The organism is Paenibacillus sp. 19GGS1-52 (assembly GCF_022369515.1).
GTDB lineage: Bacteria > Bacillota > Bacilli > Paenibacillales > Paenibacillaceae > Paenibacillus_AQ.
Window position 1 is genome coordinate 5,709,126 of record NZ_CP059724.1, and the last position, 57,671, is coordinate 5,766,796.

Genomic DNA, 57,671 nt, shown 5'->3' on the forward strand with positions numbered 1-57,671 from the left:
CGTTCTCCCTGAAGGAAGATCGCGACCTGTAATGGTTTATGGAGATTCACCTTAATGTATTGCAGCAACGATCTCCTGAATTAACTCCGGCAACCAATCGTCTAGGCGTTGAAATCTGAAACCAGCAGCTTCCGCTTTTGCCGTATTCATAAACCAGGTCTCGGGGATGCCAAAAGGTGACATATCAGCCGCATCTGTTTCGGTAAGAATATCGGCCTGTTGGCCGGTAGCCTCGGTAATGAGCAAGAGAATCTCTCCAAGTGAGGTTACTCCATTCGAAGTGGCATTGACCGGTCCCACCAGATTGGAACGACCCAGCCAGGCCAGAAATTCAGCTGCTTCATCCGAGCGAATAAATGACATTTCCGCATCCAGGTTTGGTATCCCGAGGGGCAGCCCCTGTGCTACATGTTCAACGTGAAAATGAAGTCGCCGTGTATAATCATCAAGTCCTAAGACCACTGGGAAACGAACTGCGGCAACCTTAAACGGGGCCTTTTGACAAAATACCGCTTCGACTAGTCGTTTGCCTTCCGCGTAGTCTATCTTAGCGGGATAGGGTTCCGGCAGAGTGTAGCCGTAGGGATCATAATCGCTCTCGATTTTAGCTGATCCGCCAAATGGATAGATACTAAGCGAAGAGGTGACGATATATTTCCGCGTGCGTCCTGTGAATAATTCCACGGCAGCCTCCGCCTCTTGTGGTGTGTAGCAAATGTTGTCGTAGACCACATCATAGGTTGAGGAACCTAGCACACGCTGCATAGCCGCTTGATCCGTACGATCGGCCTGCAGCCACTTCACAGAATTGCCGAAAGTATCGGGTGTTTGCCCCCTCGTTATAATCGTTACATCGACCCCATCACGGATCAGCTGCTCTACTAATTTTTTACCAAAAAATCTTGTACCGCCTATAATAAGCACCTTTGTCATGCCCAACACCTCCAGTTGTATCCGCTGTCCCAAAATCAGGTACCCATTCATCCCGGCTCATCGAAATACTTTGCAGTATCGCTTGAAGCGCATCCATACGCTAACTGGAAAAGACCCCCGAAAGGTACTGGAACTGTTTGAATTAACACATGGTTTGCTCTCCTTTTACAAATAACAAGCAACGGTCTTGAAGATCGCTCTTCAAAATCGTTACCCCAGATTAGTAGTGTAGACTATAGCTTAAGCAGTCTAGCGATACTCTCGCAAGCTCTTTCCACATTTTGCGGTCCTTCCGCAAGGACCGTCTTAAGTTCATCGACACTTGGCAGAATTCCAAATATCGCATCGAATCCTTCCGCATACAGAGCTTCAAAACCTTCACCAATGCAGCCTGCTACAGCTATTACTGTTTTGTCCGCCTCTTTAGCAGCCTTGGCTACGCCATAGGGTGTTTTTCCAAATTTAGTCTGATAATCAATACGCCCTTCACCTGTAAAACAGTAATCCGCAGCTGCTAATTTGGCTTTCAATTCTGTATACTCAATAACAATCTCGATCCCTTTCTTCAGGGTCGCTTGTGTAAATATCAATAAACCTGCTCCTAAACCACCGGCAGCACCAGCCCCCGGAACATCACGGACATCTTTCTGGAGCTGCTGTTTGACGATATCCGCATAATGGGTCAGATTCTGATCGAGCTTCAGCACCATTTCCGGAGTTGCGCCTTTTTGTGGTCCAAACACATGCGACGCTCCTGTCTCCCCGCACAGCGGATTCGTAACATCACAAGCCACGATCATCTGGACATGTTCTAGTCTAGCATCCAGCGATGAAATATCGATCTTGGCCAGCTTGTTCAGGCTCCCTCCTCCTTGCGGAAGTGGATTTCCATCTCCATCCAGGAATACTGCCCCAAGTGCCGCGGCCATGCCTGTTCCGCCATCATTTGTGGAGCTTCCGCCAATACCAATAATAATCTTCTTAATCCCTTTATCCAGACATTCGCGAATCAACTCACCTGTTCCGTAAGTCGTGGTAATGAAGGGGTCTTTGGTTTCTTTAGTTACAAGTTGAATCCCGCTCGCGGATGCCATCTCAATAGCTGCTGTAACGCCGTCGCCCAGAATACCATATTGTGCAATAACGGATTGTCCTAGTGGCCCTGTTACTTCTTTTTCATTTAGCTGACCTCCGGTTGCATCGACTAAGGACTGAACCGTTCCTTCGCCGCCATCTGCCATTGGAACATGAATGAAGTTCGCGGTTGGGAAGACTGTTCTTATTCCCTTTTCCATAGCTATGCAAACTTCTTTCGCAGTCATACTCTCTTTAAAAGAATCCGGTGCCAATACAAATGTGGTTTCCTGCAATTCATTCACCCCATATTCAATACTAGATTAATATAATTGATTGCTCATCTAGTTCCACTCTTTCCTATTACAATCCATCATCTTAGCTCCCCCTTAAATGAGTCAAATAATGGTGACTATGTCTTGTTATCCTAACTAGGGCGTGTCTGAAAACTATATAAGTTGAACTTAAGATTTCCTAAATCGGCTTTAAACGTAACTGCAGTGAATGTTTAGACTTCCGGCCGCTGTTGTCTCCCGATTTCTTGATTTATTCCGCTTTAGCGAATGAAATCCCGAGACAAAGGCGGTCGCTATCGCTCCTACAGTTCCAAAATTCCCCTCCGTTACTTTTGCCTTTTACTTAGTTTTCTAGTTCAACTTATATAGGTGCTGCTTCAAAAGCATAAACGCAGCATAATTTCACAAGAATGAATTACAAGGGGATTGTAAAAAGATGCTAAGACGCCACGAAATCAAGGATCAGGACTGGGAACGAGTCCTTGACTAGCGATGCGGACTTGCAGGAGGTGTCTCTAGATAGCACTTCCTGTAAAGTTCATTTGTATTTGACATCTGGAAATATCCATGACTGTACGGTAGCGACCCACGTCCTCTCTGGCCTAGCCTTGTCCGGAGCTGCTGTTTTAGCCGATAAAGCCTATGGAACCCTGAACATTCGAACGTATATCGAATCCCAAAACGCCACGTTCTGCATCCCGCCCAAGTCCAATGCGACAGATCCTTTGGCATGTGATTTTTACCACTATAAAGAACGCCATGTTGTGGAATGTTATTTCAACAAACTCAAACAATTCCGTGGGATCGCAACACGCTATGACAAACTTTCCCGAAACTTTTTGAGCTTTGCCTTTCTGGCTTCTATGATGATTTTGTTGAAGTAGCTCCATTCCAGTCCAACACCACAATTATACCGTACACTTCCAAAATTTGTTTTCGTATCGCTTTACATTTCTCCCCTAACTTTAGAACATCACCGTTACACCTAGAAGGCCCTCTAAGCCATATTTCTATGGTACGGTTCCCCAGTTTAATCATAAAAGCGCGATAGATTCACTCCGTTCAGTCAAGGTGAGGTACTGTAGGAGAGCTGGGTGCCGTGCGTTTGAGTACGACCGAAGGCCGTGTCAGCCGCTGATGATGAAGCTGACGCTAGGTCGGCTATTCCAATGGAGTGATTCATGGGGCAGCTCTCCGATACTATTTGAACAAAGTCAACACAATCATATATAATATGATTAGTATGAAATATCATACTGTTGTGTAGATTGATTATAAAGGGAGAGATTAGGATGAATCATAAAAAAGAAAATAGTCATGGATTCGGGCATGGCAAAGTGCTGGGAACAACATCAATGGGTGAAAGAGGACAAATTGTTATTCCTCGAGAAGCAAGGGAAGAACTTGATATCAAGCCAGGTGAGAAATTCATCGTTTTCGGGAATAAGCGCAAGGGAGCTGTCATTCTAGTCAAAGCAGAAATGTTCAACAAATTTGCGGATTTCTTTATGAGTGCTTCGAAAAAGTTTGAAAGTATGGCCCAAGCGATCTTTGATAAAAACACTACTCTCTCTGAAGATGAGGATGATGAACCTGTAGTAGCTGAAAAAAGACCTGAGGTAGATGAAAAGGAATGAGCGAATTCTTTAAATTGATGAAAGATGTCCGGTTCAGAAGAACCATGCGAATGATTTTTAAGTTCGCTTGGGATCTCTGGTGGCTGGACAAGCAAAAGCATTTTATCCCGAGCCGGCGCTTAGAAACGAAAACCAAAGCATTATACCGAAAACAGGCAACTTATTTTACGAAGACTGCAATGGATATGGGTGGATTAATAATCAAACTTGGGCAGCATGTTAGTGCGCAAGTGGATATTTTGCCGAAGGAAATTATTGATGAATTGTCAAAGCTGCAGGATTCCGTAGATTCGGTAGATTTTTCCGAGATACAGCAAAAGGTAGAGAGTGAACTCAAAGTATCCATTAGCGAGGCTTTTGCTGAGTTTAGTACAACCCCAATCGCAGCGGCTTCCTTAGGACAAGTACATCGGGCGACATTACGAACAGGTGAAGAAGTCGCAGTGAAAGTTATGCGTCCTGGGGTAGAGGATATTATTAACATTGATTTCAAGTCTCTTCAAGTTGCGGTTCGATTGTTAAAACGCCAGACAAAGATTGCAGACTTCATGGACCTCGATGCTGTGTATGAGGAGTTTCGCGAAACTATTATGGAAGAGCTCGATTATCAAAAAGAGGGGCATAATGCAGAAGAATTTCAGCTGCAGCTTATCCATCGAGATGATATCGTTGTTCCAGGCATTCATTGGTCCTATACCACTTCAAAAGTTTTGACCATGGAGTTTTTGGAAGGTGTGAAAATCAACGATTTTGCTAAGCTTGATGCTTGGGGTGTGGATCGCACTAAACTAGCGAAGTCATTGTTGGAAATTTTTATAGAACAGATTCTAGTAGATGGCTTCTTTCACGCAGACCCACACCCAGGAAATGTTCTCGTGCAGTCTGACGGCACCATAGCATTAATCGATTTTGGAATGGTCGGACGAATTGCAGTTGATATGAAGGCGCAGATGGTAGCACTTGCAATGGCCGTGTATTTAAAAGATGCTCACGGCGCAATCGATGCTCTTAATCGTTTGAGATTTTTAAGACGGAATGTAGATTTAGAGGTTCTTTCAAGGAATCTCACCTCATTATTTGAACAAATCAACGGGGATACGTTTGACTTAAGTTTTGTGACGTCAGGTGACAATGTTGAGGAGTTACGTGATTTCCTTTATTCCCAGCCCTTTCAGTTACCGGCAAATACAACCTTTTTGGGAAAAGCACTGGGCACAGTGTATGGACTTTGTCTAGGTCTGGACCCTGAGTTTGATTTGATTGGGACCGCTAAGCCTTATGTTGAAGAGGTTGTGCGTAGCGATCTACGAGGAAGTGTCTTCTCCAACTTTGTAGATGAAGGCAAGAATCTTCTAAAAGGAATCCTTCCTACGACCAAGAAGTTCATTTCTGCAGTAGATAAAATGGATAGCGGAAATTTACGGGTAAAGCTATCCAGTTCCTTTGAGAAAAAATTGATAGATACCCAGAATAAGAACACCGAGCGAATTATTGCAACAATCATTGGAGCGGTATCCCTTCTGACGGCCGCAAACATGTGGAATGACGTGAATCCTATTGTTTCTTATGTGTTAGGCGCTTTGGGATTGGTCATTATGCTGAGCCAGCTCAAAACGAGAGGAAACCGCCGTGAAGTAAGACATGCCAGGCAGATGAGAGCCATGCGTGAACAGAGTAGATTGGAAAAGTCGAAGTTTAATTCCCATGAATAACGGCCAAATAACAGAAGACCCATATTTAATCGGTCCTCTGTTATTTGGCAACTTCCTATCACCATGATAGCGATACCTCTCCAGCCAGTCGACCAAACCTCTTGGGGAAATGCCCAGGAGGCTATCCGGCGTTTCATAGTCGCATAGCCTACACGCATACATTCAATTCAATGCCCTGCAAGGAAAACTATCGCTATTATTCCGATATCACCGCTTCAACCAACTTCCAGACCCCTTCAAATTCTCTTTTCATATCAACCAGCAACCACTTATCAGCAAAGGCAGGTGCGGAAAACCAGGAGAATGCCAATAGAAGGGCATGTAACTGCCCGCTGTCTTCAATTCTACTTGCCGCTTTTAAACTGGCCAATAACTCTTCAATGTGTAGGGCCCAGACAATTGGATTCCCATCAATATAAGTGGTATATAACTTGAACATTTCTGGATCATGTAAATAAGATTGATATTTGGATTCGCTCAAAATCCATAGCCAGTCATGAACGATTTCCTTTGTAGATGAATAGTTTTCAGTTTCAAAAGGAAGCAGTTTGGCCAGTTCATGATTAAGCCATAAATGTGAAAGAGCAGTCCATAGTTCTTCTTTTCCTGTGAAATACTTATAAATCGCCGCATGAGTCGTTCCTAGTTCATTTGCAACTTTTGAAAGATTAACTTTTTCCATGCCTTGTTCAGCCACCATTCGGTGAGCGGTTTTCAATATTAGTTCTCTGCTTAAATTTTTCATGCATTCATTATACATACATGCACTCCAAGTTACAACTATTGACTTTTGTAACTGAACAGTGTAAATTCATTTCATTAGTTAGTTAGTTACAGATATTGATATTTGTAACTAATGAAATAAATATGGATCAAGATACGACATCGTGGATGTAATAGCTGGTTTTAAGATACAGGGGATTGATTAGTGTATTTACCATGATCTTTGTAAGCTGATCGGACTCCCAAACGCGCAACATGTTGCACACGATTCAGCGTAAAAGGAATAAATGGTTCGAGTCTCTAAATTCCTAGAAGTTACAGCAATCAAACAAAGGAGTGTAATGAAAATGGAAAATTTCCCTAAATGGACAGCATCAGATATCCCATCTCAGCGAGGAAGTTCGGCTATTGTCACCGGCACGGGAGGCTTGGGCTACGAAACGGCCTTGGAGCTAGCAAAAAATGGGGCAGAGGTTATTGTAGCAGGCCGTGACAAGGCAAAAGGAGCAGAGGCCGTTAAAAAGATCCTTAACAGCGTAGCCTCTGCCAACATACGCTTTGAAGAATTGGATCTTGCCAGCTTAGCCTCGGTACAAGCGTTCGGCGAACGGATGAATAATGAGCGTCAAAGCCTAGATCTTCTGATCAACAATGCCGGCGTAATGACGCCTCCAACCCGCAAAACCACGAAAGATGGGTTTGAGCTTCAATTCGGCACGAATTACCTCGGACATTTCGCATTGACAGCCCACCTGATGCCTTTGCTGCGAAAAGGAAAAAATCCACGAGTGGTCCATCTGAGCAGCATTGCCCACCGCAGCGGCGTCATTCATTTTGACGACTTGCAATTTGAAGGTCGTTATAAAGCAATGGGGGCTTACTCTCAATCTAAAATTGCCATGATTATGTTCGCGTTGGAGCTTCAGCGGCGCAGTGACGCATCGGGTTGGGGGCTGCTGAGCATTCCGGTTCATCCGGGAATTTCGCGCACGGATCTACTTGTTAACGGGGCTGGACCGAACAGCTCTGCGGGAATAGCCCGAAGGTTGCTAGGCCCGATCTTATTCCAGCCCGCCGCTCAAGGCGCCCTTCCGACTTTATTCGCTGCCACATCGCCAAGCGCGAAGGGCGGGACTTATTACGGTCCCGGCGGATTCTCAGAAATAAGAGGCTTGCCAAAACCGGCCAAGATCGCTCCGCAAGGATTGGATAATGCTGTCGCATCCCAACTGTGGGAAGTATCCAAACAACTGACGCATGTGGATTTCGACAAAATTGCTTCAATGAATTCATAATTATTCTTTTCTAAGAGTTTGAAAATATGAAAATGATTTTATGGTTTGTAGCCTATGGATGGATTATTGTTACGGGTTCTTCGGCCTGATCCTTGTTCTTCAGGCACCGAAACTGGTGGTTCAATGGCCAGTCATTACGCTCACCCTCGTTGCCGCTGTTGGATGGCTGGCAATCAGTTTTATGTTTCTCCCATATAAAGAACCGAAAATCATCAGTTCCATATTTGTGGTGCTTGTTCTCGCAGCTACTTCGTCATCTTTTCTGATTACATGAGGGATAACCAAAATTCTGCCTGATGTACTGCGTTTAGTATTGAAAGGTTAAGCTCATGGGCCGGGGGAACATTCCTTACTGTGGCAGCTTCTCGACCAGTTTGGGACTCAACCCAGCCTCTCTCTCCCAGCCGCACCTGACCTTGCCCCTTTACTTATTCCAGGTGTACCTCATCTCCCTGAATCCGACATCCCATATTCTCTCATTTCCCTCCAGAATGATCGTGAGCTCATTGTCCCCTTGAAGATAAATGGAGGACATCCCCGGTTCATGGCTAGGATCTTCTGAGGACGTGGAGAGATACTCCTGGCCATCGGCAGAGATGCGCAGACTCCCATGAGCATCCTCTTGATCAGGAATTCCAAAATTTAAGTAGAGATAAAGCTCCTTTTTGCCTAACGTATATGTGTACTTCACCGTACTTTCACCTTCGGTGCTGTACGCATTATACTGGGGCTCTACGTTTTGTCCGCCGATTTGGAAGCTGTCTCGTGTTGTTCCCGTCGATGAACTTGCACCGCTGTTTTTCAACTCGTTTAATGCAACGAAGGGGCCTAGTTCTTTAGTGAACGCTTTGTCGACGATCCCGAAGCTCCCCCAAATCCCGATCATCAGGACGATGGCGGAGATGCCCGTAGCGGCTAGGTTTCTCCGGACTTTTTTTGTACGAAATCCGAATCTAAACGCCCCGAATCCGACTGCTGCGCCTAAAGAGTTTTGAATAACGTCGTTCATATCGAAGCTGCCGAGCAAAGTGAGCGCCTGAACGGTCTCAAGCACAAGGATACACAGGATGAATAGGATCATGAATCGAATGAAGCCGGTTCGATATAACAATGGGATCAAGATACCGAAAGGGATGAAGGCTGCGATGTTTCCAAAACCCACAGCATCCATAATCGTAGGTTGTAGAAGATCCGATAGATCCGGCAGCCTGAAAAAATCATCCGGTAAAAATAGAAAGGTGTAACCTGTCTCCCGACCTACGGTATCTGCTCTGCCGAAAGCAATAAACATAAAATAAAGAATCAAAACGGTATAGCATAGGGTTATGGCTAAAATAACTTTACGATGCTCGGTATTCATTATCTGCTCCTTTATTCGAAAGCGCTCTGTAGACTAGAGTACCTCATAATGACACGCTGGTAAACAGTAAAGGCAAGCCTGCTATCATGCAAGGAGAAGGAAATTCAATCCTCTTGACAAAGGTCCCGATTTCCCATTATGCCCCGCGAGGAATTCCATAAAAAACTTGCCATTACTTATGATACGGTTCACCGTAATGTATCTAAGCACAAACTTCGATTTGACCACAAAATATACATCTCCATATAAAACAAAGCCACTCCTGAAACAAGAAGTGGTTTCTTTATTGATTCTTTGTATCCCACTCAAGATTGCTTTTCCAGTCAGACCACAATAACTTTATCGTATTAACCAACCACTCTCCACCAAACGTTATTGTCCCTTCGTGAGAAGCATAGATAATCCAATCCATATTCTGCGAAGTCCAAAACCCCTCACCGCCTGTGAAATCGCCATTGTAGCAATAATAAGGGTATAGGTTTGAAACCTGTATGTTGTAGGTCTCACCTGTTTCTAGAAATTCAATCACCTGCTCTACTCCATGGTGCTTAAGCAACGCAATAATATCATTTAACTTTTCTTCACTTTCGATGTATTCGGAATTAAAAGCAATAAGGTCTTCTCTACTGCATTCAAATAATGGATACCAGTAAGGTTGTCTTATATCCCATACTTGCTCCATATCTTTCCTCAAACTTATAGAAACCTCTTCTGGAATTATCACTTTTTGCATGAGAATCCCTCCTTTATGCTCTCTTTTAGACTTACGCTTAGATAATAGTCACTATTGCAATATCCTTTCCCGCCCAAAGATTAAAGCTATAGCCTGTTTCGAGCAGTTCCCAAGGTGCTTCGTCAACTATGAAAGCCACATCCGCATATGTATCCCACGTACCATTAATATGTCTTGTTATCCTAACTAACACAGTCCATGTATCCCCATGAAATGTCTTATCCTTGATTTCTCCAAAGTTTACAACTATGTCTCGCACCCATTCATTAACAGGAAACCGATTAGGGTCTTTATTCCACTTGATAAGGGCTTTTACAAACCTGTCCACGTTATTCCCCCTTCTTGTTTAGCAATAGAATCCATGTTTTATCTATAAGACATAATCATCCATTCATTATTTTTATACATGAGCCAATATTCCAAATTAGCTTTTGCCTTATGTCTCTCCATGTTGTTATATACATCGTCAAAATCCATAATTTTACCAATTACACTAAAAGGGATTTCCAAGCTGTTTCGAGATTTAATGACCCTATATAAATCAACTAAAATTCCATCCTTAGCCAATAACGCTAGTTGTTCTCCAACGTCATGACTTAATGGTGCTACATTCTTCTTATATGACTTCAATCTATTTGAAATCAGTCTCCGTAATACATCAATGAAATCGTTTTTGTCTTTATAGAAAACTTTATTGAACCAACCATCATCATGTGCCAAATACACATACTTGTTATTGAGTTTTTCAAAAAATGGACTACTTAATGCTTCTTTATAATGACCTAAATACAATAACTCTGCTTTTTCTTGCGGTTCGAGATTATCGAGGGAAGCAACATTATCAAAGTCCATCCAACAAAAATCCCCATAATGATGAACATTTTCTTTGTACAGGTCACTTAGATGTTCTTTTCTTAAATATTCTAATCTTAGCCCGTAATGAAAATCTTCTCCTGTATATCCAGATGCAAGTAGCAAGACATTATTTAGTTCATTCGTGAGTGAATTAATAAAATCAATAAACTCTATACCCATTGATGTTAATGACTGTTCCTTCTCGTTATATATCATGTAAATAACATCTTTCGTTTTCATTAGTATTCCTCTCAAAATTAATAATTTTTTGTCTATCGACAGTTAACCAATTATACCATATGTTGGTATTCACCTTTTATTGTCGTTTCGCTCTCTAATTCAACTAATAGTCGCTGACTGGATGTGCATACCCCTAACTGAGAATGATCTATTATGAAAAGGATGTAAACTATCCCCCCTAACTTACATAGCATACCTTGACCGCCTAGACAGCCTTCCAAGGCATGTTGAAACCTGCTGATAGATTCCACAGCCATATTAAAAGCGCTTAGAAGCCCATGCCCTGTTCGCTGACATTGAAACGGCAGAAGAACAGGAAGAACAAGAGAATTCAGGCAAAGACCTGGCTGAACTCGGCACAGATTCCGAAGTGAGCAGCGTGAAACTTGAACAGGTGGTGCAAAAGCTCGAAGCTCAGCTGGCCCAAAAACCGAAAGACAAGCCCTTAAAAAAAGCTGTTCAGACGCTGCGCAAGGATTGGCTTCCCCGACTGCTGAAGTACGAACAATACCAAAAGCTCCTTGGTGACCGGAACAGTTTCAGTAAGACAGATCCAGATGCAACGTTTATGCGGATGAAAGAAGACCACATGCGAAATGGCCAGCTGAAACCGGGATACAATGTGCAAATCGGGACCGAAAACCAATTTATTTTAGCCTACAGTTTACACCAAAGACCGACCGACACCCGCTGTTTAGAGCCGCATATGGAAAAAGCGCAGCAGATCCTCGGAAAACTGCCCAAGACAGTCATTGCGGATGCAGGCTACGGCAGCGAAGAAAACTACGCCTATCTGGAAAAGAAAGAGATTCAGGCGGTGGTGAAGTACGGCAGCTACCACAAGGAAAAGAGCAAAGCCTGGAAAGCGAATGAAAGCGAATGTTGGTAAAATCGAGAACTGGACGTGCCCCGCCGGGAAAGTGCTGCATTTCCGCAGAGAAAGCAAGGAAATCTCATAGAATGGATATGAAATTCACAAACGTCATTACCGAAGTCAGAGCTGCGAGGGCTGTCCGCTGAAGGAACGCTGCACGAAGGCAGCCGAAGATCGGGAAGTGGTTGTTAGTTTGGAACGACTACGTTATCAAAAGCAGGCTCGTGAGATCTTGCGAAGTGAGGAAGGTTACACTCTGGCCGTACGCCGAATGACGGAACCAGAAAGTGTATTTGGACAACTGAAAAATAACCGGGGCATCCGGCGCTTTCTGCTTCGCGGCATGGAAAAAGTGACGCTTGAGGTCGGGTAGCTTTCACTTGTCCACAATTTACTGAAGCGAGCAGCCATAGACCAAAAACATAGAGCAGCACACCTCCAATAACAGGAGGTGTGCTGCTCTATTGACTTTTATGCTTTTAAAATTGAAGGTGGCCTGTCTCTGCTTGTAGAAAATCTACTTTTGAGACAGCCCCTTCTCTATGTTTATTTAGTTTGTGTTTCCAGCCTCAACACGTGGCGGACGCATGGTCAGGCTGACCCGGCCCTTCTTGAGGTCAACGCCCATCACCCAGACGGTGACGTTGTCGCCTACGGAGACAACGTCCATCGGATGCTTCACGAAGCTGCCGCTGAGCTGGGAAATATGCACCAGTCCGTCGTTCTTGATGCCGATATCGACGAAGGCGCCGAAATCGATAACATTGCGGACGGTTCCCTGCATCTCCATGCCGGGAACTAGATCCTCGATCTTCAGCACATCGGTGCGGAAGATCGGCAGAGGCAGCTCCTCGCGCGGATCGCGACCCGGACGCTGCAGACTCTCCAGAATGTCGCGCAGTGTAGGCACGCCGACATCCAGCTTCACAGCCAGCTCTTCGGCATGCTGTGCCTCAAGCTCCAGTTGCGAAGCCACTTCCTTGCTGCCCAGACTGTTGACGTCCAGCTTCAGTTCACGGAACAGGCGATCCACCACGGAATAGGATTCGGGATGGATCGGCGTACGATCCAGCGTATTGTCACCGCCAGGAATCCGTAGAAATCCGATGCACTGCTCATAGGATTTGGCACCTAGGCGCGGTACCTTTTGCAGCTGCTTGCGGGTGGTGAACTTGCCGTTCTCCTCACGGAATTTGACGATGTTCTTGGCAATCGTCCCATTAATCCCGGCAACGTACGACAACAAGGATGGGGATGCCGTGTTCACATCTACTCCAACATGGTTAACTGCAGACTCAACAACAGCCTTCAGACTCTCCTCCAGATGCTTCTGGGAAACGTCATGCTGGTATTGCCCTACACCGATGGCCTTCGGATCAATCTTCACCAGCTCTGCCAGCGGATCTTGCACACGGCGGGCGATAGAAGCAGCACTGCGCTCCGACACATCCAGATCTGGGAATTCCTCTTGGGCCAGCTTGGAGGCGGAATAAACGCTCGCCCCAGCTTCATTAACGATCAGGTAAGCCAGCTCTGGATTCCCAATATCAGCAATAACCTCAGCTGTGAATTGTTCGGTCTCCCGTGAGCCTGTACCGTTACCGATAACGATCAGCTGAATGCCGTACTTCTTAATAAGCTCTTTGAACTTGGCTGCAGCTTCGACGGTTTTGTTATGCGGCGGCGTTGGGTAGGTCACGGCTACCTCCAGCAGCTTGCCGGTATCATCTACAACCGCCAGCTTGCAGCCAGTACGGTAGGCAGGGTCTACGCCCAGTACACAGCGTCCTTTAACCGGTGGCTGCAGCAGCAGGCTGCGCAAGTTGCCGGAGAAGATGGTAATAGCTTGTTTATCGCCCTTCTCTGTCATTTCTCCCCGCACTTCACGCTCTACAGACGGAGCAATTAGCCGTTTATAGGAATCCTCAATGACAGCATCCAGCAAATCCTTCACTGGCGACGGCCCTTTAATAATCTTCCGCCCAATAAAGGCGTGGAGCTTATCGGCAATGACTTCAAGTCCCACCTTCAGCACATTCTCCCGTTCACCCCGGTTAATGGCCAGAATACGGTGCGGCGGCATTTTATGTACAGGTTCCCTGTAACTATAGTAATTCTCATATACGGATTCCTGCTTGGCATCCTTAGCCTCGGATACAAGCACGCCTTGGCTGGAAGTATATTGGCGGACCCAAGAACGAATAGTCGGATCATCCGCTATATTCTCAGCAATGATATCCATGGCACCTTGCAGTGCTAGATCTGCTGACTCCACACCTTTATCTACATCTATATACTTTACCGCTTCTTCAGCCGGCAAGCCTTGTCTGCGCTGCTCCATAATCCAGTTGGCCAAGGGCTCCAGTCCCTTTTCTTTGGCGACACTGGCCCGCGTCTTGCGCTTCTGGCGGAACGGACGGTACAAATCCTCCACTTCCTGAAGCTTAACCGCGTTCATGATTTGTTCATGCAGCTCCTTGGTTAGCTTGCCCTGCTCTTCAATATTGCGGATAACATCCTTCTTGCGTTCACCCAGATTGCGCAGATACCCAAGGCGTTCCTCGATATCACGCAGCACATTCTCATCAAGCTCGCCGGTCATTTCCTTACGGTATCTGGCGATAAAGGGAATCGTATTCCCCTCATCGAGCAGTCCTACCGTTGTCCGTACCTGTCCCAGGCTGATCCCAAGCTCCTTGGCGATAGCCACAGTGATTAGTTCCTGCTCGCGCTTGACGTTCGCTTCCTCTGTCACGATACCCGCGTTATTATTCTCTACAGCCAATAGTATCCCTCTTTCCTTACACCTGTCTGTCTTTTCGTTAATTCATATCTAAAATAGTATCACAAATTAGCGCTGTACCAAAACTCTAACTCAGAGTTTATCCTTTCATTTCCCGTTCCTTTTCCATATATTATCCTTGCTGCCGAAGTCTCTTCCTGCCAGAACCAAGCGATAACACACAACATAAACCCAGAACCAGCGCAGCCGCCATATAGGGATAATTAATATTCAAATCGAATAGGTAGCCGGCGATTACCGGTCCAGCGATATTCCCGAGACTGGTGTAAGCCGAGTTCATACCCGCTACAAAACCCTGCTTCTCCCCAGCCAGTTTGGATAGCTGTGTGCTCACTGCCGGACGTAAAATATCTGTAGCAAAAAACACAATAAAAGTAACAACAATAATAGCCCAAAAGCTGTTCACAAACAGCGTCAGCAGAATAAACAGGCCTGCGATCAGCAGACAGCTGGAAATCACTTTATTCTCCCCGAAGCGGTTCAAGATCCAACCAAAGAAGGTGACTTGCACAACCGCTCCGGCAATGGAGCCAAAAGTGATCACAAAAGCAATATCCTTGGGTGTAAAACCAAATTTATGATCTACAAACAACCCGAATACCGTCTCATAATTGGCTAATCCAAAAGAAAGGACGAACACAATGACCAGTCCCAAAAAGTAAGGTTCCCGGTAAGAACGTACAAGCTGCATCACCAGACTCTCCTTATTTCCTGTAGAAGCCTGCATCTCTTTGCGCTGCTCCACGGTGAGCGACTCCGGCAATATAGCAATCGTCAGTAACGCAGCAACCGCCGCTGCTCCCGCGGCGAAGAAAAAGGGAATACGTATGCCGAACTCCGCAATATACCCGCCGAGGCCAGGGCCGATAATAAATCCGGTGGTAATCGCTGCATTGATATATCCCATTCCTTTTGCCCGTTCCTCCACTGAGGTTGTGTCCGCCGTATATGCCATCACTGCAGGCATGATCAGAGCAGCCCCAATGCCGCCCAACATTCTGGAAGCGAATAAGATCCATGTCTCATTGGCCAGACCAAACAGCAGCTCTGAGAAGGAAAAGATAATCAGACCAGCTACAATCACTTTTTTTCTGCCGATAGCGTCGGACAATCTGCCTGCGAATGGTGATATTACTAATTGAGCCAGCGAGAATGCTGCCACTAAAAGCCCTACGACCTGTCCGCTCATATGAAGCTCATTCATGTAGGTAGGCATAATAGGCACTACTAATCCAATTCCGGTAAATGCAAGAAAAATATTAAGCATGAGCAGCAGCATTGCGCCCCTGTTTCTAAGCAGTAATGACATTGTAATGACCTCCGTTGTTCTTATATAAGTTAAACTTATGATTACCCTAAATCGGCTTTAATCGTAACTGCGGTGAATATTTGGACTTCTCCTCCGTTACTTTTACCTTTTCTCAAGTTTTTTAGTTCAACTTATATAGTTATTCAATTTTTCATATTGATGTCCGCTAGACCGACCATCCGGTCTATTTAAGAGCAAAGGAACACCCTGCCAGGTATCTTGGAGAAACTTCTGCCTCTATTCCTGCATAAACCTAAAGCTTCTCCCGCGCTCCTCCGTATTTCTTCGTTTAGTGGGTACGCATCCCTTGCAATAGTAACCTAACGGCTTCTCGATAATATTTCATGATATCTTCCGGTGTCTTCGCATGAACGGAGATCTCAGCGACTCTTCCGATACCTTCAAGCATGCCATTCACAATAATTACATAGTTCTCTAAATCTCCTGTCAGGAGATAATTCGTATCTATTCCTTCTTGCAGAAGTTCTCGGGAGGCCCGCAAGGTAGAGGCGTATATTAGGGCAAGCCGCTCCATAATCTCTGGCGGATGTGTTCTGCTTCTGGAGAATTCCTCCAACGCCCGAATCAGCGGATTCTGAAAATCAAGTGCGTAGTGCTCAGCCAGTGCATAGAACCGCTCCTCTATGCCAGTAGTCTCGCTTCGCTTGTGATCCCACTCCTGCAGCCATTGCTTCGTATCCTCTTCAACCACATATAGGAACAGTTCTTCCTTGCTCGAAAAATGATGATAAAGACTCCCTTTACTGACATTCGCCGTAACACATACCTCATTCATAGTAACGGCTCCGTAGCCCTTCTGCACAAATAGCTGTGTTGCCTTCTGTACAATTCGTTTCTTTGTCTCTTCCCCGTCCGAACGTCCTTTGCTGCCAAGCATTCCATCACCTCCTAGACCGACCATACGGTCTAATACTAACCGAAAAGTTGCGAAAAGTGAAGACATATCATATACAGAAACGTATACAGTTTATTTCTCAGTTTACAATAAAAATCAAAAAGACGCACGGGTTCAACCCCAATGCGTCTTCACGGTTATTCACTATCTATAAGCCTTGCCCGACTTTAGAAATCAATCAAACCAAGGCTGATCTGTAGCGAATCATCCACCTTCTTCATGGTCTCATCGTCGAGGTGGGTGATCTTATCAGTTAAACGTTGTTTGTCAATGGTTCGAACCTGCTCCAGCAAAATAACAGAATCCCGGTCAAAGCCGTGAGCAGCCGCATCAATTTCTACATGCGTCGGTAGTTTCGCCTTCTGAATCTGTGCAGTGATCGCTGCCACAATTACCGTTGGACTGAAGCGATTACCAATATCGTTCTGAATCACCAGAACTGGCCTAACTCCGCCTTGTTCGGAACCTACTACAGGCGATAGGTCGGCAAAAAAAACGTCGCCGCGTTTAACGATCAATGTTTACACCCCGCTTACTAAGCGGCCAAGAGTACTGTCTGCATCTTCCTCAGCGAGGAACGCCTCGCATGCCATGGTCAAGTTGATCTTGGCCATTTCCATATAGCCACGCTGCATGGACTCACGAATGGAACGTTTCCTCCGTTCGCTTAAGTACAGCTTCATGGCCTGCCTGATCAATTCACTCCGGTTGGAATTCTCTAATTGAACGATTCCATCCACTTCCTGTAAGAGATGATCGGGCAAGCTGATCATGATTCTTTTGGTGTTCTGCAAATTGGCCACCTTCTCTTCCACCCCCACAAACCTTCTGCCCTTGTGTTCCAGTGTTACATTATACAAGGAATTTTATACAAGGAATATATGCCGCCAGTATATCAAGTATGCTGCATCCCATTATAAACTAGATATGGCGGTTCGTATAGACTATAGATCACACAGTCGTATACAATCTAATTCCTGCTATTTATTCCCTGCAAAAGAATCACTGTCAGAACTTTCCGGCTGCAGCAAGGCATTCACCAGGTTCGGAAGCAAGCCTTCGCGTATATATACGCGGGGCACTCGGTGGGCCAGCATACAAATAACCTCGTAGTGAATCGTTCCAAGATGGAGAGCCAGCTCGTCTGCCGTGATAGCCACGTCAGCTTGGCGGCCGATGAGTACAACCTCTTCGCCAGCTTTGATTTGTTCTGCTTCTTCAGCGAAAGATTTGAGCGATACCATACATTGGTCCATGCAGATGGTTCCGACGATAGGGACGCGGCGTCCGCGTATTAACACCTCCGCTTTGCCTGTTAGCATGCGGGAGTATCCATCTGCGTACCCCACAGGCAACGTTGCAATTCTCTCAACGCTGTCTGTGATGTACTTGGCTCCATAGCTGATGCCCCAATCGGGCGGCAGGTTCTTGACATAAACAGCCTGCGTCTTCAGCGTCATTACCGGATGTAAGACGACCGGCTGACGGTTAACCTCGGATGATGGATAGAATCCGTACAAGCTGATGCCTATACGCACCATATTGCAGGAAAGAAGAGGTGTATCTATGGCAGTAGCGCTATTGCCCGTATGTATGATCGGGATTTCAATTTCCTGTTCCCGAAGCGCTTCCACTACGCCCATAAACCGTCGGTGCTGCATCAATGTATAGCTTTTGTCTTGTTCGTCTGCCTTGGCAAAATGGGTGAACATGCCCTCCAGCTCCGCTTGCGCTACAGACTGCACTTCAGCGATGAATGCAGGTGCATCAGCTGGCAAAAGACCCAGCCGTCCCATCCCGCTATCAATCTTGATGTGCACCTTCAGCCGATGCTCCGAATGTCTTGGAAGCTGCCTTACTGCTTCCAGTACTTCCGGGGTGAATAGTGTTACGGTTACATGATTCTCCCAGGCTACGATTATCCCTTCTGGAGATGTATAGCCAAGCACCAGTATAGGAATCAGTATTCCCGCCTGACGCAGCTCTAATGCTTCATCCAGAAAGGCCACACTAACATAATCTGCTCCGAGTCGTTCCAGCTCCCGTGTCACTTCCACTGCTCCATGGCCGTACGCATTTCCTTTGACGCATCCCATAAACTTGGTCTCTGCCGGTAATACCGAGCGAAAGGCCTCGTAATTGGCACGCAAATCATCCAGATTAATCTCGGCTACTGTCGGTCGATAGCTTGCTTGCACTTCAAAGTCACCTTCTTACATTTTAGTAAAACGTCATACAGTATCGCATTGATCATTGTCTTACTATTAATGTTAATGCTAACTGAAGGTGGCTGTCAATGAAAGCTGAACTATCTTTTGCTTAAAATCTGAGGGACCTCGACGGCATCAACAAAAAAGGAAAACGGACGCCACGTTGTAGAGGGAAGAACCCCATTAAACGTAACATCCGTCTACTTTTTATTATTTACCCGATTGTTCCTCCATAGAAGCGGCAATTTGCATCATTTCGCTAACTGGCAGATTTGCACTGGTAATCCGGTACTCTACTCCCTCGTTCATCCAGGTCAAAGTCTGCTGTTCATCCCCACTCAATAGGCCTACGGTAAACCCGAGATCAATCACACTTCCGGGAGCCAGCGACACCGCACGGTCCAGTGGGCGGGATTCCATGATGGTATATTGGTAAATTCCGTCATACCGGATGAGAACTGCGTGATCCTTACTGCTCTCGATTTTGTTAGAGTCCTTGAACTCAACCCCGGATGGTACATAGCCAGGCTCAATGATGCCAAAATCACCAAGCTCTGCAGTAACCTGCGGCGCTGACTGTTCTTGTCCCTCCGGCACTACGACCGGATTGCCGTTCTCATCAACCTCGGCTACCGTGCTTTCCGAAGCCGTTCCCGCAGTCATATTCTTTTGCATATCAAAAGAATCCTTGGTAAACTCTGGATCAAATTTGAAGTTGTCGAACTTCACATCTACCACAACCTTGGCTTCAGAATCAGAGACCTGTACCTGCTTCGGTGCATAGCTCTTCTTATCCAGCCAAATCTTCTGGCGCACAAGCGCACTGCTCTGATAATTCGCCGCTACTTCAAATACATAATTATCTCCATCCGCCACGAACTGGCGGTTATTATCGGAGACAATGCCGCGAACGAGCGTCTGGTATAGATAGACCTGACCTTGATTGTCCGGCCAGTCGCTCTGGAAGCGGAAGCTCTTATTCAGGCTTGGCGTAAGCACGAATACGCCCTCATCATTGCGCAGCACAATCTGCGTGATATCCTTCTGCACATTCGCCAGACTGATCCGGTAATAGGAAGGATTCTTGTACCATACCTCCACCTTATACTCCTGCGGCTGCTCGCCGGTGTACAGAGTCATGGTGCCCGATCCTTGGTACGCCCCCTGCTTGCTCTCCAACTTGTCGGCCACGTTGTTCAAATCCTTGACCACGGAAGCGGCATCCTTTTTCCCGCACCCCGTCATGATCAGGGCCACGCTCATCATAATCGCGAGTACCCATGTTATCCGGCGCATGACATCATCCCCTTAACCTGTTTTGATTGCCTTGATTAGTACATGTCTATGAGGGACTTGGCCGCAATATGCAGACGGGCATGACAAGCGTGGGGTCAACAACAAAAAACCTTACTTAGAGTAGAATGCAAATAGCCAACTCAATCAACGAGCTGGCTACTAGGAGTCCTATATGATTTTAGCTATATACTATATTTCCTTTCTCAATCGTTACGCTTGTTTTTTCTCTGTTAAAAAGTATAGAAAAGCCAGGAAGGGAATCGCCATTCCTATTAGAACGGTTAACCCCCAGCCGCCATACGCATATGACCAGGCTCCCAGCGATGAGCCAATGGCTCCCCCCACAAAGAAAATCGCCATAAACAGTCCGTTCAACCGTCCTCTCGCTGCGCTGCCTAGCGAATAGATCGCCCGCTGACCAAGCACCAGATTCCCCGAAACGCCCATATCCAGCATAATTGCCGCCAGAACCAGCAGCGCGAGAGCCGTATTGGAATCACCTTGAAATAGATAGGCCAGCAAGAAGGCTGCAGTTGCAAGCACAAACGCAAACCCGGTAAGCGTTCTTGTCCAGCCGCGGTCAGCCCATCTGCCGGAGATGGGGGCCGCTACTGCCCCAGCCACACCTGCCAAGGCAAACAAGGCAATGCCTTGCTGGGTCAGGTGAAAAGTATCGGACAGCCGCAGAGAGACTGTAGTCCAGAACAGGCTGAAGGTGCCGAATAAACTGGCTTGATAGAACGCACGGCGGCGCAGTATAGGTGTGTTCTTCAGTAGAGTTCCCAGTGAACGTATCAGTCCGCCGTAATTCATGGTAGGCATAGGCTGGCGCTTAGGAAGAACCCGCGACAATAGAATCGTCAGCAGCGCAATAACTACTGCAGATATCGCAAAGATCGCATGCCAGCTCCAGAGTCCCGAGACGAAGCTGGCAACCGGCCGGGCAAACATAATCCCCAGCAATAGACCACTCATTACATTGCCCACTACACGGCCACGCTGCTCTTCTGAGGATAGGTAGGTAGCATACGGCACCAGTATCTGGGCAGCTACTGATCCTAGTCCGATAAATAAAGAGGCTGTTAGGAACAGGAGGGCATTCGATGCCAGGGTTGCTGCAACCAATGCGGCAATTACGATAACCAGCGACAATACCACCAAACGCCGATTCTCGATAATATCACTAAGCGGGACGATAAACAGCAGCCCCAACACATAACCAATTTGAGTCACCGTCACAATTAAACCTGCCGCCCCGGGCGAAAGGCCCGTAGCCGTACTAATCGGTCCTACCAAAGTTTGTGCATAATACAGATTAGCCACAATCAGACCACACGCCGTCGCTAACAGAAATATGATCCAACTCGGAATACGTTTGCCTTCAGATGTGGAATAATTCATTCTAACTCCCCCTTATTTTAAATACCTGTTGGACACTCACGTTAAAAATGGTTACATCGATCAATCCGGATCAATACAATACTGAACGTACAGTTCATTAATTCATATCCATATAATATACTGAACGTTTAGTATTGTAAATAGCTTTTTAAAAATTTATAATGTAAATATAGCTTGCATCTGATTTGACAGAAAGATACTCAAGGAGGGTATACCGTGAACATCAAAAGAGGGCGACCACGCAACGCTGAAGCGGAGAAGGCTATTCTTACCGCCTCATATGACTTACTACTGGAAACAGGCTTCGGGGCTGTAACGGTGGAGAAAATTGCAGAACGTGCGCAAGTAAGCAAAGCCACCATTTATAAATGGTGGCCGAACAAAGCAGCCGTTATTATGGATGGCTTCCTGTCTGCTGCTGCGGCAAGACTGCCTGTACCTGATACGGGCTCCGTATTCAGTGATATATTAATTCATGCTACGAATCTGGCCAGATTTCTGACCAGCCCGGAAGGTAAAGTTATAACAGAAATCATAGGTGAAGGACAATTTGATCCGGGGTTGGCTGAGGCCTATCGGAGTAGATATGTCAATCCCCGTCGACTAGAGGCACGACAGCTTCTAGAACGAGGGGTTCAGCGGAAAGAACTGCCGGAACAGCTTAATATTGAATTGAGTATTGATCTGATCTACGGACCCATTTTCTATAGACTATTACTAACCGGTGAACAGCTGGACGATACCTTTATACAAGATTTGACTACCGCTGCCTTTGAAGGGATCAAATTACACTAATCAGTAGTTGGATACATATTAAAAAAGCTGCTTCGGTAGAGTACCCGAAGCAGCTTACAACCTTCACCCAATCATTCATGAGCTCGGCTTAAACATAATACCTAGCTTTTTCATATAAGGACTAAGCTGTTCTATCAGTTGCTTCTGATTTATCAGGTCAGCCTCTGACAGCCTATCAGTATGAATACTGCCATCCGGGTCAAGCGTTTTGGCATCATAAACTTTCAGCTCGTTGATTATTGCCTCGACAGCAGCGAGCTCTGGTTGGCTGAGAATTTGTTCTGCCTTCTTCCGTTGCTCATTCCAGAGAGTGTCAAAGGTTAGTGTTGGCACCGCCCCCAACGTTGCTCTTGCTACATCTAATTGTGCAAAATACGGCTCAAGCTCAGCGGTCAGACTCTTGTAGGATTTCTGATCGTCAGCGCTTAACTGCTCAGGATGAAGTCCCCCCTCTGCATCGGCAATCTTCAGATTATAGCTACCCAATTTCTTCAACAGATCCATTAGTTGGGTAAACTCCTGCTCACTAAAGCTTTGTTTGGCCTTCTGCAGCTTGGCCTCAAGTTCATCATATTTCTGCTGTGTAGCTCCGATTTGCGTGACATTGTCCTGCGAACCGTAGATGGAATCAGCTAAGTAATGGTATCCAGCATACGCCCCTGTAGGAATTAACAGTGAAACCGCCACAATGCTAGCCACGAGCCATTTTTTCATTCGTCTTCCCCCTTGCGTCGATAGTACCTGCTTCAGTATTTTCCCTTGCAGTTCGGGTGGAGCTATCCAATTCCTGGTTTCTTCCCGTAAGACTGTGCGCAGCTCTTCTTCAAGATTCATGCAGATCCTCCACCTTTCCCCTTACAAGAATGTTGGTCTTTTGCTTCTGCCTCAGCTTCTGTAGAGCCCCATGAATGCGAGATTTCACGGTTCCGAGCGGAATGCTGAGAATCACCGAAATTTCCTCTTGGGAGTATTCATTCAAATAGTGCAGGATGACGGCTTGCTTCAGCTTGTAGGGTAGACGATCTACACTAGCAAGTAAGGGCTGATAGGATATTTTATCCACTATCTTGCTAGAGAAATCGTATTCTATCCCTTGCTCCACCTGCTCCGCTTTTTTGAGGATACGGAAGTGACTCCAGCTCTTTCTTCGATAAGCATGAATTTGCCGCATAGCCAGACCCATTAGCCAGGGACGAAAAGGACGGTTTACGTCAAATTGCCCCAGAGACCGGTAGAGCTGAATATAAATCTCCTGAACGACATCATCTGTATCACTAGGTTCGCGAACGAGGAAATGAACGGTTGGATAAACATCCCGAATGGTTCTCTCATATAGCTCACTGTACGCTTCACGGCTGCCGGCAAGCACAAGCGCGATGAGCTGCGAATATTCATCTGGATGATTCATCCGTCATTCCTCCTTCGGTCATACACTATATATTGGCAAGTATAGAATATATCGTTCGATTTATTTGTGGCTCGTGGAGTGGACCACATAGAAAAACCAAGGTAGCTTGTTTGATCGAAAAGAGAGCACCCGTCGGGAACCGGACAGAGAAGCCTCTATTTACTCGAAATCAACCGATTTGGATGTTTGGCGGACTCCAGTGACGCTATTGCATAGATTTCCTCTAAAAAGAACCTGTTTTCGCTCCAATAACGCCTTCTGAGTCCGCTTCCTGTTCCCCACACCCCCTGGAAAGTGAAATAACGGCTCTACAGTCCGCCAAGTCGAACTGCAAAACTATTCGAGCTTTGTATGTTTAGCACATTGTTCATTCGAATTCTTCCACTGCATATTTGGGTTTTGCATGAATTTGTACCTCTAATTGTTCCATTTCAAAATTTTCGCCACCCGAACCAGCTTAATTAACGGCAGAAATTAATGTTAAATTTATACGCATAGTCTAAACGCGATGAGAGGTCTGGAGGTCTGGAGGTCTGGAGGTCTGAGTTACTCCGTTTGCTGGGATTGTGGAGAAACGGAACTGTTCGTCATAAAGAAGCTCACGGCTGCGCCGTCCTTTGATGGACAGCATAGCCGTGAACTTCTTGGGTGTACTCTCTTACGTAGTGGTATTCTTTCCCACACTCAATATGGCGGCTAGCAGTCCCGGGAAACAAGTGTTCAAATCCTCGGACCTCAGCGCAATAATATGCTGCGTGCCCTGAACTCGAACCTGTATAACTCCTGCTTCCCGCAGCGTGCGGATATGATGAGTCAAGGTTGATTTAGCGATCGGCACATCAAAATTGTTGCAGGGCTGCTCACCACCGGCGGCGATGTCACTGATAATCTGCAACCGCACGGGGTCACTTAAGGCATGCAGTACGGAGCTTAGCTGCATATCCTCTATTTGTGGATGATGCAATATTTTCAAAGCGCTTACATCTCCTTCTTGAATAACTACTGATTGAATATTAACATATCCCATGCTATATTACTAATGTTCTATGATATTAGTACAACAATAATAAAATGATCTAGGATTAGGAGGGTTTATGAGTCAGTCTAACGCTTCACCTGCAGTAGCCGAGAAGGAATATGTATTCCGTGAAGGTCTTATTGTTTCTATGCTCGGGTTCATTATTATCCTTATCGTTATGAATACGATGATGTTTAATCTGGCTCTGCCGCAAATCACAAAAGAATTTGCTCTATCCAATATAGCCTCTTCCTGGATTGTCACCGGATACTCGATCATATTCGCGATTATGTCGATCACTTTCTCCAGGCTGTCCGACTTCATTCCCATCCGCACCTTGTTTACCATAGGTCTTAGCTTGTTCGGAGCGGCTTCCGTGATCGGGCTATTCAGCGACAGCTTTATCGTGCTGCTCTCCGCAAGACTGCTGCAAGCTGCGGGGGCGGCTTCTGTGCCAGGCCTCGCGATCGTGCTTATCACCAGATATATTCCAGCAGAACGCCGGGGGAACTCGATGGCTGTAGTAATCTCCGCCAGCTCCCTTGGACTCGGTCTAGGGCCAGTAGTTGGGGGTACTGTAACTCAGTATCTGGGCTGGCATGACCTATTCATTATCACTGGGATTTCTTTGCTGCTTATCCCTGTCTTTTACCGTTTAATTCCTAAGGAGCAACCACAGAAGGGTACCTTCGATCTGCTAGGTGCCGTATTCATCGGTATCGGGACAACTGGTGTTCTGCTGTTCCTGACCAGCCGCTCTTGGATTCTGCTTATTATCGGAGTCGTATCCCTGATTCTGTTCTGGGTGCGGATTCACCGTGCACAGAACCCATTTGTGCAGCCGTCCCTTTTTCGCAACAAAACGTATATGTCACTGATAACACTAGGCATCGTGTCCTATATCAACAACTTTGCCACACTCTATTTGCTCCCGCAGGTACTGGCACACCTATATGGTCTGACACCGGCACAATCGGGTTTGGTTATTTTCCCTGGTGCCATTGTGTCCATGCTGCTCTCCAACCGGGTTGGACGAATCATTAACCGCTACGGCAACGGACTGTTCATCAGGTTCTCCCCTTGGCTGCTGCTCTCGGCTGCAGCGCTGTTTGCTCTTTCAGCCGGAACGTCATTTTATGCCATCATGAGTGTCTATATCTTGCTAAGCGTCGGTTTCTCCACACTGACAACTAGTGTATCTAATCAAATTTCGGATATCCTGCATGTTGATGAAATCGGCGCAGGCATGGGCTTTTTCCAGCTAGTCCAGTTCTTCGGGGGTGCCTTCAGTGTTACCATGACCAGTATTGCGCTGAACGCTCAGAGCTCTCTTCCCCTTGCGACGGCCTATTCCCATATTTTCTGGGGGATGACAGTCATGGCGGTTATCGCCATTATCTGCTCGATGATTTATGCTTCATTCCACAAAAGAAACGTCTATTCAGCAGCTGTCACTGCTCCACTCGAAGACTGTTAACAATAGCAAGTCAGCAGTAAGTGCTGGTGTGTTCCTACTAGATAAGTACCCGACATACCAAAAGAGGCAGTACAAGAGGATTCGCTCTTGTACTGCCTCTTTTGAATTCACAGCTTAATTATTTCGCTAGAATCTAGTTCCCCAGCAGCTTCACTTCATAAAGAGTCGGCGTATACCAATTGTTCGGATTATTCCATAGCACCGCATTCACAAGGTTAATCCTGACGTATCTGGCACTGAAATTAACTGTATCTGTTGTAAAACCATAGGTTGTATTACTCGTACGGTCTATAGTCGTCCAAGTGGTTCCGTTCGTGCTGTACTGAATCGTGTACTGATGGTAGGCTTCAGAGCCATTGTAGAGAAACCACGAAATATCCACTTCCTTCACCGTCTTCGTTGCCCCTAGATCCACCTGCCACCAAGACGGCCAAGTGACTGCGCTGGCCTTCCATTCCGTTTGATAATTCCCATCATTCGCTCTGCTGGCCTCATAACCAGACGCAGATGAGCTTGCCGTGGCACTTTTCCCCGCTGAGAGATTGGTTAGTGCAGGCAGCGTAACTACCCCGGTAGCTGCATCTATCCCCCAACTGCTCTGCCATTCCAAGGAGGCTGTTCCCGCTGAGCCGCTCAGGGTAAGAGGCAACCAGATATATCTGGAGTCACCCAGGAGACTCGAATTCCAACGATTCCCCATGTAAATATAGGTAGTCGCGGAAGTTCCTTGTACCGGCAAAATGTAATTCGACTGTGAAAAGAAGGCTGACGAGTTCCCCAGATTCTGCAAAGCTGACCAAGGGCCGCTCATCGAGCTGGCTGTCATATACTTAGCCTGATTTGGATACCAGCCAGACGCACCGGAGGTTATGAGAAAATATTTACCACCTTGTTTGGCAACCTCAGGTGCTTCACGATGTCCGCTTGGGGCCACCCAGCCCAAAAATGTGGAAACACCCAGATAATCGTCTGTCAGCTTAAAAGATGCAAGCGAATCGTTAGCTCCGCCGCCAGAATTAGAAGCGCTGATCAGATAGGCACTGCCGTCATCATCTTTAAATATCGTCATATCCCTTGATTCATAGCCGAGTGGGCGGAAGCTGCCCTGATAGGTATAGCTGCCCGAAACCGTATCACTGGTAGCGACGGCCACACGGCCAAGAGAGTAGTCAGACGCATTCTCATAATGCATCCACATGACGTATTTGCTGGTCGACTCATTATAGATGACCTTGGGACGTTCTACCTTGCTATTGGCTAACTCCGTGTTGGAGCTAGGCTTGAGCGGATAGCTGACCCACTTCCAATTCTTAAGATCGGTCGAAGAATAGCAGACCACATTCCGAAAGGATGCAGCATTGTGCAGCTTATCTTCACCAAACCAATAATAGGTACTGCCAACCTTTATTACAGAACCGCCATGAGCTTGAATGGTTCCACCGGTGGTATCATTCCAGACCGGTCCATTCGTAATCGTTACCGAAGCAGCCTGGGCTTGCCCTGAATATAACGGAAAACTGAAGAAAAGAAGAAGCAAGCTAAGTACCGCCAATACCTGTTTCCTAGTGTCTTTCCATCCCTGACTAGTCATCTTTCCAAAAATTCCCACACAATCACTCCTTATATAGGTTTGGAAGCGTGTTCATTAATCGTTTCGATCATAAATCACAGACTAGATTCCGCCTAGTGAAGCTTTTGCTTAATGGTGAACAAATTCAACATCCTAACCGTTCCCAGAAGTAGAGCGTGGGAAATCACCTATTTACATGAGACCACCAAAGTGATATTTTTACATTATGCAAAAAGTAAACTGTAAGTTTACTTTATAGTACAGGAGGGCGAGAATGGACAGATCAGCTCGTAAGGATGTTATTGCAGCAATGCATAAGGAGAATATTCTGTTGGCGGCGGAAGGATTGTTTGCGGAAAAAGGGGTCGAAGCGACAACGATGGATGAAATCGCTAGCATAGCTGAATATAGCAAACGTACGGTTTACGTCTATTTTGGCAGCAAGGAAGAAATCTATTATTTAATTATCTTAAAGGGCATTACCCTGCTGAAGGACTATATTACTGAGGAATTGGACGCACAAGTGGGGTTCCTCTCCAGATATCGGGCACTGTGCCAGAAGCTCGTCGATTATTACATAGCCACTCCTTTTCATTTCGCTGCGATTGTGAATTTTCAGACCAGGCCGTTACAAGCGCTGAGTGGGTCTCAGGTGGAACAAGATATTTTTCGGGTGGGGGAAGAAATTAATGTTATCTTGGAAGACCTTCTGGAGAATGGCAAAAGAGAGGGTGTATTACAGCCGGAGCTTCTAGTGAAGCCGACGATCTTTATCTATTGGTCCAGCCTTTCGTCGCTCATCCTTCTTGCAAATCGTAAAAGCAGCTATATCGAAGAGACGATGAATATTTCGAGTAGTGAACTGTTGGAATACGGTTTTCAATTATTGAGCGGGATGGTGATAAAAAAATGAAGAAACGGCTGATCAAGCTCGGTGTGCTGCTAGTCATTATTGCTCTTTCCGGTCTCCTTATCTATCTGTACAGAGTCCATAGTTATCAGAATAAAGTCAGTCATATAACGGTTCAAAATATCGAGTTCAGCAGCATCCCCGACGGAAGCTATATTGGGGAATACAATGTGGACTTCATCTATGCCAAAGTCTCGGTTACAGTGAAGAGTGGGAAAATCATACATATTGATCTGCTGAAGCATAAGACTGAAAGAGGCAAACCCGCCGAAGTCATAACAGACCGAATTGTAGAACAGCAAACGCTGCAGGTAGATGCCATAGCGGGGGCGACCAATTCCAGTAAAGTGATCAAAAAGGCTGTGGAGAATGCACTTAATGCCGCTAAAGCCCCTAATCCGTAACATGTAACACGCTTGTTACTGCCATATTAAAAGAAAGTGACCTATAGTAGGATGATTTACTCTATACTTTACTGAACTGGACTCATATCCTTGGAGGTAATTTCATGAATAAATTCATCGCTATCGGAGCCCTTGCGCTTTCTTTAGCTGGATGCGGAGCACCCGCATCAATAGATAAGACCCAATCCACCACACCAACAATAAATCTAGAGGTCGATGGACAGTCGGTCCTCACCTCTCTTCATCCTTTTTACTCCAGTAATATTCTGTATGTCCCTGCAAGGGTTCTGCTGGAATATTACCGCTGTGAGCTGAAATGGAATAATTCACTTAAGACCTTAACTTTAACGGATGGAAACAACACAAATATCCTACTGACGGGCAATGAAGATATGGAAACACCGGCGATTCTGCGCAACGGACATCTCTACATTCCAGCTGATTCGCTGAACAGTCTCTCGGGAGCTGAGGTACAGCTGAACACTGCAAATACTGTACTTATGGTTACATCAGGCAGCGTTAGTACTACTGTGAGAGTTCCCCGCGAGCCACTTGCTCTGGCAGAAGGGAACAATAAGGTCAAGCTATATGCAGCCCTCAAAGAAGGAGAAACCTACAAGGGATATATCCTTGAGGTGAATGGTGAGCGTCATACGTTCCCTTGGCAAGGCCCGCGATTGCCAACGAATCCTCCGCAGCTTTATTACGCTGACATAGATAAGGACGGTCAGTCGGAAGCGATTGTTGTGCTGACGAACGGAACGGGTACAGGGATTGTCGCACAGGAGCTCCACGTGATTAAACCTCAGCAGTGGCAGGAGATTACAGTACCTTCTGCAGAACAGGCGGTAGCGGCCAACGTAACCACAAGTGTTACAAAGAACAAGGATGATCTGCTGCTCAAGCTTGAGCTTAAAGGCTCCACGCCCTCCAGTGTTTCCTTGCGGCTTCCCGGTCTTGCTGAAGATGTCGATGGGGGACAACAAGCGGAGATTGGCGCCGTTACTTATTACAATGTAGAATCTGGGACTCTCAAGGCTGAAACTAGTGTGGACATCAGCTTCTGGAGCATTGGGAATCTGACGCTTGTCTACAAACCGGGAGGCAAGGGTATGGAACTGGAAACCCTTGAATTTGCACCTAATGAAGAATACGCAGCTTACGTACAACCAGGAAAGTGAAATGGAGCTTGGGTGCAAGGATCTCAGTGTCTCTTTTGATAATAAATGAGAAGCGTTCTCAAAAAAAGTAACCTCTTCCCTCTTTATACGTACTACCTCCTATATTGATAATTTCTAACAACAGGAGGAGAGATATTATTGGGTTTCAATCCAGATGACAATTCGATCCACAGTATGAGGGGTCGCCAGATGCCCGACTTACCGCCAGGAATATTAAAGAAGATTGTTATCGGTGTTGCCGCAGCTGCCATTCTCATTATTGGCTATTCATCGTTCTACACTGTGCAAGAGCAAGAGCGTGCTGCCATCCTAACCTTCGGCAAGTATTCCAAAGAAACATCAGCAGGCTTGCATTTCAAATGGCCCTATCCGATTCAGCAGGTTATAACGGTTCCAGCGGAGCTGACGCAAAGAATTCATATCGGTTATCGTCAAGAAGAAGGATCAAGTAAGACTGTTGAAGTTGAAGAAGAAGCGATGATGATTACCGGAGATGAGAATATCGTCTCTGCCGACGCTGTCGTGCAATGGAAAATAAGCAATATCCACGATTTTCTGTTCAATATCGATGACCCTGAACAATTTTTGCGCAATGCCTCGATTTCGTCCATTCGTTCCGTAATTGGTTCAGAGAAATTGGATTATGCGATTACAGATGGCAAGACGGTCATACAGGACAAGGTTAGAGTTCAGCTGTTGGAGCTGCAGTCCAAATACCAAACCGGCATTCAGATCATTGATATTAAGTTCCAAGATATAGAACCGCCTAGTGGACAAGTTACGGAAGCATTCCGTGAAGTTACGAATGCACGGGAAGAGAAAAACACGAAAATTAACAATGCGGTGAAATATGAGAACGATCTCATTCCTAAAGCACGCGGTGAAGCTCAAGCTCTGATCGAGAACGCCGAGGGTGAGAAGAAAGCGCGGGTATTGAATGCACAGGGTGACGTGGCCCAATTTAATGCGATATATGCAGAGTATAAGAAGAGTTCCAGCGTTACCGAAAGCCGACTGATCATGGAAACGTTGGAAAAAATACTGCCAAACGCCAAAATTATTATTACAAATTCAAATAGTGATACCGTTAATTATTTACCCTTAAATGAGTTGTTGAGCAGCGGTTCCAATAAATCTACTACCCCAACCACTCCTTCGGCGACAACAGCTCCACAAGGAGGAGATGGACAATGAGAAAAAAGTGGTTTATTCTAACCCCTATCGTAGTCATACTTATTTTGGTATCCGCTTCTCTGTTTGTTGTGAAGGAAGGCGAGTATAAGGTCGTTCTCCGATTCGGTGAAGCGATAAGAGCTGTATCCGAACCTGGCTTAAAGTTAAAGATTCCTTTCATTGAGAATACATCAACGCTCCCTAAGTATCAGATGACCTATGAAAGCAGTCCTACGACAATCTTAACAAAGGATCAAAAGCCAATTGTCGTAGATAATTATACCGTTTGGCGTATTACAAACGCTTCACAATTCTTAAAAACGGTGCAGTCGGTTAGCGGCGGTGTGCAACGGCTAGATGAAGCCGTTTACAACTCGGTTCGCCGGAAGCTATCGGAAGTCAATTACGATAATATCATTAGCGAAAAAACAGAACGCGGCAACATTAATGATGAGATCACCAAGGACGTGGTTGAAGCTCTAAAGAGAGATGAATATGGGATCGAGGTTATTGATGTTCGCATCAAGCGTACGGATCTGCCAGAGGAAAATAAGCAGAGCGTATATAACCGTATGATATCTGACCGTCAATCTATTGCTGCCCGTTATTTATCCGAGGGTGACGAAGAATCACGTAAAAGAACATCCAAAGCGGATCGTACATCCACTGAGCTTCTAGCCCAGGCCAGAGCCGATGCCAAGCAGATCATCTCGGAGGGTGAAGGAGAAGCCGCAAAGATCTATAACCTTGCTTATGGTAAAGATCCCGAGTTCTATAGCTTTTATCGGACCCTGCAAAGTTATGTGACGACGTTACAGAATGAGCCTGTCATTATGCTTCCTATTGATTCACCCTATACCAAAATATTATTAGGTCAATAATAAATCGCGCGCTCTCCAATGTCTGGAGCGCGCGCGATTTGTGCTTGTGACGCAAAGGAGAATGCACTCATGATTGATGCTCATATTCATTTGGAACAATATGACTCTTCCGTGGCAGAACAAATGCTGAGCGAACTACCCGAACATGATATTGAAGCATTGATTGCTGTCTCCATGAATCTGGACTCATGCCTGCGCACCGAACAACTCAGAGCTGTTTATCCCAGAGTGATCAGAGCGGCTTACGGCTTCCATCCCGAGCAGCCACTACCGAGTACGGAAGAACTAAAGGCACTGCTGGAGTGGATCGGCAGCCGTTCCACAGCAGACTTTGTGGCTGTAGGCGAGATCGGTCTTCCCTACTATTCACGAGCCGAAGCCCTCACACGTGGCGAAGCCTTTGAGATGGAACCCTATATTGAGCTTCTGGACACCTTGCTCGGACTTGCCGCCCGGCTGGACAAGCCCGTGGTGCTGCATGCCGTGTATGAGGACGCGTTAATCGCCTGCGATCTGCTGGAGAAACATGGCATTAAGCATGCCCATTTTCATTGGTTCAAAGGGCCAGAAGCCGCAATAATGCGAATGATTGCTCGCGGCTATTTCATTTCCTTCACCCCTGATATCCTGTATGAAGCGGATATTCAGGAGCTTGCGCGCCGCTATCCACCGGAGCTAGTCATGGCTGAAACGGATGGCCCATGGCCATTCGAGGGTGTTTTTGCCGGACGCCCCACTCATCCGTCCATGATCCATGCTGTTGCCGAAGCTTGGGGAGCGCAACATGGATATTCCCCCGCCAAGCGGAAGACATACTGACTGCGAATACGGTACGCTTTTATAATCTGTAGGGAATGAAATTTAGAAAAGCTCATCGTATTCTCCAGATTCCACCACTCGTTCATGTCTGATGAAAGACATCTCTTCGATGCCCAAGATGGTTTTAAATTCGTCTGCTAATTCCATCCCTTCACTGATATCATGATTGATATAATCGGTATTCAATATCTCTTTAAGTCTGGAAATTTGTTCATCGGAAACAGCTAATAAGCTGAACAGGTCCGGATGACAGTTATTAAAGATTGCCTCAAAGCTTTCCTTGAACACGGAGCCAGCCCCCAGTTCCTCTCTTATTTCTTCGAGCAAACCTCCAAAGTACAGTTCATTAAACCTCATATCCGGGTACTTCTTCTTGGCAAAACTATATGCTATTTCCTCCTCATATTCATAGGAAATATGTAAATCCCCGACTTCTTCCCCTTGCACAAGCAAACGGTAGCCCCATTGATGATCCTCGAAATTATAGAAGTAAAGAAGCGGTATTTCTTGTGACAGCTGGATTATAGATTCAGGTATTATTTCGCCTATATAATTATCTTCTGATAAATAAACAACAAACTTGTCGTTCAGCTGCATCAAAACCGAACCCTTGACTGCATGCTTTCTAACGACCTCTTTATCCTTTGCCAGCAAAATAGTACCCGATGTGAATTCACTCATCTTTTTAATTCCCCCTATGAATCTATTCATCTAAAAAGGAACCTCACTACTCACTTCATTCTCTTTCTCCACTGGCCAGAGCACTCGTCCGAAGAGCAGTCCAACTCCACCGATCACTGCAATTACGATCCCAAAGATCACAAAGATGCGGTTCGGCCCGGCATTTTGGACCAACAGACCTCCAAGCAGTGGAGCACCAATCATTACCCCACTAAGAATGGTACTCTGAATCCCAAATATTCGGCCCGTCATATGCGGAGGGGTTTCTTTCTGAAGGCAATAATTGAAGGTAATGATGAACATTCCGTTCCCAATGCCCAGTAAGAACCCCAACAGCAGCACTGGAGTTATGGAGACACCCGGCTGAAGTAGTCCCAAACCTCCGAAGGCAGCACCCAGCAGGGCATAACCGGTTCCAAGCTTCCAGCCATAACCTGCTCCGTGGTTTATTTTGTTCATCGCCATAATCGAGAGTAGTGCACCTGCACCTGATGCCGCCACAAGCCAGCCCAGTAGAGACTCCTTATCCGGTGCAATCAATCTGAAGAGGCTGGTGAATTGAAAATCGATCATCTGAATGGCAAGGGCGCCGACTACTCCGAACAGCATTGTGTTCAACAGCAGCCTGCTGCGCCAAATAAAGCTCCAGCCTTCCCTCCACATCGTGCGGAGTGGAATAGACTCCTCCTTCACAGCAGATGCAGGGTTCACCTCTACGGCCTGGATGTTCTTAACGGTGAGCAAGAGCAAGTAAGAACAGGTCCGGAAACCCGCATTGAGCAAAATACACCACTGCGGGGATAGAATCGACAACGCTAAACCGCCCAGCAGAGGGCCAGCGACTTTGGAGCCTTGATTGACGATCCCATTCAGCGAGGTTGCTTGCAGCAACTGATCCTCCCTGACGATGCTGCGGGTCAAGGACTGCTGCGCAGGCACATTCAGGGTGGAAATAGCTGCACGCAACGCCAGCAGGGGAAGCAGCCACAGCATATTCGGAGCGAATAACACCAATACGGTCAGGATTGCGGTGAGCAGATCACAGATACGCATCAGCTTCAGCTTGTTCAGCCGGTCGGCAGCCACACCGGCAACGGAGCCCAGCAGAATACCGGGTAAAGCCAGCGAGACCGGAATTAGGGCGAGCATCAATGGGCTGGCTTGCCAGCGGTATCCTACAAGTACCTGAATAGCTAATGCATCGAACCAGTCACCAAAGGTCGCAGTGGCAAAGGCACTGTAGACACGCATGTATATTTTGTTACTCAACAGGCTTGTTCCTGCTTGAACTGAAGTCTTCATCCAACATTCCTCCTATTACGCTTACTGTAATGGAGAATTGTCAGAGAAAGATCAGAGGGCTTTCAGAACATTTTGGAGTGTTGTTTCCAGAGGCTGATGCAGCCGGTTCAGACCAAGCTCCTCCATCTCTTCTTCTAATATTCCTAAGTACTTACGACGCAAGGATTCCTTACCTGGAACGTTATTACAATAGCAAACGATACGGTGCAAGGCACAGAGCCGCATGGGTACAAACCCGGACCTATCCAGCACCTGAAGACCTTCGTCCATTAGACTCTCCGCCTCCTTCCACGCCTTACGCCGCAAATACCACAGTCCCTTCACCACATTATAACTGCCGATTTCACGCAAAAAAGGCTTGGCCAGCAAGAGCTCAGCAATTCCTTCGGCCATCTGTTCCAGTTCTTCGTCAGGTGTTCCAGCTACGATATGAACAAACATCTCGGAGATGGATGTTGCGGGGATGAAATCCTCAAAATCCGGTTCGGCGATTACCTTATGCGTTAACTTCAAACGTTCCAGCGCCTTGTGTGGTTCCCCTGCCAGCACATACAAATCTAAAATATTGAGAATTTCCAGCTCTTTATGCTGTGGCATCGGCAATATATTCTTCTCAAGTACCTGCTCACAGAAGGCCAGCTTCAGCTTAGGTTCACCCGTAAAAATATAAAATAACAGCAGAAAATATAATCGTTCAGGCATGTCGGCTTCTCTTGTGTTCAGCAGCCACTCCAAATCTCCTTGCACAAAATGAATGCACACGGAATAGAACGGATCCATTGTATAGCCCAGTATATCCTGCTGGCGTGAAAGGGTCAGCATCGAACGCCCTTGACCGTAAAGGTGATATTTCCCAAACAATTCCCGCATCGTATCATGCAGTTCTGCATCCTTGGTTGTCGGATTAACTATCTTCATCGCTGCAGAATCCTGCATACTTAGACTGTAGCCATAACCGCGAACGGTCTTGATGTGTAGTCCTTGCAGACTCGCAAGTTTTTTGCGCAGTCGGTAAATATGATCATCCACCGTTCGCTCTACCGGATATTCCAGCGGCCACACCTTATCGAGCAGTTGTTCCCGGTTGAACGTTCGCCCCTGGTTCCGGTTCAGAAACTGGAGCAGCATAAACTCCTTGGGAAGCAATTCAATCGATATACCATCAGCTGTTACTCTATATTCACTCTCATTTAATTCCAGAAACATGCAGAAACCTTCTCCCCGTATCCACTTCATGGCTCAATTATATCAGGCGTTCCTCCCTGTACTCCAGTGGGAAAGGCCGAGTCAAAACAAAAAGAGCAATTCACAGATTTCTCCGCAACATTGCTCTTCCTAGATTAGGCCCTTCTATTACTGTTTATCTTAGCCAGCCATATTATTGATTGAATCCTGTTCAGAGAATACGGAGATATGATCTACCTTCCCTGTCGATTCCGGTATGATAAATTTAAGCTGATATTGCTTATTGGCTTCGTAAGTATATATTTTATCTTTGCCATTTTCTTTAATCTCGTGCGGCTTACCGAGCGCTCCTTCAATCTGTTTCAGCGTCAGTTGCTGCAGGCTTGCTTCACTGGAACGAACGTCATAGATTTGGCTGCCTTTATTAAAACCAAATACGACATGTTTGTCCGTGTAGGTGGAATAGATGCCCGAGCCCGCTGCTTCTTCCAGATCTGGCTCACCCCAAGCAGCCTTTACGTCGTCGATTAGTCCATTATGTGCAGCAAATTCCACGCCCGGTACCTTGCCCTGCTTGGCAAGCTCAAACAATTCCTTGAGCTGTTTGGCGGCAGCCTGCGGACTGGCTGTTGCTGTATTGGGCGCATTCGTTACAGCAGCAGTAGCCGCCGGTGCATCCGTAGGAGCTGGAGATGCAGTGACCTCCGGTTTAGCAGTCGCTGCCACCTCAGTTGGTGCCACTGTGGGTGCTGTCGTTGGCGATGCCGCGTTCTGATTGCTTGAATCGCATGCCGTGAGTCCGAGCAACCCTGCAAGGATCATGAATCCCGCTATCTTTTTAAAATTTGCTGTCATGTTGTCATCTCCCTGATTGGTTAAAGAACTTCTGATTGCTATTTCAGACGGAGGTGAGAATGAAAAGGTTGCGTGACCTAAAGAGTGAATTCTGTCGGGAACCGGATTTAACCATTATTATGATACTTGATCAACTATGAATAACTCATTATGTTTACCTGCTGCTTAAATACTCATCTGCTATCTTTAGGCAAATATCCCTAGAATCATAAACATGATCAATCAAGTACTTGATAAACAGGTCTTCAACTTCTTCACTGTCTAGAGTCGCCAGATAAAGAAAAACATCTTCACGTAAACTTTTCCAATTTTCTTCTTTGCTAATTCTCTTACAAAGTTCATACGCTCGCTTGGGTTCAATTAACTGCAACTTTTTTAAAATCATTTCCAGCTCAAATTCTGCTCCTTCATCCCAATTCGCTATAACCTCATCAACATGTTCTTCCGAGATATCCTCTGCCATATCAGAAAAGGCTATTGATAAATAGTCAGGATAGCTCCTTGTTCCAAAGTCTAGCATCGAGAAGTTATTATCTTGCTCTGCTTTCTTACAATCTTCAAGAACGGCTTGCACATCTTCTGCCGCAAGTTCCCATTGTTTAGCAGCAAATGATTTTTTTAGATACTTGTAAATTCTCTGTGGTTTTTTAAAGCTGTTAAATTCATATTCTTCACCACCAGCAAAAAGATAATTCGGCTGATTGTCTTGGCTGAGTCCAAACCCGGTAACTTTAATTATAGTTAAGCAATCCATTTTTTTATTCTCTATGTATGCAGCGGTTGCTCTGTGGTGTCCATCTAACAATGTGCTCATGAAACCTTCATAGTAAATGGCCAGACCGGTCATCTTCTTTCCATTTTTTATCTGCTCCCGATAATAATCAACCCTATCTTTATTCAAACAATCCATTCTTTGAGAGGGTAATATGAATTTTGGAGTACCCGAACTATAATGATTTTTATAAAATACATCCGAAGTTGCGTTGAAGGTTCTTTTTGTTGTGGATAAATTCCAGAAATAATGACCTTCTCCATCTGTGGGCAGCATTTCGATACGAGTGAGCAAGTAATATCCGTTTTCTAATATGGATAGCAAGGGTTTAACCTTTTCAAAAGTGCTATGAATGTCAGTATCAGGCTCTTGTGAATATTTAATTTTTTCAATTAGGGATTTATCTGCTCCTGCTCTACCCAACCCTATACTTAGAATCTTGGCGCAAGTTGGACAATATATCTCTTCTCCGTGACTGTTTATCAATGGTTTATTATCCAGCATTAGAAAACTATGCAGCCCTCCAACTTTATCCCTTCCCTGTTTAGTCGATAACTTACCGCTTCCTTTATTTACTCGAAATAAAAGAGCGTCGTTTCCCCACCGATTATTAGTTCCGTGGATTATTTCTTCGCTCTCTATAGATTCAGAGAAATCAAATATTTTCATTACTTCACCCCCAAGAAAGTCTCAGTAAAATTATACCGTTAGATGTACACAGAAAAATAGCCCTCTCCATCAGGAGAAGGGCTATTTCATTCCGCCGATTACATCACATTAGATCAAATCGGATTTCTGCAAAAGTCTCTCTATCATAGCGGCAACTTCAGCTCTGGTAATATACGCTTTTGGCGCAAGCTGTGTGGCGCTTCTACCGGAGACAATACCTGCTTGTAAGCTGTCAGCAATGCTGTTCTTCGCCCACTCTGAAGCTTTAGCTGCATCAGCATAGGGATTCAGCAGTGCCCCTGTAGCTTCGGTTGGAAGCTTAGCTTTAAGTGCGGTGATCTTCATTGCTTTTGCAATAATCACCATCGCTTGTTCCCGGGTGATCTTGTCTGTCGGACGGAAGGAACCGTCTTCGAACCCATTGATCAGGTTATAGCTGAATGCGGTCTGAACAGCGCTGCTATACCAATCTGCTGCTTTCACGTCAGCGAATGGAGTTGCACCATTCTCCAATTTGAGTCCCAATCCACGAACGATAATAGCTGCAAATTCTGCACGCGTGATATCTTGATCAGGATTGAACATATCGTTGCCAACTCCGTCAATGACCAATCGTGAACCCATGTTATTCACGGCTTCTTTTGCCCAATGATTAGCGACATCCTTGAATTCAAGCGGATGCCAGACAATGGAATACGTACTGTTGGTTAAGCTGTTCAATTTGGCAAAATATTTACCATCGATCACAACGATCTTAGTCGGTACATGACGTACAGTTCCATCTGGATCAACAACAATGCCTGTTGTGATTCTGTTCGGATCTACGCCATCTGGAATAGCAACCGTACGTTCTACATAAGCGTTGAACTTGGTCACTGCTATTGTAGTATCTCCATAAATAGCTCGTACTGTAAATTCCAGCGGAGGCATTACTTCGGTGAAATCACCTTTAGCTGCTGAGTCCTGTACTCTTTTCAGTACATCTGCTGTTGGAACGGCTATTTCAATTTGAATCTTGATATCCTGAAGGGCTACCGTTTTCCCAATTTGCGCAGATATCGAATCAATATTGATTTGCTGAGCAGGTAGGGTGTAGGTCGCGCTTGCGGTTTTGATTTCCAGAATAGCCTGTTTTTGTTCCATGCTCTTGACCATTTCGCCCGTCAATTCACCAACTACAACATCCGATTTCAGATTTACCGGAATCGTAATCACAGCACCTTGACCTTCTGCCGCGAGTTTATCTTCCAGCTTCTTCTGATCGATTACAACAGTTGTGACCGATTGCTGATTTACTGTCACTGTTGTTGCTGTACCCGCATTCTCCACCTTGCCGTTGACAAGGATATCAACTCCAGTGGTGGTTTCTGGTGTACTCGGAGTGCTTGGTTGAGTAGGTTGTGTAGGTGTAGAAGGTGCTACAGGTGTTACGGCATTGGAGAGAACTGACGCTACACTGCTGCCAGCGCTATTGATCGCTTTTACCGTAAAGGTATACGTCACTCCATTGGATAGACCCGTTATTGTAATGGGACTATTGGTTCCAGTTGCCAGGATGTTGCCTAAGGAATCTATAACCGCATATCCTGTAATCAGGCTTCCCCCGTTATCGGTCGGAGGTGTAAATGAAACTGTAACTTGACCATTTCCGGCAATAGCATTTATATTCGTTGGTGCCATCGGAACGGTTTTTGGAGTTGCATTCATTTCGTTGGATGAGGCACTGTCACCGCCAAGATTAGTTGCTCTAACTACAAAGTAATACTTGGTTCCATTAATCAAACCAGTTGCATTATAGCTGTATACCGAACCACTAACTGTGGCCACTTCGTTTCCGTAGGTTCCAGATGTTAAGCTTTGGTATATTTTATAACCGGATGAACCCTCCACAGCACTCCATGAAAGACTGACTTGGGCATTTCCAGCTATAGCCGATTGCACTAAAGGTACTCCAGGCAGAACCACTGTACTGTCGCTCACTGTAATCACCAGTGTCTGCGTCGCTCCCGCACTGAATGTGAACGTCAAGCTGGTCGTGCCGACTGGCTGTGTCGCCAGGTAATCCTTACTAATCGTTACCGTGGTGCCCGAAACGGTGTAATCCGTTCCCAAGACTAACGGGGTTACTCCGTTCGCGATTCCAATAAGCGTATTGCCATTCAACGTCAACGTGGTCGTTACATCTGCTTGCGCCGAAGTCTTCTTATCAAAACTTCCGGTTGCTGGTGTAATCACACTGTTCAGTGGCGTAGTGTCGCTCACTGTAATCACCAGTGTCTGCGTCGCGCCTGCACTGAATGTGAACGTCAAGCTGGTTGTGCCGACTGGCTGTGTCGCCAGGTATGCTTTGTTAATCGTTACCGTGGTGCCCGAAACGGTGTAATCCGTTCCCAATACTAACGGCGTTACTCCATTCGCGATTCCACTAAGCGTGTTGCTGTTCAACGTCAGTGTGGTCGTTACATCTGCTTGCGCCGAAGTTTTCTTATCGAAGCTTCCGGTTGCTGGTGTAATCACACTGTTCAGTGGCGTAGTGTCGCTCACTGTAATCGCCAGTGTCTGCGATGCTCCCGCACTGAATGTGAACGTCAAGCTCGTGATGCCGACTGGCTGTGTCACCAGATAATCCTTACTGATCGTTACCGTGGTGCCCGAAACGGTGTAATCCGTTCCCAAGACTAACGGGGTTACTCCGTTCGCGATTCCAATAAGCGTATTGCCATTCAACGTCAACGTGGTCGTTACATCTGCTTGCGCCGAAGTCTTTTTGTCAAAGCTTCCGATTGCTGGCGTGATCACACTGTTCAGTGGCGTAGTGTCGCTCACTGTAATCGCCAGTGTCTGCGTTGCGCCTGCACTGAATGTGAACGTCAAGCTGGTTGTGCCGACTGGCTGTGTCGCCAGGTAATCCTTACTGATCGTTACCGTGGTGCCCGAAACGGTGTAATCCGTTCCCAAGACTAACGGCGTTACTCCGTTCGCAATTCCACTAAGCGTATTGCCATTCAACGTCAACGTAGTTGTTACATCTGCTTGCGCCGAAGTTTTCTTATCGAAGCTTCCGGTTGCTGGTGTAATCACACTGTTCTGCGGCGTGGTGTCGCTCACTGTAATCACCAGTGTCTGCGTCGCTCCCGCACTGAATGTGAACGTCAAGCTGGTTGTGCCGACTGGCTGTGTCGCCAGGTATGCTTTGTTAATCGTTACCGTGGTGCCCGAAACGGTGTAATCCGTTCCCAAGACTAACGGGGTTACTCCGTTCGCAATTCCACTAAGCGTATTGCCATTGAACGTCAACGTGGTCGTTACATCTGCTTGTGCCGAAATTTTCTTATCGAAGCTTCCGGTTGCTGGTGTAATCACACTGTTCAGTGGCGTAGTGTCGCTCACTGTAATCGCCAGTGTCTGCGTTGCGCCTGCACTGAATGTGAACGTCAAGCTGGTCGTGCCGACTGGCTGTGTCGCCAGGTAATCCTTACTGATCGTTACCGTGGTGCCCGAAACGGTGTAATCCGTTCCCAAGACTAACGGCGTTACTCCGTTCGCGATTCCACTAAGCGTATTGCCATTCAACGTCAACGTGGTCGTTACATCTGCTTGCGCCGAAGTCTTCTTATCGAAGCTTCCGGTTGCTGGCGTGATCACACTGTTCAGTGGCGTAGTGTCGCTCACTGTAATCGCCAGTGTCTGCGTCGCGCCCGCACTGAATGTGAACGTCATGCTGGTCGTGCCGACTGGCTGTGTCGCCAGGTATGCTTTGTTAATCGTTACCGTGGTGCCCGAAACGGTGTAATCCGTTCCCAATACTAACGGCGTTACTCCGTTCGCGATTCCACTAAGCGTATTGCCATTGAACGTCAACGTGGTCGTTACATCTGCTTGCGCCGAAGTCTTCTTATCGAAGCTTCCGGTTGCTGGTGTAATCACACTGTTCTGCGGCGTGGTGTCGCTCACTGTAATCGCCAGTGTCTGCGTCGCTCCCGCACTGAATGTGAACGTCAAGCTGGTCGTACCGACTGGCTGTGTCGCCAGGTAATCCTTACTGATCGTTACCGTGGTGCCCGAAACGGTGTAATCCGTTCCCAAGACTAACGGGGTTACTCCGTTCGCGATTCCACTAAGCGTATTGCCATTCAACGTCAACGTGGTCGTTACATCTGCTTGCGCCGAAGTCTTCTTATCGAAGCTTCCGGTTGCTGGCGTGATCACACTGTTCAGCGGCGTGGTGTCGCTCACTGTAATCGCCAGTGTCTGCGTCGCTCCCGCACTGAATGTGAACGTCAAGCTGGTTGTGCCGACTGGCTGTGTCGCCAGGTATGCTTTGTTAATCGTTACCGTGGTGCCCGAAACGGTGTAATCCGTTCCCAATACTAACGGGGTTACTCCGTTCGCAATTCCACTAAGCGTATTGCCATTGAACGTCAACGTGGTCGTTACATCTGCTTGCGCCGAAGTCTTCTTATCGAAGCTTCCGGTTGCTGGGCTGATCGTAGATGCACCTGTCGACACTGTCGACATTACTAATTGTGCATTCCCAGCGATGATAACTTCATTATTCACTTCCATTAATTCATAGGCATCGAACACATCTGTTCCTACCTCAGCAGACTGCCAAGTTGTACCTTGATTAGAAGAATAATAAACAGCTATATTACCAGATTCTTCATATACAACCGTATAGATATTGTTGCCTTTTTGCGCTAATAACGTTGAAGCATAAGCAGGATAGATACCAGTTAATACCGTTGGAGCACTCCAAGTGACTAGATCATCACTCGTACGCGAGAATGCATAGTAACTTACTGAGTCAGAACCAAATAGAATATACTTGCTTCCATCATATATAATATTGTTCAATATGTCGGTTTGGTTTGGGTACGTGCTAGAATGATCCACCCATGTCACACCATCTACAGAAGTCCAGATACCTAAAGTATCTATAGCACCAGTAGTACTATCATTACCGTAACCTAAAGCAATAAATTGATTATTCGTATACGATACGGAATAAATATTATCCAGTTGATTCGCAGGTACTGTCGGGCTTGTCCAGGTAATGCCGTCTACTGATGTTTTTAATACACCAACAGCCCCCTTTACTCCAACAGCTACAAATTTCCCATTTCCAAAAGCGACATCAGTAAGCGCCGTTGAATCATTTAGACTATTCTGTATAGTCCACGCTGTACCATCATTTGATGTTGCCAAACTTGTAATGGATTGAAAAAAATCACCTACAGCAACATATTTACCATTGCCGTATGCCTCAGCTCTAAAAGGTGCAAGCCGGGAGGACAGAGTCACTCTATCCCATGAAGAGAGATCCGTAGATGTCCACAACGAACCCTCATTTCCTTCTTGTCCAGCGGCGATATATTTGGTTCCATCAAAAATAATCTCATTATACACTCCGCCCCATAAATAATTCCAATCGGAACCATTGGACGAACTGATCATTCCTTCATTCCCCATTCGAAAATACTTTCCATTAATGAAAGCTGAATTCTGTCCGACGAACTGCTTTTGAAAGGGCTGCATCGTCCACGTTGCACCGTCTGTTGATGTATAAACAGCTCCATATCCATAAGGAGCCTGATAGCCAAATAAGTAATACTTTGACCCATCATACAGCCCGTTAAACATCTGATTCGTTGTTTCAGGAGATGTTGCATTTAGGTTAAAAGGAGCACCTACTATAGTAAATGTAGACAAATCCGTTGAGGTCCAAATATTGGCAGACGGATCTGAAATAAAATACCGATCTTTTAACCATATCAACATATTTGTTCCGGTTGATTGTGCTCCACCCGCTGTCGTTGGATGTGATGTAGTCCAAGTAGTGCCATTTGTTGTCGAATAAAGATTCCCGCTCTGATCACCTACAGCTAACCGTGTACCGTTATTCCCTACGGTAATTGGTGACAGCCACACAGAAGGACTCAATCCTGTCGGCGTAACGGTTGTCCAAGTAATCCCGTCGCTTGAAGTCACAAACTTTCCTAGGGAAGTGGCATAAAAGGAAGCGTTTCCATTTAAAGTAAGAAATTCCGTATTCCAGATATTAACAGATACATTAGAAGTTCGTTGCGTCCATGTCGCCCCGTCGGTTGAGGTTAGAATGACTCCCTCACTGCCAGTAGCAACAAATAGACCATTCCCAAATGCGACTCCATTGAAGGAAAATGTACTCGGACTAGTTACGCCTGTATAAGTACTGTCGGCTTTTGTTTTTACATTTACCCAATTTACTCCGTCCAAAGATTTGACAATAGAGCCATACGAACCGACTGCCACATATACATTATTTCCATAAGCCACATCTGCCATTGAACCTGAAGGCAAAACAACCTTGCTTTTGGTAGTAAAGGTGTCCGGTCCGGGACTTCCTGCATTAGCAGCGGGTGTGTGGAATCCAAACAACAACATGATTCCCAGCAATAAAACCCCTGCCTTTAGAACTTTTAATTCTTTGTAATATATCCCCAAATTATCTGCCCCCCATGATCTTACAGGTTATTAAAACATGTAAACTGATGTGATTATTCATCCAAAGGAATGTGCGGAACTAGAAGAGATCACCTCTCTCTAATTAGATATGATATTTATCACTTTTATATCGGATGATTCGACAAAGTATGTTATATCTCCTTTGTTTTTTTCTCTTATTTTCATAAATATATGGAATTATTTTCTTATGGACTCCGTCAGAACGCCTCGCGTAATTAGAGAGACATGTTTAGTAGGTTTGGAGCATTCTTCATCACATCGTCTAAAATGTGCAATATTTCGAATTAAGGAAATTTATCCCTGAAAAAGCGCAACCTTAATGCTCCAAGACGCATCTTAATAATATATAGAGGAGGGGAGCTTCACTCTGGATATTATAGAAAGACTCAAAGCGAAAGATGAGACCGCACTCCGCTATCTGATGAATGAATACGGAGATATGCTGTTAAGGACAGCCAGCTTGCTCCTGAAGGACCCACAAAGTGCGGAGGAAGCCGTACAGGATACCTTCATCCAAGCTTATGCCAAAATTACACAGCTACAGGAACCTGAACGGTTAAAAGCCTGGCTGGTTCGCATCGTGGTCAACCGCTGCCATATGCGGCAGCGGACCTGGAGCTGGCGCAATATTTTTCCTGTTGGAGTTCTAGATCCACTCTCACACGGTGAATTTGGCTTCGCGGTCGGAGCCGAAGAGCTTTTTATGACCGAATGGCATAACGTCAACCTTGCTCAGGCTGTTCGTAGTCTTGATTACATATACCGCGAAAGTCTTGTTCTGTATTATTTTCATGAAATGAGCATTTGTGAAATTTCCGCCCAGTTACATACACCTGAGAATACAATTAAATCCCGGCTCGCCAGAGGACGAACTCTATTAAAGAGGCTATTGGAGAAGGAGGCCCATTTCATATGACAACGGAACGCGAAGAATTCAAGCAACAGCTTAATAACGAATTGGCGTCCATCCAATTCACTGGCCACGATCGGGTCATAAGGCAGACTCACCCGCCTACCCTTAGAAGTCGTCTTCTGGCATTTTGGAACAAGGAGATTGAGCTTCCGGTCAAGCTGGTCGGAGGCGTAAGCGCGAGCCTATTGGTAGTATTTCTGTTATTAAATCTGCTGTATGTTGGAGCACCTCAGCAGAATTCACAGCAACAACAAGGACTCCGTGAATTGATCGAGGTTGGGGGAAATACCTACTGGAAGGACATTTATGAGCAGGCGGTGAAGCAGCATGACAATTAATTTCAAAGTTAAACATCTGATCCTGTTCGTACTCATCCCTGCCTCTCTGCTGTTCATTCTAATGACCTATGTGCCATCTCTACTAAATTTGAGTGAACCCACCTCTACTAGTCCTTCAACTGCACGGGCAGCATTTCTGCAAAAGCTGGATTCCACAAGTGGGAGCAAGCGTATGGAGCTTATCCGCAAGAATGTTATTGACGCTGGCACCAATTATGCCGCCTATAGATTCGATGTTTATATTGGTTCCACTATGAGCAATTGGAGCAATGCCGAGGAGGATTCAGTGCGTCTACTTCCGGAGGACAGGATTGTTGTGCTGGAGGAATATATCCGTGAAGGTCCTGCAGATAACACACTAGTCTCTGCAGCCCAACAGCTAACCTATGAATATGATGCGCTTAATCGGAAGGCGGATGGGACTCAAGCGCTAATAACCGCAGAGAACCGATTCGGCAGTCACTCCTACCCGGCAAAGGTATTGGCGTTGTCCCTTGCAGAACGGGCCTTAAATCGCGGAGATTTACCTGCGGCCGAAGTTATTCTAGATCAGCCTAACTACCCGGCTATAGATAATCAGTCCGAGCTGGATGCACGGAAGGCATGGCTAAAGGGACGGCTGCTCTTCGCTAAAGCTAGAACTAAGGAAGCCCTAACTGTCGTAAGCACTGGATTGGCAAGTTATGAGAAATCCTTAAATGATTCCAAAGCGGTGTCGCTAGACGCTGGTGATACCGCTTTAGTGGCCCAGCTTAAAGCATTATTATTGACTATTCATTCTGCTATCGACACAGGATATGCTGCACCTACTACAGTATCTGGAACCCTTATGCGTAGTGATGGAACACCAATCCCACGGGCTGGTGTGTTCCTCCGGGCCGAGCATATGATCTATCGGAGCATTTCGAAGGATGAACCTTACCGGATCATCACTGATGAACAAGGTCACTTCCAATTCTCCGGCATTACTCCTGGTTTCTATCAGCTCCAGCTTGGGCTCAGCTTTGAGCAAATTGACGGTTGGACCTGGCCTTTACAAGCTGACGACTGGATTGAAGTGAAGCAGGGTGCGGCTGTGAATAGTAATATTATCCTCCAGCCTCTACTGGAGCTTCAGTCTCCGGTTAATCAGGAGACGATCAGCGGACAGACGGTTGATTTCCGCTGGAAGAGCGTTAAAGGAGCTGCTTACTACAATCTAAACGGCAATATCTGGTCAGGGGAAAGTTCATTTGGTGGACAGCTCCGGGGCCATATCACAGATAACTATGTATCCATTCCTGTTGACGAAATGTACTATCACCCCGGAGGCTTGTCTTTTGGCAGTAGTGGAGATTGGCAATCGGTTGATCCGTTATCTCTACTCGGGTATATGAATCCAGATAACCGCTTTTCGTGGAGCGTCGAAGCTATGGATTCGCAGGGCCGTCTGATCACCCGCAGCAATGGTTACCGATTGAATGAGGAATCCGTCGGTAATCTCCCTTTCTTCTTTCTCAAGGAACGGACGCTGACGGTCGCCGACCAGCTTCTACTCGATAAGAAATTAGATCAGGCATGGGCAGCTTACCGCAAGGATTACACAGGAAATCCACAGGATGTGCATGCCCTATTTATGCTGATTAATATGATGAATGCGAAAGCTTCTATTATGGAAGATCCACAAATTGAAGCTGCGACAATCCCACTACTCCAAAAGCTTGTGCAGCTCTATCCCTCATCATGGAATGCCAGTATGCTAGCATTTTACTTCTACAAACAATCCAATTGGGAGCTTTATAATCAATATTATTCACTGTATTTGCAATTAAACGGGCAACCTCCAAATTCATATGATCGATCGATTAACGCTAATGCGCTGCTGCATCAGTTACAGCTAGAGGAAGCCAGGAAGCAATTTGCCATTGCTATGAAGGAAGACGACACCCACCGCTTTATCGGCAGCTATCTGGCAGCGGAGTTGTATGATGGTAAAGACCTATCTTCAGTACTGGAGCTAGCGAAGCTTTATCCAGAGCATAGCTACGGCCACAGCGGCAACCGCTGGCCGAACCTGATGGAGAAGCTCATGATAGAGAGAGCTGTTGAACCGAAGGCTTTTGACAGACAGTTAAAGGAGAAACTCGGGTGGTATGTGCAGGGGCAGACGAATGCTCTGGAGTTATGGGTGAAGGAGGTTGATTCTTCAGCATTAAAGGAATTTATGAAAGCCGTGTTGGCGGTTAGCTAATGCTATGATATTAAAAACTCAGAACAGTGGCCTGATCTGCCCATAAGGAGGCATTCTTAGAAAGCTAACTCTTTTCCAAAATCCGACGAAATCTACTTCAGAGAAATGTTTTGGAAAAAATGTGCTTGAATATGGGTCTCCACTGCTTTCGTATTCTTGATCATCTTCCTCTTTTCTGCCAGCTCTGCAGTCATTTCCATAATTCTAGGTATCGCTTCCCTGTCATAGCCGCGGTTCCATTCAAAAATCATCTGGTACAGATTATGCCAGGATTGTTTATAATTCCACTGCTCCATTCCCATTCTGGTTCGAATAAATCTTTTGACTACTCTATAATCCCTGACTAGCTTATTTGGTGTGAGGATAAGGATTAAATCCGCTCTAGCAAAGCTCTCTTCTCCCCATTTATAATGCACCCCTTCAACAATCCAGGCTTCCCTATTCAGAATTTCAGCTAACTTGGAGTCCCTAACCTCAATAGGAAAGCGTAGATTCTCGGCACTTCTATCCCACACCAGATTGTCCAGTTCGTAACATGACACTCCATATTTCTGTGATAGCTCCTTGGCAAGGGTTGACTTGCCACTCCCACAGGCTCCAATGATTCTGATCCTCATAGGTATTGACCTCCGTGAAAGATCTTCAATATAAACTCTCGATCAGGCACTTGAAGTTCCTCATAAGATCTTAAGAAATCAACATTATTGTAGGGGACTTCCTGTACCTCGGCCATAATCTTCTTCTCGGAAATCGTGACTATTCCATATCTGGCATACGGTTTATCATAGCAACCCAAAGATCCTGGATTAAAATACAACCTTGTATCGGATCGAAAATGATGAACAATATGATGATGTCCGAAGCACACGAGCTTATTGTCGGTTGTAGAGTAAATCTCCTCTAACGCTCCGGTTGTCGGGAGTTTGTCTATAGGTACAAACCAGTTGCTGGGATCGAGGTGATAATGGCAGAATAGCAGTTCATGGTGAAGAATGGATATTGTTACAGACATTGGCCACTTACTCATTACCTCTATGTATTTAGGTTCTATACGTTTCGCGAGCCATTCGTGATGTTGACGTTCATTGTGATGTCCTTCAGGAGGGGGTTCATTTCGAGCAGCTGCTATTACTGCTAAATCATGATTCCCCATTACAAAAGACATATCTGGTCTAGTCGTTAACTGTTCCAATACCTGATTAGAATCCGGGCCTATGCCAACAACATCCCCCAGACAATAGATATGCTCAACCTTTTTCTTAGCAATATCCTGCAGTACAGCTTGCAACGCCGGGTGATTTCCATGAATATCTGTAAGAATGGCGATTGTCTTCACTTGTGTCCTCACTTTCCAGCAGCGATAAGATGCGATATTAGAATAGCTTCTTCTCTGTTTTTTGCGGGGCTGGAAATATATCCATCGCCCTCTTGCAGCTTGTACCTCCGATTAATGTCATCCAGCTCCATCCATATTTTATCGAAGTTAAAGGAGACCGTTACTATTCCAATTGAACGTGTAGCCTTCGTTGCATCGTGGGCTGTTATCAACCCAGAATATGGAGTCTTTCCTCCTTCAAGCTTTATCTTATAGTTCAAATCATGATCTGCAGTTAATTCTCCGACAAAAATATCTGGACCCAGCAGCTTTCTATATTTATTGCCTTTGAGTTTGATGTCTGTGCTTCTCGCAAAGCTCTGATCCGCCGTTGAATAAATAATGCTGCTATATTCCCGCTCAAAAGGCTGAGGTTGCAGCCATACAAACAGCCAATAAATGATACCCAGCAGCGCTATACTTATGATAAGCCTTCTTGTCTTATTCATTGCGCCACCCAAATCGGTATAACGATTAGCATCAATGAGATTACAGCCAAACCTATCGTAGTGGATGTATTTAATTTTTGGTTCTTAGCAGATTTATACCAACCCATAAACTGAAAATAATTTCGGTACAAAATAAAAAAGAGTACAATATTCCCAATCCCCATGCTCCAGTTATAGAGGGGTGTTCCTAACATAATTGAATATATAAGCCTTTCCAAACCACCTAAAATCAATAGGGTCAAGATCAGCAAAATACACATTCGTAGTAACTCTAATATAAAGGAACCTAATTTCAGCATGACTCTAGCCGTCCTTTTCTCGTATTAAACTTTAATATTCGCTAAAGAACATCCATATTCCTCCAAAAATACATAAACATGCACCCGCTCCTCAAAGGCTACCTGTCTAGAGTAAAGGGCTGGCCTGACCAGCCCCTCCTCATCAAACCGTACGTGAGGTTTTCCCTCATACGGCTTTCCGATGTTCGTCATTCATGGGCATACAGTTTACAATAGCGTTTTAAGTCCATACTGGACGGCAATATATCTAACCTCTTTCAGTGAACCCATCCATCTTCTACGTTGTCTTTTCTTGGCATACCACCGGGTTAATCGCTGCAAAATATACCAGTCCAACTTGGCTAATCTCTTTTGGCTGTAGTTCGTGTAGTAATAATTTCTCCATCCTTGGATCTTTGGATTGAGCCATTTCACCTGTTCCGCAAACGATTTCGAGCGCATGCTCGGAGGAGCCAATCTTTCTTTGACCACCTCTCGAATGCGTTCCTCTGCCTTTTTCGTTAGCCACTGTTGTGTGGTGTAGTACACCTTGCCTTGGGATGTTTCTGCTCTCGTTTTTCGGTGATGCATCCCCAAGAAGTCGAATCCTTCGTCTCCCGTCCATAATCCTACAATGCGGGTTTTGGTCGGGTGTAGGGTTAACTCCAAACGCTCCATGATTTTGCGTATGAGCTCATACGCATGTTCGGCGTCCTTTTTCGTTTTGCAAACCACTACAAAGTCGTCTGCATACCTCGTGAGCTCCCCTACTCCTTTCCCGTGTTTCTCCCACAATTGGTCGAAGTAATTTAGATAGATATTCGCAAGGAGCGGTGAAATCACGCCTCCTTGCGGAGTCCCTAAATCCGAGCGTCTTACCGTTCCTTCTTCCATAACTCCCGCTTGTAGCCACTTCCTCATTAATTTCAGTATCCGCCTGTCATTGATACGCATTTGCACCAATTTCATAAGCTTTTCTTGATTAATGTTGTCGAAGTAGCCTTGGATATCGACGTCGACTACCCAATTTCCTTTGCGGTTGCAGGCTTTACGAATACGTTCCAACGCTTGTTTAGCACTTCGTTTCGGGCGAAAACCGAAGGATACTTCCTCAAAGTCGGCTTCAAAGATGGGCTCAATTACTAGTTTGGTTGCCATCTGTAGGACTCGATCGCGCACAGTGGGTATACCTAATGGCCTTTGCTTGCCATCCTTCTTCGGGATATAGTGTCGCCGTACAGGTTGCGGATGGTAGTTGCCTTCTTTAAGCTCTCGCTCACAGGCCTTGAGAAACGGTATTTCTCCTTGTTCCTCAATATCTGCTAGCGTCACGGCATCTACTCCTGCGGCACCCTTATTGGCTTTCACTCGCTTCCACGCTTCGCACAGTACATCCCACCGATAGATCTTGTCATACAATGCATGGAATTTACGCTTTTTGTTCGCCTTGGCCGCATGACCTAGCTTTTCTTGGAGTTGTTGAACTTTTTCCTTGGGTGTCGTTAGCCGGTTGGCATTCACTCACTCGTACCTCCTCCAAAAGCATAAACAAAGCAGGGCTCCTTCCCTCCCTAAGGTTATGTTGTCCTTAGGTTCTTCGGTACTATGAGCCCCTCGGACTCCCTTCCCACAGACGGTTCACTTCGTCTTTTGGACTTATAGAGCGTCTCTTTACGGATTCCTAAAAAAAAATTCGTGTGGGGGAGGGTCTCCCCAGTTCACTGCATTATCTTTCAAACCCATGCCGTTCCCTATACGCCGGAGGATTCTTCACTGCTGCTCCAAGTTCTGCACAGTTTCCATGGCCTTCGTCTATATTCTCGAGACTCGGCACCCTCTTTTCCCCTTTGCAGGGCCTTTTTGACGACGCGGCAGGATTCACTTCATGTTGCGGCCTGGATTGTCGCTCGCCCTGTCTCTGACAGGTACTTTTGTCGATGCGCTTTTACACACAGATTTCTCCATGCGCAAGCATCCTAGCTACCAAGGTGGCTTGGCCCCTCCTTGGGTTGGACTTTCACCAACTAGATAATGCGTGCCTCTGGGCACGCAAAATATAAAAAACCGCAGCCACTTGGCTACGGTCGAATACGGTATAGAGAAAAACGTACTATGAACAGTCCATGGTCTTGGAGAGACCCTGTTGAGCCATACTATTCCTGCGACTTCGAATGCTTCAACAAGGAGAGTACCGCATTTAACAGGTGCAGCTTACGGATCGGCTTAATAATCACAGATTCAAACAGTGATTTCGTATCATCGTCGAGATTGGTGCCGATGGGTGCGAGCAGAAATACAGAAAGTCTCTTGTGTTTATTTATTTTTCGCATTTGAGCAGTTAACGTAATTGCATCCACGCCTCCCATGTCTTTGTCGATCATGACAAGATCGAACTCCAGACCTTCAGCAATCCATTCGAGCGCCTGCTTCGGATTCTGCGTGGAGGCTACAGTAACTTCCCAGTCCTGTAACATCGAGGAGATCACTTGAAGACTAGTCTGATTGTCATCAACAAGCAGGATGTTCGTGCCGGCTAACACATCGCTTTCGAAAGGAATGGAAGGCAGACTCGAATACTTCTTGAGGAACAAGGTGATCTCAAACGTTGTCCCCACTCCCATCTCACTTTTAGCCTCGATATGTCCGCCCATCAGCTCGATTAGACGCCTGCATATTGCCAGTCCCAGCCCGGTTCCTCCATAATGGTGGACCGAACTCTTATCATGAACTTGCGTAAAGTCATTGAATAAAAGATCTAATTTATCCTGTTCAATGCCTATTCCAGTATCCTGTATGGCGATCTTCACACACACTTCCTCATCATTACGAGCAGGCAATAACTTAAGCTCCACAAAAATTTCGCCTTCATGTGTGAACTTAAGGGCATTGCTTAACAGATTCATAATTATCTGGCGAACTTTCTGGGCATCACCCAATACATAAAGAGGGATTTCCGAATCAGTATTCAGAATCATCTCCAGATTCTTCTCCAAGGCTTTGGTCGAGAACAGATAGATGGTTTCCTCTAGGGTAGAAATAATATCGAACGGTTCCTCTTCGATGTCCATCTTGCCGGCATCCATTTTGCTAAATTCGAGCACATCATTCAGAAATTCCAATAGCCGTGTATTGCTTTCATTAATAATTTCCATATAATATTTCTGCTGCTCATTCATTTCAGTGGTCATCATCAAGTCGGTCATGCCAACAATACCGTTCATAGGAGTACGTATCTCATGGCTAAGCATCGTAAACAAATCAACCTTCGACTGGATACGCTGTTCTGCAGAATCTGTCTTCTGTTCGAGTTCGATCAAATACGTGAAAAAAATTGCCAGTGCATAGAGTAGCCTTATATCGTCTTCTGAATACTCGCCTGCAGTCTGATCCATCACGCATATCGTTCCATAAGATCTCACATCTTCAAAAATCAGCGGCACTCCGACGAAGGAACGAACCCCTTGCTCACGGATAAATTCAAGCTCTGGAGATTGTGGATGGTCATGTGTATCCATTACATGCAGTGATTTATTATCATTACCGATTATCAGCTGGCAGATGTTCTCAAGTAGCAAAATTCCATCCGTTTCCTTAAAAAGCTTATCTTCATGATTATAGAACTTCTGTATGGGTTCGGATAATCCAGTATTAACAGTAATGATGATTGCATTGGCCCGCAGCAGATGCTTTAGCAGAAAAAGCATATGGTCTGCGGCATCCTCCATGTTGCGAATCGTTATATTCGTGTTCTCCATTGTAATTGTCTATTCTCCATTCTACTCACTTGTATATCTAGCATATCTAGTAAGTCTAGTATATACATATTAATGCGTATTCGCACTAAAATCCATGAATAACCAATGTCTAACACAGCACTTTTCTTCAATAAAAGATGCCTCAATTCAGGATGGTTACTGATTTGGCTTGCGGGTTCCATTTCACCTGAATTCCAAACAGCCCCGGCATACTGCCAAGTGGAATCAGTAAGCGGTTATTTTCACTACGGGAGGGCAGCATAGAAATGGTCTTTCCATTTACAAATGCAGTACTACTCAGCGGCTGATGTGTCACTTTGTATTGTCCTAGTGTAATGATTAGAGCACCTGTTCTGGCATCCTGCTGCAGCGTTCCTCCAAGCAGGGCTACGGATTCTCTCAGCGGAATAAAGACACGTGAATGATCCAGTACAAAAGAATCCTTCAGTCTAGTGGATACACCATTAATGATAAGATTTGCTGCAAACGCCTTGCTCCCCAGTGGATAGCCATTCTTGACTGCGATATGCTCCATGTCCAGTGTGGTTGAGGTAATTACGACCTTTGTGTTCTTGGCTATTAACGGATACAGCCAATGAATGTCCTCATTATGCATGCGGATACAGCCTGCACTTACATATTTCCCGATGGATGACTCATTATTATTGCCGTGGATCGCATAGGTAGTTCCTTTGGTCCCCTTTACTTCTAGTCCCAGCCAGCGATCACCAAGTGGATTTGCGGGATCGCCACCAGGGATATTTTCTTTATAATAAGGTCTGTTTTTAATCTTGACCACAATTGGAAAGCTGCCTTCTGGCGTAAGTGTCGTAGTCTTCCCTGTAGCTACAGAAAAGGTTCTCACCAGTTTACCACCACTGAAATAAGCCAGCTTATTCGTGTGTTTATTCACAACAAGCAGGTCTGAAGAACTGGCTGCTTCCGCTACTCCGGTGTAACAAGCAGCGAACAGCAGTCCGAACACAAGCAGCAGCTTGGTCGTACGCTGCAAATAAAGCTTTAATCGACGAGCTGAATAATATGGACTCATGGTGCTTCACCTCCGAGGTCTGGATACATCTGTAAATCTCCTTCATACAGACGAAAGCAAATCGGAATTGTTGCACCACAGTCTGTACCTTTTCTTATCGACTTGTCCTAGCACTGGGAGTTTCGACAGAGTCAATGAATAGTCCAGACTTTCATCAGAGATAATAAAATCGCTTCACAAAAATAGAACATGCCAAGGAGGCAAATTATTTTGAATTCAAACCTTTCCAGCCAGATCAACCAGTGTGAACAGATCATTCAGCAACTTGTAAGCCAAACTCAGCAGGCCAGTCAGAATTACCAACAGCTGATGCAGCAAGAACAGCAGAATGCTACAAGACTGGAAGAACTGGCACAACGTGAACATAAAGCAACCCAAATGATTCAACAAGCCTTGCAAGGTCATCAAACAGCTTTACAGCAATTACAACAGGTCTCACAGATCTGTAGACAGCTAGAACAAAGCTCACAGGCGAATAGCTACAGTACTTCTATGCCTAACTATAGCCCATCCTTCACCCCCTCTTATAATCAGCAGCCTATGCATTCTTCGATGAATTCTCCGCTACATTCAGGCTTCAATTCAGGTATGAATTCAGGCATGAGTTCGGGAATGGGGTCGGGTATGAACTCAGGTATGGGATCAGGCATGAATAGCTCGATGTCTTCAATGAATCAGAATAGAAGCTTCCAGTAGAGCTTCCAGTAAAAGCTAGCAATAATAGCTGATACAAGCAGCCAAAAAAATAAGGTGTCACAAAAGCCGTAACTGCGGCTTCTGTGACACCTCCTTCATTAAAAAACGATTTCCCCTGCTCAAACTACGAGTCTCCCCCGCTTCTCCGCCAGACTGATTGTCGCCTCTACACCGGAGTTGAACTCCAGAAAGTCACTTTCTACTCCATCACTAAAAATCACTCCGTTCTCCGGCATCTGCGAGGTAATCCGCAGCGGTTGATTTCCGCTTATCTGTCCAAAGACTAGCTCCGCGGAGGTAGTGCGGCTCGGAAAGGGTTCTCTGACCGTAAAATACAGATTGGGATGATCCCAAGCAAGTCGCTGTTCAGGATTACTTGATTCTGCTAACTGCTGAGCATCGGCTCTACCCTGCCGCGCACCGTCAACAAGATCGGGCGCAGCGCCAGCTTTCATCTGCTCGGCTCCTCGGGCAATGCCGACAGCTCCAGCCAGCACACTCTTCAGCCAGCCCGTCGAGCCCATTCCAGTCGAGACAATAATTCCACTGGAGGATTGCTGCTCAGTCGAGCCGTTTAGCTGCAGCTGATAGCGGGCAGATACATGGGTTTTGCGTCCAATGAACAGATCATTCACACCATAAAGACTTTGACCGTCGTTAAGCTCTGCTTTAGCCAATGTCACTTCCTGCACCTGTCGTTGCCCCCGGAACACTTCAGGTACAATCAGCCGCAGATCCTTGACGGTAAAGGGCAGCAGTACCCCGTCCCAGCGCTCTGGATCAGGATTCACCCCAATCAGTGGCTGATTCTTCAAGTATTTGAGCGTATTGGCGACAAGTCCGTCTTGACCCAGCACAACAACCGTATCCTCCTCACCAAAAATGAAGTTCGGCACATGCTGACGCTCCAGTAGCTGCACTAGACCTATCGTGCTAAGCTCAATAACCGCTGTTTCTACAGCGCTCCGGTAATTGTAATCCTCATTGATATAGTCGCTAAAGTCCGCTCCAAGACGCTCAATATAGAACTGGGCCTGCTGAATTGTATTATAGCGGACTACCAACTCTTCCAGACGGGTCTTGCGTTTGATCAAGACAATTTTATTCTCGGATATCCGGCTACTCATCTTCCTCCTGCTCCTCTCGCTGCCCCCGTTCCATTGCCCGAGCCAGCCATAATGCCTTGCAGCAGATCTGGTGTGATGTTCAGTTGTCCAATTTTGCCAGCATTTACGGCAAGCTCTTGGAAAGCGATGGCAATCAGCTTATCCGGATTCATGCCTACATTCGTCAGTGCCTGCAGCACATTCGG

Annotated in this window: 51 protein-coding genes and 2 pseudogenes (1 of these 53 only partly in view); 19 read left to right on the forward strand and 34 right to left on the reverse strand. The window is 45.9% G+C overall.

Annotation, left to right across the window (positions count from 1 at the left end):
• Positions 1–51: 51 nt before the first annotated feature.
• Positions 52–933, reverse strand: coding sequence for an NAD-dependent epimerase/dehydratase family protein (locus H1230_RS26480; protein WP_239712801.1), 882 nt, complete (start codon positions 931–933; stop codon positions 52–54).
• 58 nt (positions 934–991) lie between these two features.
• On the opposite strand from H1230_RS26480, the pseudogene H1230_RS26485 reads away from it, so the two are divergent.
• Positions 992–1,108 (forward strand): annotated as a pseudogene (locus H1230_RS26485) (helix-turn-helix domain-containing protein); the annotation flags it as partial.
• Between the two features lie 58 nt (positions 1,109–1,166).
• Here H1230_RS26485 and H1230_RS26490 read toward each other — a convergent pair.
• Positions 1,167–2,303, reverse strand: a complete 1,137-nt coding sequence (locus H1230_RS26490) for a glycerate kinase family protein (RefSeq protein ID WP_239712802.1) — start codon at positions 2,301–2,303, stop codon at positions 1,167–1,169.
• Between the two features lie 482 nt (positions 2,304–2,785).
• On the opposite strand from H1230_RS26490, the gene H1230_RS26495 reads away from it, so the two are divergent.
• The 3 genes from H1230_RS26495 (at position 2,786) to H1230_RS26505 (ending at position 5,652) form a co-directional block, all read left to right on the forward strand.
• Complete coding sequence (locus H1230_RS26495) at positions 2,786–3,187, forward strand: transposase (protein WP_239712803.1); 402 nt, start codon at positions 2,786–2,788, stop codon at positions 3,185–3,187.
• Between the two features lie 408 nt (positions 3,188–3,595).
• Positions 3,596–3,940, forward strand: a complete 345-nt coding sequence (locus tag H1230_RS26500) for an AbrB/MazE/SpoVT family DNA-binding domain-containing protein (RefSeq protein ID WP_239712804.1) — start codon at positions 3,596–3,598, stop codon at positions 3,938–3,940.
• A gap of 50 nt (positions 3,941–3,990) precedes the next feature.
• Positions 3,991–5,652 carry an ABC1 kinase family protein gene (locus H1230_RS26505; protein WP_239712805.1) on the forward strand — a complete coding sequence of 554 codons (1,662 nt, stop codon included), beginning with the start codon at positions 3,991–3,993 and terminating at the stop codon, positions 5,650–5,652.
• 196 nt (positions 5,653–5,848) lie between these two features.
• Here the strand turns inward: H1230_RS26505 and H1230_RS26510 are convergent, their stop codons facing one another.
• Positions 5,849–6,412, reverse strand: coding sequence for a TetR/AcrR family transcriptional regulator (locus H1230_RS26510; RefSeq protein ID WP_239712806.1), 564 nt, complete (start codon positions 6,410–6,412; stop codon positions 5,849–5,851).
• A gap of 310 nt (positions 6,413–6,722) precedes the next feature.
• On the opposite strand from H1230_RS26510, the gene H1230_RS26515 reads away from it, so the two are divergent.
• On the forward strand, positions 6,723–7,670 hold the full coding sequence (locus H1230_RS26515; RefSeq protein WP_239712807.1) for an SDR family oxidoreductase: 948 nt from the start codon (positions 6,723–6,725) through the stop codon (positions 7,668–7,670).
• Between the two features lie 424 nt (positions 7,671–8,094).
• Here H1230_RS26515 and H1230_RS26520 read toward each other — a convergent pair whose 3' ends face one another.
• From H1230_RS26520 to H1230_RS26535, 4 genes are all read right to left on the reverse strand, one after another.
• Positions 8,095–9,030 carry a VanZ family protein gene (locus H1230_RS26520; protein ID WP_239712808.1) on the reverse strand — a complete coding sequence of 312 codons (936 nt, stop codon included), beginning with the start codon at positions 9,028–9,030 and terminating at the stop codon, positions 8,095–8,097.
• 283 nt (positions 9,031–9,313) lie between these two features.
• The gene (locus H1230_RS26525) at positions 9,314–9,763 is read right to left on the reverse strand and encodes a hypothetical protein (protein WP_239712809.1); all 450 of its coding nucleotides are present in this window, start codon (positions 9,761–9,763) and stop codon (positions 9,314–9,316) included.
• Between the two features lie 37 nt (positions 9,764–9,800).
• Positions 9,801–10,091: a hypothetical protein gene (locus H1230_RS26530; RefSeq protein WP_239712810.1), complete on the reverse strand. Its 291-nt coding sequence runs from the start codon at positions 10,089–10,091 to the stop codon at positions 9,801–9,803.
• A gap of 38 nt (positions 10,092–10,129) precedes the next feature.
• Positions 10,130–10,858, reverse strand: a complete 729-nt coding sequence (locus tag H1230_RS26535; RefSeq protein WP_239712811.1) for a hypothetical protein — start codon at positions 10,856–10,858, stop codon at positions 10,130–10,132.
• A 277-nt stretch (positions 10,859–11,135) separates the two neighbouring features.
• On the opposite strand from H1230_RS26535, the pseudogene H1230_RS31775 reads away from it, so the two are divergent.
• Positions 11,136–12,105 (forward strand): annotated as a pseudogene (locus tag H1230_RS31775) (transposase); the annotation flags it as partial.
• 177 nt (positions 12,106–12,282) lie between these two features.
• On the opposite strand, the gene H1230_RS26550 reads toward H1230_RS31775, so the two are convergent.
• From H1230_RS26550 to H1230_RS26585, 8 genes are all read right to left on the reverse strand, one after another.
• The gene (locus H1230_RS26550) at positions 12,283–14,487 is read right to left on the reverse strand and encodes a Tex family protein (RefSeq protein ID WP_239717569.1); all 2,205 of its coding nucleotides are present in this window, start codon (positions 14,485–14,487) and stop codon (positions 12,283–12,285) included.
• Positions 14,488–14,647: 160 nt separating this feature from the next.
• Positions 14,648–15,844 (reverse strand): MFS transporter, encoded by a 1,197-nt coding sequence (locus H1230_RS26555; RefSeq protein ID WP_239712813.1) that lies wholly within the window; start codon positions 15,842–15,844, stop codon positions 14,648–14,650.
• A 289-nt stretch (positions 15,845–16,133) separates the two neighbouring features.
• The gene (locus H1230_RS26560; RefSeq protein ID WP_239712814.1) at positions 16,134–16,742 is read right to left on the reverse strand and encodes a TetR/AcrR family transcriptional regulator; all 609 of its coding nucleotides are present in this window, start codon (positions 16,740–16,742) and stop codon (positions 16,134–16,136) included.
• A 185-nt stretch (positions 16,743–16,927) separates the two neighbouring features.
• Positions 16,928–17,278, reverse strand: coding sequence for a type II toxin-antitoxin system PemK/MazF family toxin (locus H1230_RS26565; RefSeq protein WP_042124727.1), 351 nt, complete (start codon positions 17,276–17,278; stop codon positions 16,928–16,930).
• A gap of 3 nt (positions 17,279–17,281) precedes the next feature.
• The gene (locus H1230_RS26570; RefSeq protein WP_025698676.1) at positions 17,282–17,563 is read right to left on the reverse strand and encodes a CopG family ribbon-helix-helix protein; all 282 of its coding nucleotides are present in this window, start codon (positions 17,561–17,563) and stop codon (positions 17,282–17,284) included.
• Positions 17,564–17,740: 177 nt separating this feature from the next.
• Positions 17,741–18,958, reverse strand: coding sequence for an alanine racemase (alr, locus tag H1230_RS26575; protein ID WP_239712815.1), 1,218 nt, complete (start codon positions 18,956–18,958; stop codon positions 17,741–17,743).
• Between the two features lie 222 nt (positions 18,959–19,180).
• On the reverse strand, positions 19,181–20,266 hold the full coding sequence (locus H1230_RS26580) for a LolA family protein (RefSeq protein WP_239712816.1): 1,086 nt from the start codon (positions 20,264–20,266) through the stop codon (positions 19,181–19,183).
• Positions 20,267–20,476: 210 nt separating this feature from the next.
• Entirely contained in the window at positions 20,477–21,667 is a 1,191-nt protein-coding gene (locus tag H1230_RS26585; RefSeq protein ID WP_239712817.1) for an MFS transporter, read from the reverse strand.
• A 216-nt stretch (positions 21,668–21,883) separates the two neighbouring features.
• Between H1230_RS26585 and H1230_RS26590 the strand changes: the two genes are divergently transcribed.
• A complete protein-coding gene (locus H1230_RS26590; RefSeq protein WP_239712818.1) occupies positions 21,884–22,462 on the forward strand; it encodes a TetR/AcrR family transcriptional regulator in 579 nt (192 codons plus the stop codon).
• A 75-nt stretch (positions 22,463–22,537) separates the two neighbouring features.
• Here H1230_RS26590 and H1230_RS26595 read toward each other — a convergent pair whose 3' ends face one another.
• From H1230_RS26595 to H1230_RS26605, 4 genes are all read right to left on the reverse strand, one after another.
• A complete protein-coding gene (locus tag H1230_RS26595; protein WP_239712819.1) occupies positions 22,538–23,296 on the reverse strand; it encodes a DUF3600 domain-containing protein in 759 nt (252 codons plus the stop codon).
• Entirely contained in the window at positions 23,286–23,870 is a 585-nt protein-coding gene (locus H1230_RS26600) for a sigma-70 family RNA polymerase sigma factor (protein ID WP_239712820.1), read from the reverse strand. The genes H1230_RS26595 and H1230_RS26600 overlap by 11 nt, the downstream gene beginning before the upstream one ends.
• Positions 23,871–24,369: 499 nt before the next feature.
• Positions 24,370–24,501 (reverse strand): hypothetical protein, encoded by a 132-nt coding sequence (locus H1230_RS31450; RefSeq protein ID WP_275590987.1) that lies wholly within the window; start codon positions 24,499–24,501, stop codon positions 24,370–24,372.
• A 27-nt stretch (positions 24,502–24,528) separates the two neighbouring features.
• Complete coding sequence (locus H1230_RS26605) at positions 24,529–24,843, reverse strand: ArsR/SmtB family transcription factor (RefSeq protein WP_239712821.1); 315 nt, start codon at positions 24,841–24,843, stop codon at positions 24,529–24,531.
• 121 nt (positions 24,844–24,964) lie between these two features.
• Between H1230_RS26605 and H1230_RS26610 the strand changes: the two genes are divergently transcribed.
• A complete protein-coding gene (locus H1230_RS26610; RefSeq protein ID WP_239712822.1) occupies positions 24,965–26,365 on the forward strand; it encodes an MFS transporter in 1,401 nt (466 codons plus the stop codon).
• A 133-nt stretch (positions 26,366–26,498) separates the two neighbouring features.
• Here H1230_RS26610 and H1230_RS26615 read toward each other — a convergent pair whose 3' ends face one another.
• A complete protein-coding gene (locus H1230_RS26615) occupies positions 26,499–27,956 on the reverse strand; it encodes a family 43 glycosylhydrolase (RefSeq protein ID WP_239717571.1) in 1,458 nt (485 codons plus the stop codon).
• A gap of 253 nt (positions 27,957–28,209) precedes the next feature.
• On the opposite strand from H1230_RS26615, the gene H1230_RS26620 reads away from it, so the two are divergent.
• The 6 genes from H1230_RS26620 to H1230_RS26645 all read left to right on the forward strand — a co-directional run bounded on the left by H1230_RS26620 (position 28,210) and on the right by H1230_RS26645 (position 33,303).
• Complete coding sequence (locus H1230_RS26620) at positions 28,210–28,848, forward strand: TetR/AcrR family transcriptional regulator (protein WP_239712823.1); 639 nt, start codon at positions 28,210–28,212, stop codon at positions 28,846–28,848.
• Entirely contained in the window at positions 28,845–29,249 is a 405-nt protein-coding gene (locus tag H1230_RS26625) for an FMN-binding protein (protein ID WP_239712824.1), read from the forward strand. The genes H1230_RS26620 and H1230_RS26625 overlap by 4 nt, the downstream gene beginning before the upstream one ends.
• Before the next feature lie 104 nt (positions 29,250–29,353).
• A complete protein-coding gene (locus tag H1230_RS26630) occupies positions 29,354–30,430 on the forward strand; it encodes a stalk domain-containing protein (protein WP_239712825.1) in 1,077 nt (358 codons plus the stop codon).
• A gap of 138 nt (positions 30,431–30,568) precedes the next feature.
• Positions 30,569–31,624 carry an FtsH protease activity modulator HflK gene (gene hflK / locus H1230_RS26635; protein ID WP_239712826.1) on the forward strand — a complete coding sequence of 352 codons (1,056 nt, stop codon included), beginning with the start codon at positions 30,569–30,571 and terminating at the stop codon, positions 31,622–31,624.
• On the forward strand, positions 31,621–32,484 hold the full coding sequence (gene hflC, locus H1230_RS26640; protein WP_239712827.1) for a protease modulator HflC: 864 nt from the start codon (positions 31,621–31,623) through the stop codon (positions 32,482–32,484). The genes hflK and hflC overlap by 4 nt, the downstream gene beginning before the upstream one ends.
• A 69-nt stretch (positions 32,485–32,553) precedes the next feature.
• A complete protein-coding gene (locus tag H1230_RS26645) occupies positions 32,554–33,303 on the forward strand; it encodes a TatD family hydrolase (protein WP_239712828.1) in 750 nt (249 codons plus the stop codon).
• Positions 33,304–33,345: 42 nt separating this feature from the next.
• Here H1230_RS26645 and H1230_RS26650 read toward each other — a convergent pair whose 3' ends face one another.
• The 6 genes from H1230_RS26650 to H1230_RS26675 form a co-directional block, all read right to left on the reverse strand.
• Positions 33,346–33,984, reverse strand: coding sequence for a hypothetical protein (locus tag H1230_RS26650; RefSeq protein ID WP_239712829.1), 639 nt, complete (start codon positions 33,982–33,984; stop codon positions 33,346–33,348).
• A 30-nt stretch (positions 33,985–34,014) separates the two neighbouring features.
• On the reverse strand, positions 34,015–35,286 hold the full coding sequence (locus H1230_RS26655) for an MFS transporter (protein ID WP_239712830.1): 1,272 nt from the start codon (positions 35,284–35,286) through the stop codon (positions 34,015–34,017).
• A gap of 51 nt (positions 35,287–35,337) precedes the next feature.
• Complete coding sequence (locus H1230_RS26660; RefSeq protein WP_239712831.1) at positions 35,338–36,492, reverse strand: winged helix-turn-helix domain-containing protein; 1,155 nt, start codon at positions 36,490–36,492, stop codon at positions 35,338–35,340.
• 159 nt (positions 36,493–36,651) lie between these two features.
• On the reverse strand, positions 36,652–37,326 hold the full coding sequence (locus H1230_RS26665) for a YjgB family protein (protein ID WP_239712832.1): 675 nt from the start codon (positions 37,324–37,326) through the stop codon (positions 36,652–36,654).
• 154 nt (positions 37,327–37,480) lie between these two features.
• The gene (locus H1230_RS26670) at positions 37,481–38,767 is read right to left on the reverse strand and encodes a hypothetical protein (RefSeq protein WP_239712833.1); all 1,287 of its coding nucleotides are present in this window, start codon (positions 38,765–38,767) and stop codon (positions 37,481–37,483) included.
• 108 nt (positions 38,768–38,875) lie between these two features.
• Positions 38,876–45,253: a X2-like carbohydrate binding domain-containing protein gene (locus tag H1230_RS26675; protein WP_239712834.1), complete on the reverse strand. Its 6,378-nt coding sequence runs from the start codon at positions 45,251–45,253 to the stop codon at positions 38,876–38,878.
• 439 nt (positions 45,254–45,692) lie between these two features.
• On the opposite strand from H1230_RS26675, the gene H1230_RS26680 reads away from it, so the two are divergent.
• From H1230_RS26680 to H1230_RS26690, 3 genes are read left to right on the forward strand one after another with little or no spacing between them, the layout of a single operon-like run.
• Complete coding sequence (locus tag H1230_RS26680; protein WP_275591266.1) at positions 45,693–46,190, forward strand: RNA polymerase sigma factor; 498 nt, start codon at positions 45,693–45,695, stop codon at positions 46,188–46,190.
• Entirely contained in the window at positions 46,187–46,525 is a 339-nt protein-coding gene (locus H1230_RS26685) for a hypothetical protein (RefSeq protein WP_239712836.1), read from the forward strand. The genes H1230_RS26680 and H1230_RS26685 overlap by 4 nt, the downstream gene beginning before the upstream one ends.
• A complete protein-coding gene (locus tag H1230_RS26690; protein WP_239712837.1) occupies positions 46,515–48,755 on the forward strand; it encodes a carboxypeptidase-like regulatory domain-containing protein in 2,241 nt (746 codons plus the stop codon). The genes H1230_RS26685 and H1230_RS26690 overlap by 11 nt, the downstream gene beginning before the upstream one ends.
• A 92-nt stretch (positions 48,756–48,847) precedes the next feature.
• On the opposite strand, the gene H1230_RS26695 is transcribed toward H1230_RS26690, so the two are convergent.
• The 4 genes from H1230_RS26695 to ltrA all read right to left on the reverse strand — a co-directional run bounded on the left by H1230_RS26695 (position 48,848) and on the right by ltrA (position 52,378).
• Entirely contained in the window at positions 48,848–49,372 is a 525-nt protein-coding gene (locus H1230_RS26695; RefSeq protein ID WP_239712838.1) for an AAA family ATPase, read from the reverse strand.
• Positions 49,369–50,091, reverse strand: coding sequence for a metallophosphoesterase family protein (locus H1230_RS26700; RefSeq protein ID WP_239712839.1), 723 nt, complete (start codon positions 50,089–50,091; stop codon positions 49,369–49,371). The genes H1230_RS26695 and H1230_RS26700 overlap by 4 nt, the downstream gene beginning before the upstream one ends.
• An 8-nt stretch (positions 50,092–50,099) precedes the next feature.
• The gene (locus tag H1230_RS26705) at positions 50,100–50,579 is read right to left on the reverse strand and encodes a hypothetical protein (protein ID WP_239712840.1); all 480 of its coding nucleotides are present in this window, start codon (positions 50,577–50,579) and stop codon (positions 50,100–50,102) included.
• A 506-nt stretch (positions 50,580–51,085) separates the two neighbouring features.
• Positions 51,086–52,378 (reverse strand): group II intron reverse transcriptase/maturase, encoded by a 1,293-nt coding sequence (gene ltrA, locus H1230_RS26710; RefSeq protein ID WP_239712841.1) that lies wholly within the window; start codon positions 52,376–52,378, stop codon positions 51,086–51,088.
• Between the two features lie 364 nt (positions 52,379–52,742).
• Between ltrA and H1230_RS26715 the strand changes: the two genes are divergently transcribed.
• Positions 52,743–52,889 (forward strand): hypothetical protein, encoded by a 147-nt coding sequence (locus H1230_RS26715; protein ID WP_239711185.1) that lies wholly within the window; start codon positions 52,743–52,745, stop codon positions 52,887–52,889.
• A 121-nt stretch (positions 52,890–53,010) separates the two neighbouring features.
• Here H1230_RS26715 and H1230_RS26720 read toward each other — a convergent pair whose 3' ends face one another.
• Together H1230_RS26720 and H1230_RS26725 are read right to left on the reverse strand one after the other, a co-directional pair.
• Positions 53,011–54,612 (reverse strand): ATP-binding protein, encoded by a 1,602-nt coding sequence (locus tag H1230_RS26720; protein WP_239712842.1) that lies wholly within the window; start codon positions 54,610–54,612, stop codon positions 53,011–53,013.
• A gap of 142 nt (positions 54,613–54,754) precedes the next feature.
• On the reverse strand, positions 54,755–55,663 hold the full coding sequence (locus tag H1230_RS26725) for a L,D-transpeptidase family protein (protein WP_239712843.1): 909 nt from the start codon (positions 55,661–55,663) through the stop codon (positions 54,755–54,757).
• 210 nt (positions 55,664–55,873) lie between these two features.
• Here H1230_RS26725 and H1230_RS26730 point away from each other — a divergent pair, with 210 nt between their 5' ends.
• Positions 55,874–56,359 (forward strand): hypothetical protein, encoded by a 486-nt coding sequence (locus H1230_RS26730; protein WP_481857096.1) that lies wholly within the window; start codon positions 55,874–55,876, stop codon positions 56,357–56,359.
• 119 nt (positions 56,360–56,478) lie between these two features.
• Here H1230_RS26730 and H1230_RS26735 read toward each other — a convergent pair whose 3' ends face one another.
• Together H1230_RS26735 and H1230_RS26740 are read right to left on the reverse strand one after the other, a co-directional pair.
• Positions 56,479–57,486 carry a diacylglycerol kinase catalytic domain-containing protein gene (locus H1230_RS26735; protein ID WP_239712845.1) on the reverse strand — a complete coding sequence of 336 codons (1,008 nt, stop codon included), beginning with the start codon at positions 57,484–57,486 and terminating at the stop codon, positions 56,479–56,481.
• Positions 57,483–57,671 carry the final stretch of an SPFH domain-containing protein gene (locus tag H1230_RS26740; protein WP_239712846.1) on the reverse strand. 864 nt of this gene lie beyond the right edge of the window, so only the last 189 of its 1,053 coding nucleotides appear in the window; its start codon lies beyond the right edge, outside the window — the gene reads right to left on this strand; it ends in the stop codon at positions 57,483–57,485. Before H1230_RS26740 ends, H1230_RS26735 begins: the two co-directional genes overlap by 4 nt.

What these genes read in the sequence shown, in the direction of transcription:
- H1230_RS26480 (WP_239712801.1), bottom strand. Translation starts at nt 933, where the DNA reads ATGACAAAGGTGCTTATTATAGGCGGTACAAGATTTTTTGGTAAAAAA.
- H1230_RS26500 (WP_239712804.1), top strand. Translation starts at nt 3,596, where the DNA reads ATGAATCATAAAAAAGAAAATAGTCATGGATTCGGGCATGGCAAAGTG.
- H1230_RS26505 (WP_239712805.1), top strand. Translation starts at nt 3,991, where the DNA reads ATGATTTTTAAGTTCGCTTGGGATCTCTGGTGGCTGGACAAGCAAAAG.
- H1230_RS26510 (WP_239712806.1), bottom strand. Translation starts at nt 6,412, where the DNA reads ATGTATAATGAATGCATGAAAAATTTAAGCAGAGAACTAATATTGAAA.
- H1230_RS26515 (WP_239712807.1), top strand. Translation starts at nt 6,723, where the DNA reads ATGGAAAATTTCCCTAAATGGACAGCATCAGATATCCCATCTCAGCGA.
- H1230_RS26520 (WP_239712808.1), bottom strand. Translation starts at nt 9,030, where the DNA reads ATGAATACCGAGCATCGTAAAGTTATTTTAGCCATAACCCTATGCTAT.
- H1230_RS26525 (WP_239712809.1), bottom strand. Translation starts at nt 9,763, where the DNA reads ATGCAAAAAGTGATAATTCCAGAAGAGGTTTCTATAAGTTTGAGGAAA.
- H1230_RS26535 (WP_239712811.1), bottom strand. Translation starts at nt 10,858, where the DNA reads ATGAAAACGAAAGATGTTATTTACATGATATATAACGAGAAGGAACAG.
- H1230_RS26555 (WP_239712813.1), bottom strand. Translation starts at nt 15,844, where the DNA reads ATGTCATTACTGCTTAGAAACAGGGGCGCAATGCTGCTGCTCATGCTT.
- H1230_RS26560 (WP_239712814.1), bottom strand. Translation starts at nt 16,742, where the DNA reads ATGCTTGGCAGCAAAGGACGTTCGGACGGGGAAGAGACAAAGAAACGA.
- H1230_RS26580 (WP_239712816.1), bottom strand. Translation starts at nt 20,266, where the DNA reads ATGCGCCGGATAACATGGGTACTCGCGATTATGATGAGCGTGGCCCTG.
- H1230_RS26585 (WP_239712817.1), bottom strand. Translation starts at nt 21,667, where the DNA reads ATGAATTATTCCACATCTGAAGGCAAACGTATTCCGAGTTGGATCATA.
- H1230_RS26595 (WP_239712819.1), bottom strand. Translation starts at nt 23,296, where the DNA reads ATGAATCTTGAAGAAGAGCTGCGCACAGTCTTACGGGAAGAAACCAGG.
- H1230_RS26600 (WP_239712820.1), bottom strand. Translation starts at nt 23,870, where the DNA reads ATGAATCATCCAGATGAATATTCGCAGCTCATCGCGCTTGTGCTTGCC.
- H1230_RS31450 (WP_275590987.1), bottom strand. Translation starts at nt 24,501, where the DNA reads ATGCTGTCCATCAAAGGACGGCGCAGCCGTGAGCTTCTTTATGACGAA.
- H1230_RS26610 (WP_239712822.1), top strand. Translation starts at nt 24,965, where the DNA reads ATGAGTCAGTCTAACGCTTCACCTGCAGTAGCCGAGAAGGAATATGTA.
- H1230_RS26615 (WP_239717571.1), bottom strand. Translation starts at nt 27,956, where the DNA reads ATGACTAGTCAGGGATGGAAAGACACTAGGAAACAGGTATTGGCGGTA.
- H1230_RS26620 (WP_239712823.1), top strand. Translation starts at nt 28,210, where the DNA reads ATGGACAGATCAGCTCGTAAGGATGTTATTGCAGCAATGCATAAGGAG.
- H1230_RS26625 (WP_239712824.1), top strand. Translation starts at nt 28,845, where the DNA reads ATGAAGAAACGGCTGATCAAGCTCGGTGTGCTGCTAGTCATTATTGCT.
- H1230_RS26630 (WP_239712825.1), top strand. Translation starts at nt 29,354, where the DNA reads ATGAATAAATTCATCGCTATCGGAGCCCTTGCGCTTTCTTTAGCTGGA.
- hflC (WP_239712827.1), top strand. Translation starts at nt 31,621, where the DNA reads ATGAGAAAAAAGTGGTTTATTCTAACCCCTATCGTAGTCATACTTATT.
- H1230_RS26645 (WP_239712828.1), top strand. Translation starts at nt 32,554, where the DNA reads ATGATTGATGCTCATATTCATTTGGAACAATATGACTCTTCCGTGGCA.
- H1230_RS26650 (WP_239712829.1), bottom strand. Translation starts at nt 33,984, where the DNA reads ATGAGTGAATTCACATCGGGTACTATTTTGCTGGCAAAGGATAAAGAG.
- H1230_RS26655 (WP_239712830.1), bottom strand. Translation starts at nt 35,286, where the DNA reads ATGAAGACTTCAGTTCAAGCAGGAACAAGCCTGTTGAGTAACAAAATA.
- H1230_RS26660 (WP_239712831.1), bottom strand. Translation starts at nt 36,492, where the DNA reads ATGTTTCTGGAATTAAATGAGAGTGAATATAGAGTAACAGCTGATGGT.
- H1230_RS26665 (WP_239712832.1), bottom strand. Translation starts at nt 37,326, where the DNA reads ATGACAGCAAATTTTAAAAAGATAGCGGGATTCATGATCCTTGCAGGG.
- H1230_RS26670 (WP_239712833.1), bottom strand. Translation starts at nt 38,767, where the DNA reads ATGAAAATATTTGATTTCTCTGAATCTATAGAGAGCGAAGAAATAATC.
- H1230_RS26685 (WP_239712836.1), top strand. Translation starts at nt 46,187, where the DNA reads ATGACAACGGAACGCGAAGAATTCAAGCAACAGCTTAATAACGAATTG.
- H1230_RS26690 (WP_239712837.1), top strand. Translation starts at nt 46,515, where the DNA reads ATGACAATTAATTTCAAAGTTAAACATCTGATCCTGTTCGTACTCATC.
- H1230_RS26695 (WP_239712838.1), bottom strand. Translation starts at nt 49,372, where the DNA reads ATGAGGATCAGAATCATTGGAGCCTGTGGGAGTGGCAAGTCAACCCTT.
- H1230_RS26705 (WP_239712840.1), bottom strand. Translation starts at nt 50,579, where the DNA reads ATGAATAAGACAAGAAGGCTTATCATAAGTATAGCGCTGCTGGGTATC.
- H1230_RS26715 (WP_239711185.1), top strand. Translation starts at nt 52,743, where the DNA reads ATGTTGCGGCCTGGATTGTCGCTCGCCCTGTCTCTGACAGGTACTTTT.
- H1230_RS26720 (WP_239712842.1), bottom strand. Translation starts at nt 54,612, where the DNA reads ATGGAGAACACGAATATAACGATTCGCAACATGGAGGATGCCGCAGAC.
- H1230_RS26725 (WP_239712843.1), bottom strand. Translation starts at nt 55,663, where the DNA reads ATGAGTCCATATTATTCAGCTCGTCGATTAAAGCTTTATTTGCAGCGT.
- H1230_RS26735 (WP_239712845.1), bottom strand. Translation starts at nt 57,486, where the DNA reads ATGAGTAGCCGGATATCCGAGAATAAAATTGTCTTGATCAAACGCAAG.